This window comes from Spirosoma endophyticum, from assembly GCF_900112365.1.
In the GTDB taxonomy this organism is placed as follows: Bacteria; Bacteroidota; Bacteroidia; order Cytophagales; family Spirosomataceae; genus Spirosoma; species Spirosoma endophyticum.
Genome location: NZ_FOLQ01000017.1, coordinates 1 through 57,671 on the forward strand (window position 1 = coordinate 1; position 57,671 = coordinate 57,671).

Consider the following 57,671-nt stretch of genomic DNA (forward strand, 5'->3'; position numbering starts at 1 on the left):
CGGAGCTGCTACCGGCATGGATGTAGACCATGTGGGGGGTGCAGTTTTCCAGGATGTTGACCGTGCCCAGGACGTTGGTCTCGTAGGTGAGGCTGACGTTTTTTTGTTTGCTGTAGGCTCCATAAGCGGCCAGGTTGAAGATGGTCTTTGGCTTGATTTTGGCGAACACATCCTGGACGGAGGTGGGGGAGAGTATGTCGCAATGGACAATATTCTCGGGGGGTACGGCGAGGAGATTGAGACGCCAGGCTTTGGTGGCGTCGTGAGTAAGGGCGAAGACATCCTGTCGAAGGCGGAAGAGTTGCTCAAACAGGTTGGCGCCAATGAAGCCGCTGGCCCCGAAAACCACAATGGGACCATTCAGTTGAGTTATAGTAGCGGCTGGCAAAATAGGTGTAGATTGAGTGAAACAAGTCCCAAATAAGGGCTGGGAGAAAACCGGTCAACGTGTTGACCTTGTAAGTGGGTCTAGGCCACCGACGTAGCAAAATAGCGCTTCTGGACATCTGAGCAGGCCAGCTCATATTGATCGGCGGTCATGGGTAAATAGTGCCATTCGAGCCGGTTTTCCATATACGAAACCCCTTTGCCTTTTTCTGTCTTAGCGATCAGTACCTTGGGCTTTCCATTCGGTATGGCCGTCAGCCGGTCTACCTGTTCCAGTAATTCTGTTACGTTATGGCCATCGACTTCGGCTATATCAAAACCCATAGCAGACCAGGTATCAGGACTGGCCGTATCGCCCAGCACGTTAGCGGTTGTGTTGAAACCCTGTAAACCATTTTTATCAATCAGGACAATCAAATTATCCAGGCCATTCTGAATCGCGAAATGGGCTGCTTCCCAGGTTGTTCCTTCGTTGGTTTCGCCATCAGACATAAGTACAAACACACGGGAGTCGTCACCCAGTAATTTGCCCGCCTGCGCAATGCCCGTACCGATAGGCAGGCCGTGCCCCAACGATCCCGTAGCGAACGGAATGCTTCTATGCTTATTCGGAGCAGGATGAGCCGGAAGGGTTGTGCCATTTTGATAATAGGTCGCCAGTGCCTCGTCTGATATATCCCCTAAGTGATTCAGGCAAACGTAGAGCGCGGCAGCCGCATGGCCTTTCGAGAGCAAAAATGTATCCTGTTCACGTTTGCGTAGAACGAGCGTTGCCAGCATCAGGTCGATACAGCTAAGCGAACAACCAATGTGTCCGGCATGGGCCTGATTATAGAGGCTTAACAGGTTCAGCCTTAGCTGGCCCTGAAGTGTCTTTGTGTCGATCAATTCCGTTGTCAAAACTGTAGTCGATTAGTTGTATAAATGCCTCATTCACCAAACGTTGATCACAAGTAGATAATCGTCCTGGTGCTACGTTCTCGTATCACCGGAGATTACTTCAGAACGATTTTGAGAAGGAAACTAGCTACGGTAAGGCGTTTCTTACCCGCTTGACATGACTATAAATATAAGCTGGCAGTCGCCACCGCGGGAATTATACGATTGTATGGTGTAGCTTGTCGATTTAGTCAACGCATCGGTAGTTACTCAAATCCGTTAATCACAAACTAATTACACGCACTTAAATGCCAGCAGAGACATTTCCCTATAATTATTTGCCCGTAAAACAGCATATTTTACAGGATAGCCTATTCAGAAATTAACTGCCCAAATCACGTAAATACGATGGCATTTTATGCCGCAAAGCGTATGATCCAGCGTTAGGATGTGGTCCGTAAACCCTTCATGGCCTAACGCTGGTCTGACAGTCTACCGATCGTAATCGGTAGTTTGAGGTGTAAAGCTGGTCCAGCCCGACAGCCAGTTATCCGTGCCAAAAGCACCCCGGTACGTCACCGCAGTGAAAAACGAATCAGCCAGTTTTCCACCAGAGACAGCACCCGTTAGTAGCGGTGAACCCGACTGCGGCAGGAAATTTGGGGCGGATAGATTAAACGTCGATCCGTTCAACAACAGAGACGCCAAATCCGATGTCTGAATAACCTGATTTGACTGGGCGGTTGTGGTAAAATACGTCGTCGCCTGGGCGTTGGTGATGACGCCACCACCCACAACCGGCGTCAGTACGTTAGCCAGCACAATACCTTTTAAGTCAAGGGCATTGCTGGTTATGTTTGCCAGCGTACCCGTAGCGGTCCCATCCAGACGAACACCTTCAGGGTATCCGTAAATTACTGAATTGTAGATACTTGTCGCTGTATTCCGACGTAAAAATAGTCCGGATTGATAAAGACCTGTAGTCGGTGTGCTGCTAAAGGCGAAGTCGCTTATGTTGGCAAAGATCGGGGCCGTTTGCGGCAACCCATTTTGCCTGGTTAAGGGTGCCCCTGTGTTCTCGCCCGGATCGAAATTCTGCGACTCAAATCCGTTTGATCCCGCTGGCGATCCAACCGCCGGGTCACGTAGTGCGACGCCAAACTGTACCTTACCGGAGTATCCCCAGTCGGAACTCCAGTTATCATCGAAACTACGGTAAGCAACAAGATTTTTGGCGTTCACCGTTCCGCCGAACCAACTAAAGGCATCCCCGCTGCTGTACGAAACCTGAACATGGTCGATGGTGGTACCGTAGCCAACACCGTAAAGAGTCAGGCCATTCAGCCTGTCATTGGCTATAGTGGGTTGCGATGTCCCCGCAAATTCGATCCTGACGTATTGAAGAGTACCCGCATTATCATCGAATTCATTGTAGGTTTCGACGGTGCCGCGCACCCCACCCGCCAGGAGCGTTTCGCCCGGCCGGTTCAGGGCCGCTTTGCCAATCAGCACAATTCCGCCCCAATCGCCATACCCGCGCTGCCCGGCAGCTTTGGCCGACGTAAAGACAATCGGTTGGGTAGCTGTTCCCTGAGCAATTAATTTGCCCCGTCGCTCCACAATGAGTGTTCCGGACTGGTTTTTACCATTCGGGTCCCGATCGGCCCCCGCGCCTTTGATGATCGTTCCGGGCTGGATCGTCAGTGTATAATCGGCCGGGATGTAGACCAGGCCCCGCAGCAGGTAAATCGTATCTTTTTTCCAGGTTAAATTGGCGTAGAGCGTCCCCGATATCTCTTTCACGGGTTTGAGGGCTGGAATAGAGACCGTGAACGTAGCCGGACTCTGCGCGGTTTGGCCACCCGCCGATACCGAAACAGGGCCACTTGCCGCTCCGGCAGGTACCACCACCACCAGGCTTGTCGATGTAGCCGACACAATGGTTGCCTGAACGCCCCCAATGGTGATTGTATTGCTGGCGGGGTCTGTACTGAAATTAGTACCGCTAACCGTAATGGTACTGCCGACGGGTGCGCTGGCCGGGTCAATACCCGTGATCGTGGTTTTGGCCTGTGGCTGCGGATTGCTGGTATCCGTGTCGCTGTCGTGCTTACAGGCCGTGAATACCATCGTAAAGCTCAATAGCACGAGCAGTACGAATACTAGTTGCTTACAATTTTTCATAGTCATCGAGAATTTGTTGTTAATACTGTTTTATAGGCAATCTAACCCATACACGAGCTTTCGATCAGGCAATTTCATACCTGAATAAGTCGTTTAAACCCCGTTCGAACTGATCGATCGAGACAACGATATCGTCATCGACATGACTATGCCGACTCCCTCCAACCAGACCTGCACAATAGCCTGAATAACGTAGCCCCAGCAACTCCGCCAGGTACCGGAAATATTCTGGTACGTAGTTATCGGCGAATAGTTCGAGCAGATGTGTGCCCGGTCTGCACCAAAGCACATTAGCAAACGAAGCCCCATGCGGCCCAATGATGAACGATGCACCGGCATAGAGCGCAACTTGCTCAGCGATGCTTCTCGGCTGATCCTCGATAATATCGAAGCCATAGGTCGTCAATAAAGCAACCAGTGCATCCTCATTCAGCACACGGCGTCGTCCCGAACGCCTGATGTATATACGCCTGCCTGGTCCTGTCGGCTCAGGCATAACGGAACATACGTAGCGCCTGAGCGATAACACATCCGCCGGGTTGGGGTAAAACCAGCTGTTGTTGTCGCCCAGTATGGCTGTCGAAAAGCGAACCGTATGAGTCCGGCTATCAATCAAATTCTCCTGTCTGACACCCAGTATGGCCAGCAACTCACGCTCGAAGGTTGTATGCAGCAATGGGTACGCCACCGTTGCTTCGGCAAAGACTGAGGCAGGCAACGTGTCTTTGATGCGGCATAGTTTGGCCGCAACAAAAAACAGGTAATCGTAATAGCGGCCCCAATAATGGCTCCAGGGAGCAATCAGCATTGTGGTTTCATAATCGGGCCGTTGCTTTAGATTCAGCAGATCTTTAAACAAAGCGTTTGTACCGAAATCAGTATCAAGCACTTTATGGCCAAGCTTAAGACCACCCGACCGTAGCTGCGTAGCGTCGGAATGGAGATTATCAAGTCGCCAGACGTGTGTATGACCAGTGGCCACTTCCGTTTGATTGAATATCAACTTGCTACGTTCCGTCACGTCGGCCACTTTGGATAGCGTAATGTGATGCACCGGGCTCGAAGCCAGCTGGTACGGCCGCAGGTAATCTTCCGTCTGGGCCTTGGTCAGCAAGTCAAGGCCAAATGGTTTCGCCAGGATCGTCGACTGTTTTTTCAGACCATCACGAGCTTCATTTAACCAACGGTTTATCAGGGCCATACGCAGTTTATTTTAACAATCGCTTACGCGAAAATGGGTATCTAGTCTGTAATTTGAATGACACTGTTCCCGTATTCCGGCGCTCCAGCGAACTTCTTGTTAGGAATGAATGGCTCACGCAGATGATCAGCCAGCCGTAGCGCCTGCGCCACGAGGGTCAGGGTCGGGTTGGCATGACCACCCGTCGGGAACACCGAAGAACCCGCTACGTAGAGGTTATCCAATCCGTACACTTTCGAATTGCCATCCACAACCCCCGTTTGGGGATCATCAGACATGCGGGTTGTGCCAATGTGGTGTGCGGCTGAATTGAACGATTTGATCTGTCTGTCCAGATACTCACGTAACCCCTGCTCCGAATACCGTACATCACCCAGATTCTTTTTTCTGAAATTATCAACAAACAGGTTGTGGGCGTCCACGACCGATTCTATATCATCTTCTGTAAATGAGATGCTTACTTCCGCCCGTGGCATACCAAACGCATCTCTGGCCGACGAGGACAAAGACACACGACTTGCTCGGTTTGGGCGTTGCTCCGCCTGAAAATACAGGCCCCAATACGTAGTATTTTTCGCCGGAAGAACAAACGGCAGCCGCCGTTTGGCCATGCGTTTCAGCCCCAGTTGAATCAAGTCTGGAATCTGGGTCAGTCCATCCCGGGCAATTATACCCGCATGTTCCCTGACAGAAGGTGATAACTCCTGCCACTTACGCAATGCCTTGCCCACCGATTTCTGACTAACAATCGACAGCAATGATTTGACAACGTAGCGCGACGAAAACAGTACGTCCCGATGCCCATTCGTGGTGTTGGGATGATACAGAAAAAAGATCGTGTTCAGCAATTTTCGGGACGTCTGGGTAGCTTCCGGAATCCACCACCGCCGACGGCAATACACGCCCGCATCCCGTTCAAAATCGACGAGCAGTTCCTCCCGATTCTTAGGGTTGAGTTCGGCGTATGTGCCATCCAGATGCGCCATGTAGTATCGACCTACGTTGTCGTGCTGATTGCCGATGCCTGTCGGGAAATAGTGATTTGCCGATGCCAGCAGCAAGCGTGGGTTCTCGATTCCACCCGCTGCCAGCACAAACGAACCGGCCTTTACGGTGAAGCTGACGCCACCCATCGTTACGTCTACATGCGAAATGCGTTCGCTGGAATCCTGCATCTGCAACGCCCGAACGTGCGCATCCAGCAATACCTGAACGCTCTCACTGCGTTCTAATTCAGTCTTGTAGGCTTTCGCAAAATTGATCGGTGGACTCCAGCGTTCCAGCGGATACGATACGATATCCTCCGTATCTAAACCATTGATTATCTCCCGTTTCGCAGTGGGAAACGTGTCGTGCGCACTAAACGAAAAATCGCCGATCTGACACAGTTGAGCGGCCTGGCGATAGTAAGGCATCAGCGTTTCGTAGCTTAAAGGCCAGCCACTATCCGGCACCCAGGCACGCGGCTTGAAATCAATCGGCTCAAATGGAATACAACGTCCACCCCAAACGGCGGAGGCTCCCCCAAATTGCCGACGACGGTTTTCTTCCAGCGGCTCATGCGGCTCGGTCGGCGAAACGACACCCCGGTGCAAATCCTGATTGGCACTTGTTTCCGACCATCCGCCACCCGTTATCACCACCACGTTGATCGGCAGTTTCGACAACTGTAGCGCTATCGAAATAGCCGCTGGCCCACCGCCAATCAGGCAAATGTCGGCCTGGAGGACCTGCCCATTCTGGATGTCGTTTTTCGTGCGAATCATGCGAGCAGTTGGTTAAGCGTGGGCAAATAGCGGGGCAGGGCTTTTGTATAGTCCAGTGAAGCGATGTTATGCTTTAAATGCGCCAGATCACTGGTGCCAAACAAAACGGCATCTACTTTTTTCTCCGTCAATACGGCTGCAATCAGAAACTGAATCAGCGACATACTTTCCAGACCATCCATCTTACTACGTTCTGATGCGGTGGCGGCAAAACGGTCTACCAGCGATTTGTAGGGACGCAGCACCTGATTCGCCACGACCGGAATCTGATGCGCCCGACACAGGTCGATAATGGCGTTGGCGCTGTCATCATGCCAGGAAACGGCGGTTTGCACTAATTGAACCTGTCCACTACGGATGCCTTCTTCCACCACGCGATAGTCGTTCGTTGAAACGCCCGTGTATTCGGCCAACCCTGCCTGCCTGATCAGTTCCAGCCCTTCCCAGGCGTTGGTTCCGACCAGTTCATCCCAAACGGGCTCATGCAGCATAAACGCGTTGGCAGACTCTACGCCAAGCCGTTTGTTGCTTTGCCGGATGCTGTTAAGCAAGTAATTGGCGGTATAATTCTTCTTGACACCTGCTTTAATTTTTATCTTTTTACCGATCTGATTGAGTGGCGATAACCATTCCGGTGTATGAAACATGGGAATGCCCGCTTTGGTCATCACAAAAAACGACGACCGATTGCTGGCAATGCATTTATTGATAAGCCGTTCTGAATCACCCGACCCATACGTATCAGCCGTATCAATCAGGTTGATACAATTATCAGCGGCAAGCCGGATAATATCACCGAATTGGTCTGTTGATAAGCGGCTCCCCAGCGAACCAGCCCGACTCGTTCCGATACCTAACCGAGAAAGTTGCTTTAATAATATCATGATCAATATCCGATAAATGATAGCTGGATCAGACCAAATGGCAGGTCCGGAACATCACAAAAGATGAACGCTATAAATGAATTTTCAGGAATTAGTTTGCTGCATTACGCCTATGGAATTAGCCGTTGCCAATGGACCAGAAAGTGGTGGTTTTTTTCGGCCGAAAAACACTTTTCTGAAATTAGTAGCCATAGGTTTATTTGATAAAACGGGTGGAAATAGAACAAACCGTTCTGCCGTTTCTTTATCAAAATTTTTCTCGTTGATAGACGTAACGTCAAAGCCACTGTTTGTCAGCATATCGACGAAATCATCACCGTATATTCGCAGATGATCGTACTGACCAAATACCCGCTCCCGTTCCTTCGGACTTGTAATCGATAAATCTTCGATAGTATGTTTTAAATGATCTTTTTGCGGAACCGTAAAAATGCAATAGCCACCGGGCTTAAGCACCCGAAAGACCTCATCAATACCCGCCCGATGATTGGGTACGTGTTCCAGTACATCGCAGGCAATGACACAGTCAAATGACTCATCAGCAATGGCTTTCATGTCAGAAATATCGATATTATAATCAATGTTCTTGTAGGAATACCCATCCGTAAAAAAGTCTGCCGTCTGGTAGGAACCGGCATTTTTTCGAATTATTTTTTCGAGGAATTTTTCAGGGGCAAAATGTAAAACCTTTTTGTCCTTAATTATTTTTTTTAAATCGAATTCCTCTAATAACGAAAGTGAAGCTAACAGCAATCTATGCCGTACGGTAGAATAACATTTCGGACAGATACAATTTAAATGCCAGGGATCATCACTCAGTTTATTGGCTTTATAATGACAAATATTACATTCTACGTCGTTGCCCGCTACGTTGTAGTAAAGCTGCGTAGCGTCCAGGTAAACTTCCTTAGCACTTTCCTTGATTGTTTTCAGCACTTTTTTCATCGCTTTATTGGTTAATAGTGCTATCGTTATTTTTAAAATAGTATATAGTGAATCTACCTTAACTCAAATCCCTGTTAATAATATCCCGCTAGGATCTGTGTCTGTTCAGAGGATTCGCCGGAATCACGTCGGCTCTTTCGGCGGGTGCTTCCAGCGCCATTACGGCGGGGTACAGATCATCAATGAAGGTTCTGATTTTGGCATCCCACACCTGCGATTGCGCGAACGTGTAAGCGGCCCGTCCCATAGCCAATCGTTGATCAGGATGGGCAAACATCCACTCAATGGCTTTAGCTAACTCGGCGGTCACCTGGTCTTCATCCGATACAGTGACCTTTAGGCCCGTTTCGGGACTGACCAATTCCGCCTGACCGTGTAATTCGAGCGTTACAACGGGCAATGAGTACGCCATCGCTTCCAGTAACTGCATAGGGCAGGAATCGCGCAGGCTCGTGAAAACGAAGACATCCGACTGTCGGTAAAATTCTTTCACTTCATCGTACGACACATGCCCAGCCCACTTGACGCGATCCTGAACGCCGTAACGACTGATGTAGCCTGGCACCTGGTCAACCATTTCGCCTTTTCCCCCCACAATAGTTAGGGTAATGGGTAAGGCTGGATTAACTTTGCTGAATGCCTGAATGGTCAGTTCCAACGCCTTGCGGGGCATCAAGCGACCCACCCACAACAAGTTCATCGTAGTGCTGGCCTGCCGTTCAATAGGTTCAGATGGCAAAAACGAAGCACTTAGGCCCGCATCCAGCATCCGCTCGATTGGCTTGTTAGGGCGTTGACTTTTGGCCAGCTGATACGTATCGTCGTTGGTAACAATCACCCGACTGGCGGTTTTCAGGGTCTGATAAAAGCCGGGATTAGCATACTGAAGGAAGATACTCACCCAATCTCTCATCCATTCCCGCGACCAGTACTGACCGAAATACCGCTTCAACGCCTGAGGTGCCCGCTGCCCGCCACCGACTGGCCCGAAGATGAACGGCTTTTTCAGCTTGTACAGAAAACTGCCCAGCTGAATGCTGCCATACGTTACGTGATGCACCAGATCGAAGTCGTGCATTTTATCCAGTTTTCGACCAAGTTTGTAGGCCTTCCATTGCCAGTATAAATAATGAAAGTACATGCCTATCAGCCCTTTAGCACAAAACTTGTCGGCCCAATCGGGCATGGGAACGTAGTGAACCGTCAGGTTCGGGAAGAAGCCATTTGCCAGAACAGGATCAATCGCGGCCTGCCACTGGTGTTTGGTCAGGCAATGAATCCGATAGCCATTTTCGCTGAGCAACGTGGCGTAATTCCAGCCATTTCCCTCCTCCGACCCCGCATTTGGCAGGCAGGCATACGCCGATAACAATACGTTTCTCATGGCTAGATGGGTTTTACGGGTCGTAGTTTGCGCCGGATGAAGCCCGCACAAATGCGGGATATGTCGAACAGGAAATAAATGATCTTTGTCCGGGAATGGGTGATCGCAAACTGGTAGCGGATCTTCAGGTTAGTCGGCGATTTAAACGACGTAAACCCATTCCAGAACTCTTTCCAGCTGGCGCTGTGCGTAACCAGCGAGTTTGTCGCACTGACAAATTCGGAGACCGGACTCTTAGCACTGACAATCAGTCGATACCCTGCTTTACGGGCACGAACCGATAGCTCGATATCGGCCATGTAGTGAATGTAGTTTTTTGAATCGAACAGGCCGATTTCATCGAAAACGCGCATAGGAATCAGGGTGCCCCGACCCGGCAGTGAGTCCGATTCAATGTACGACGTCTGCCGAATCAACTCCCGATAATCGCAGTTATAATTCTCGGCCAGATGTTTACCCTTCGCTACGTATAGATCGAAGGTGGTACCCGCATATTCGAGTTTGTTGGGCTGTTCGCTATCCACACTCACCGAACCAACCAGGCACGGTTTGTGGGTCTGATATGTTTCCAGCAGCGTTTTCAGGTAATCAGGCTTTACGTACGTATCGTCGTTGAGCGTCAATACAAAATTCGCCTGGCGTTTGTCCTGGTGCTGCTGCGCATACCGTATGCCCCAGTTTGTCGCTTCGGCCCACCACAAATTCCCGTCGCCCCGTAGCACCACTACGTCAGGAAACTCCTGATGAATCATCTCGCTGGTTCCGTCCGTCGAGCCGTCATCAATCACAATAACCTGAAAATCACGATACGTCTGTACTGATAAACAGGCCAGGCATTGACGCGTAAATCCAAGGCGGTTATGAACGGGAATGACAATACTAATCATACGATTTCCTGATTTTTAACCAGCGCTACTGGCTGTGATTCTGAATAAGCTATCGTTTCCAGGTCGGAATCGTCGTCCTCCGTCAAATCAACGACCGGCCGCTTCAGGCCGTAAAACATACCAATGCCCACGACGGTCCAGTAATAAAGTGGTAGCTGGTAAGAGACACCGTAGACGATTCCGCAAATAATGAAGCTGAATAGTACGGCATGCTCCGTTGTGAACTTGTGGTTCCGCCGGTAGATGGTAATGAGTGTGCCAATGATGAGCAACAAGTTGATCCCCAGACCGACTGCTCCATAATTGTAGAGCATATCGACGTACTGGGAGTGGATGAACGTGCCCTTATCGGGAAATTCATCATTCCCCATTATTTCACCCCGATCGTAGCCCGCATACCGCCAGCCGAACAGGGGCCGCGCCGGAATTTGACTCAAATAAAACTCTGACTGCTCAATACGCCAGCTCCCGGTTTCATCTTCCTTCGGATCGAAAATGCCACCGATACTTTCCGCAAAAGCTTCCATTTTCTTTCCCGGCAACGACCCGGCCAGCGGCATAGCGATGATGACCAGAACCACCAGCATGATGAGGGTACGGCCAAGGGGTAAATTGGCCGATGCCAGCTTCCCAATGGCCGTCAGACCAATAACAACCGCAGCCGCTACGACGGCCGCCGTCATAACCGAGCGGTGCAGCAAAAAGACAATAAAGGCAAACGTGAACAGCGATTTCAGCAGATCCGAAATGGCGTGTTCTTTCAGGTAGTTTACCAGATAGTACACAAACGGAATCACTAAATACAGGGCATCAGGTGCCGCGGTTGTCCGGGTTTCGGCGGTCAGGGCGTAGCTGAAAAGCTGGCCTAACAAAATCTGGTTGATGAGGTAAAGCCCGAAAATGATGTAGACGACGTAACTGAATTTCAGCGGTTCAGCCCGCTCGACAACGTAATACGCCAGTAACGCCAACCCACAGAAGGCAAAGCGTTTGATAACAAAGTAGGAATAGACGTACTGGTTGTATTCATACTTTGACTCCAACAGCAACAGGATGACGCCCAGAAACAGCATCCAGGCCGCAATTTTATACAGGACCGGATACTTGAAATAGAACCCGACCAAGGCCAGTATCCCAACCAGCGTCAATCCGTTCACGGCTTTTTCAATGAACGGACTACCCGCATTGCCCCCATAGGCGATGGCGCTGACCCCAAACAGGAGGGCATACAGGGCGATTCGATAGATCCAGATCATATTGTTCGTTTCGTGTTACGTTCCTTAAGCGACGTAGTGGCGCTCAGGGGTTGGCTAAAACTTCCTGATAAATTGATTCCGTTATGTCGACAATCTGCTGCTGGTCAAACCGTTCGAGCGAAATTTCCCGAGCCTGTCTGGCCAGTGTATTTCGTAGTGACGTGTTCTGCCATAGCTGTTCCACTGCCTCGGCAATGTCAGCCACATTTAACGAGGTCAACAGGCCCGTTTCGTAGGACTTGACCAGCGATGAAACGCCCCCTACGTCCGACGCCACAACGGGCAATCCCGCCAGTTGTGCCTCGCAAACGCTGTTCGGGCTGTTATCGATGTAGGAAGGGTGAAGCAGACAAAAGGCTTCGTGATACGTATCCCACAGTTGCGCGGCCGACAGCATACCCCGATGCTCAATGTCGTCGGGTTTGATGTTGTGCAGCGACAGTTTATCGACCAGTTTGAGCAGCGATTGTTTGCTGCCCGACCCGGTGACAATCAGTCGGATAGGGATTTTCTTTCGCAGCATGTCGACCGTCTGAAGGGCTTCGCTAATTCCCTTGATGTAGTTGTCGCCCCCCACAAACAGGACCGCATTTGGCTCTCTATCCGTTGCCGGCTGAATGGCGGTATAAAACTCCGGCCGGAGCAATTCCCAATTATGATGAATCACAGCCTTGGGTTGCATGGTACGTACCACCGACTTATCCCAGTGAGTCCGGCAGATAAAATGCTTCACGGTGGGCATGAACCGTTTCTCATAATAGCCCGCCACCAACCAGGCCAGGTGCCGGTATTCGGGCCGCTTCGGCAGGTGTTTGTAGTACTCCCGAGTGAACCCCTGCGCCGACAGCACTTTGGGGATTTTCACATTAGCGCCAATCACATGGTACTGCTGTTCCGCCCCGTGGATGTGCATTAAATCGTACTCGTTTCCTACGTCTTTCAGGTAGTTCTGAACCCGTTTGATACGTCCGGAAAAAGCCCGGAGAACATCCCGCTTGTCTTCGGGCACTTTGATAAATACATACTTAATGCCTTTATGGACAACCTCTTCGTCCTGCGCAACATAAGGGTTGTAGCTAAGTATTGTAATGTTTGCATCCCCCTTTTCTACCAGTTTATGGGCTAAAGACGTAACCCAGGGTACGGGATGACCACCACCTGACTTCAACGGATGCGGGACGGCAGCGAGCCATAGTAGGTTCATAATTCGACGACTGGGTTGAGTGTATTACGTAGTGGTTGGCGCCCCATTATGGTCTCCGTGTAGAAGGCTAAATGTTTGTCGATCATGACATCCAGATTAAACCGGTTACGCGCGAAGGCCAACTGCTCTTCGGCCAAAACTGCCCTGGTTCGGGCGTCCTGGTAGTTGAGAATTACATCCGCCATCTCGGCTGCGGTGATTGATACCGGAAGCAGACCGGGTCCTGTTCGGTTGAATTGTTCGGGAATGCCGCCCGTGGCCAGAGCAAGCACCGGCGTTCCGGATGCGATGGCTTCCGTAATGCTATAGCCCCATGATTCATTCAGGGCTGTGTGTACGTATAAAGAAGCCTTTCTCAGGTAATCCGGTACGTTCGTCTGGAAACCCAGAAAATGAACGTAGTCCTGAAGGTTCTTTTCGTGTACGAGCTGTTCCCACTCCCGGCGCTTGGGGCCTTCACCCAGTAGCCAGACCCTGAACCTGGTTAAGCCCCTTGATCGAAGTTCATCGGCGACCTCAATGAGCAGCCGTTGATTTTTCCGTTCCTCCAGCGTTCCTACACTAATGATAATAAAGTCGTCGCTTTCGTGCCGGGGCTGTTCGGTCGGGAAGACAACCCCATTGTGAATGACTTCGCAGACAGCCCCTTGTGGCCGCAGGAAAGCCGAGGTACGTTTGATATAATCTGATACCGTAATGAACGAATCGTTGTGGTTGAACACGTAGCGATACCAAGTAGCCAGGCGCTTATGTGTCCAGTCACTTAGCTGAAAACCCAGTTTATACTCGGTGAGTGGATCATCGTTGAAATGGCAGGTCATTACGACGGGAACCCGTTTGGCCAAACCCAGTGAAGCTCCGGCCCCGGCCGTAGCATCCTGTGCATGAACGAGATCGAAGGCATCGGCGCCCTTAGCCCGCACGGATACCCAGACGCTCATGAAGTTTTCCAGCTCAAACCAGAGTACCCGGCCGTTCTGACCAAATAGAGCCGCTAGTTTACGTAGCAGGCCAATGATTTTTTTGGGCAGAAAGGGGGTATCGGCCGGCGTAATGAGCTGCACCGATTCGACCCGGCCCTCAAGTTGGTCGAGCAGTCGGTTATAGTGCGCCGTTACCCCTGTTTTTGAGGTTTGCGTGGTCGATGAAACAATCAAAACGCGCATAGTTGATTCGTCTAAATCGGCGTACCGATTTATTTATTCAAAAGTCGATACAGCTTTACCGTCAGGATACCCCCCGGTTGCTTGCGGAAATTATTGAACACGCTGTCCAGAGCCGCTTCTCCATAAAGTAAAAAGTTGTAGAGTCGGTTGGCATGTGTACCGCCAATCTGCCCCAGCGTAGCCCGTGCCGACCACTTCATGAATACCATGAATCCGTAGCTGTCGCCGTGGATGTTCTGAAACACGCGTCGCTGGTTTCGCACGGCGTAATATTGCTTCCAGGCACCGGGCCAGGGAATACCGTTCCGGTCGAAGGACGGGGGGTGGTAGAAGATGGAACTCGGTACGGTAACCACCGGATAACCCATTTTCTGAACGCGGGTCATGTACTCCACTTCGTCGCCCCAGATAAACAATTTCTTATCGGGTAAGCCAACGTTTTTGACCACCTCCGCACTCACCAGCGTACCGTTGAAAAAGAAAGCGACACCGTAAACCAGATCATAGGGCGTCATATCTGCCACTTTCCGGTAGCTCCGGTTGGGACGATCGACGTAAAATGCCAATTCGCTATGATCCTTATTACTGACCGACACGCAGTTTTTAATGCATGGGCCAATATTAGGCGACGTCATCAGTGCTTCGAGCGCATCGGGAGCGGCCAGACAATCGTCGTCCATACACCATAGCCAGTCGAACCCAGCCTGATAGGCCGTGTCGATGCCGGTTGCAAAGCCACCGGCCCCGCCTAAGTTTGGCTGGGTCACAACCCGAAGACCGGTTTGCTCTGCCAGCCATTCGCCGGTGCCATCGGTGCTGCCATTATTAATGACAATGATGGCTTCGAGCGGTCGTGTTTGTTCACGAAGGCTAACGAGGCATTTCTTTAAATCTTCGAGCCGGTTGTAGGTCACAACTACGGCAGCTACGGTTTCCATATTACTATCTTTGTTTAAATAAGATTGCTAACCGGTTTTTGCTGAAGCTAATAGCTTCCCGCATGTACGCCAGTTGAACAACCTGAACCCCTTTACTACGTAGGTAGACGTACATCGACAGCGCGATATAGGCTTCGGCGGCTACCCACGCATAAGCGGCTCCAATAAATCCCATTTTCTGAATCAGCAGGGAGTTCAGCGCCAGACCCACGACGGAGCCGATGGCTGTAATACGAAAAAAAGCCTTGTCCATCCGCAGATTCAGCATGGTGTGCAAACCCAGCAGATTGCTGACACCGATCAAGATGGGCAATAGGGACACAATGCGTAAAACCAGGATCGCATCATGAAATTTATCACCGTAAAAGAGGGTGATAAACACAGGAGCGATGACCCACAAGACCAGTGACACGACGGTCATAAAAGCAACCAGCGGAAAAAAAGTCGTTCGAACCACGCGCAGTCCGTCTTCCCGGCCACTACCAAAGGCACTGGCCACAATGGGGAAAAAAGCTTGATTCAGGCCCAGCGAAACAAACGAGCGGGCGATGCCTTCCAGCCGCGAACCGGCCGAAAAAATCCCTACGTCATAGGCATTGCCCAACAAGCCCAGCAGAAAAACGGTCGAACCTGCGTAGAGCGTAATCATGACCGACGAGAAAAACAGCGTACTGTCCTCCCGAAAGCGGGTGATCAACTGGGCGATCGATGGCCATGTAAATGTCAGATCAAATCGACGTAGCGCTACGTACAAGGCAACGACGCTGACCACTACCTGCGCCACACTGATCGATAGATTCTGGTAGATGTAATCGTCGGGCTGCCGGATCAGCAGAAAAACGGACAGCGTAAACAGAATTTTTACCCCAAGATTGAACATCGCAACCCGTCCCAGATCTTCCATCGCCTGATAGATCCAGATCGGGAACAACACCACGCCGATGCAGGTGATGTAGGTGCAGGTGTGCAGCACAATATGGGACCGAAAGTCAGGCGTAAACCAGGTGATGCCCGCAAAAACAAGGGTTGACAGTATCCAGAGCAGGGTCTTACCCGCAATCACTTCGCTGAACGTCCGGTTAACCAGCGCCTTGTCGGTCCGGTTTGCGGCTATGGTTCGAACCGCCGACATTTCGAATCCGTAGTTAATCAGGAGCGTGAAGTAAGCGACGTAAGCCTGCGAAAAGTTAAGTAGTCCCAGGCGCTCTGGTCCAATAATGCGCACCACGTAAGGCACCGTGAGCAGAGGCAGCAACATATTCGCCACGTTGACGCTAAAGAGAGACACTACGTTAATCGCAAAGCGCTTTAACGTAGCTCTCGACAGCGTTTTGGCTGTTTCTTGTTCTGTCTCTACAGCACTGGTTACCTGGTCACTTACCATGTTTTTTCGTTATACCCGTTCAATCTTACCTACTCGGTAGCCACCCCAAAATAAACATACTCCAAAGGAACATCGCCGGTCGCTTCAAGCCGATGCAGAATACCCGCCGGAATCCTGACAAAAACCCCCTGCTGCAACGCAATTTTCTGATTGCCAATCGTATACACGCCAATTCCCTTTAAGAAAAAGAAACACTCTTCCATTGTCGGGTGCATATGCAATTCGCAGTAGTCCGTCCGGGAAAATGAGCCGTAAGCCACCTGGGTTAAGTCGGTAGACGTATCACCATATCGGAGAAATACCTGCTTGGTGCCCTGAGCGTGAGCCGTACGCTCACACTCAAGGTCAGCAAGTGATGCGGTAATCCGTTCCATCAGGCTTCGACAAGTGCGGGCACTTTCTTTTGAATCTGTTCCGAAATCCAGTCATAAGTTTTCTCAACACCTCTGCGAAGGGGTGTGGATGGTGCCCAGCCTAATTTCTGCTGAATCAGATGGTTGTCGGAGTTGCGGCCCCGCACACCCAATGGTCCCGGAATATTATTGATAGTCAGGTGTTTACCCGAGATGTCGATAACCATTTTCGCGAAATCATTCAGCGAAATCATCTCTTCCGAACCCAAGTTGACAGGGCCCGAAAAATCAGAGTTCATCAACCGCCGGATACCTTCTACGCACTCATCCACAATCAGGAACGAGCGGGTCTGCTGCCCATCGCCCCAGATCTCGATCGAGCCGCCATCCTCAGCCATTGCTACTTTCCGACAGACCGCAGCGGGTGCTTTTTCGCGACCGCCATCCCAGGTCCCCTGTGGACCGAAGATGTTGTGGAACCGGGCAATACGTACCTCCATGCCGTGGTTCTTCTGGTAGGCCAGAAACAGGCGCTCCGAAAACAGCTTTTCCCATCCATATTCACTATCGGGGGCCGCCGGATAGGCCGACTCCTCCGAACATTTCGGATTATTGGGGTCCATCTGGTTATACTCCGGATACATGCAGGCCGACGACGAATAGAATATTTTCCGGACACCTTTATTCTTGGCCGCTTCCAGTACGTTCAGATTGCAGAGAATTGAGTTGTGCATGATAGCCGCATCGTTTGTACCCGTAAAGACGAAACCTGCCCCGCCCATGTCGGCGGCTAACTGGTAGATTTCGTCAAGGTCGGCCGTCACAACTTCGTCGGCAATGACGGGGTCTCTCAGATCGCCAATGATAAACTCGTCGGCATTATTGTTATCGTATTCATTCTCTTTGATGTCAACACCGCGAACCCAGTATCCTTCCGATTTGAGTCGGTTAATAAGATGGCCACCAATGAAGCCACCACCACCACAGACGAGCGCTTTTTTCATAAATACTTGATTATTTGAGGGATGAGAAGATTTCTTTCAGGTTGAGAAAAATGAACAGGGGAACGACTTCCAGATAGCGTCTGTAGAGTCGTTTTGGCTCGGCCATCAGCCGAAAGAGCCATTCTAAAGAGAGTTTTTGCATCCAGCTGGGTGCCTGCCTGACGCGATCGGTATGAAAATCGAAAGCCGCGCCAACGGTTACAATGAAGTTGACATCCACGTATTGCGCCAGACGTCGGGCAAACCGCTCCTGCTTGGGTGTGCTCAGGCCAATCCAGACGATGTTCGTGCCGGCGTCCATGATCCGGTCTGCCAGGGACTGGAATTCGTCATCGGCCATCTCCCGAAAGGGGGGACAGAACGTACCGACAACCTGGTAATTACCGAACTTCCGACCAACGGCGGCTTTGAGTTCATCAGCAACGCCGTCCTGCCCTCCGCAGAAAAAGTGTTTAATGGACGACTGGGCCGATTCCCTCAGTACTTCCCTGAAAAAATCGGGACCGTAACAGCGCGTCATACGTTTGGCGCCTTTTAGTTTTCCAATCCATACGCCGGGCATCCCATCGGGAAGGTTCCAGTAAAATGAATCCAGCACCGATTTAAACTCCGGTTCCTTGAAGGCGGTAACTAATCCATGCGCACCGGTTGCGCTGATGCATTTATTTTCGCGAGGCCATATAGGGTCGCATCGCAAGAGAATCCCCTGCACAGCCGAATCCAGTCCGGCATCGAAGAGGTTAACTTGTAGTACTTTGGTCATTGACACTGTCGATTTTATAGTGTTTGTGGATATTGTTTGAGCGAAATCACGTAGCGCAGGAAGTTTCCCGGCTTAATAGGCATTTTTGTTACCTCGAACGGCTGCCGTAATCGTCCACCAGCATATCGTTGCATCCAGGCGTGTCGATTGACGGCGGATATACAAATGGTCATAGCGAACCCGACTCTTCATTTTATGAATCTCGGCGGTTTCGCCCCGCGCACCCCGTGCCTGAGCCAGGCCCGTAATGCCAGGCCGAACAATGTAGCGCTCTTTGTAGCCTGGCATCGTGTTCCAGTGTTCCGCATCCAGTGGTAAGGGATGCGGCCGAGGTCCTACCACGCTCATATGGCCCGCCAGTACGTTCAGAAACTGCGGCATCTCATCCAGATTCGTTTTGCGCAGGAACTTCCCGATCCGGGTTACACGCCGATCATTTGGGGTAGCCTGCCGAAATGGTACATTCGTTTCATAGGTCATGGTCCGGAATTTCAGGCACGGGAAGATCCGTCCTTTACGTCCGGTCCGCATCTGTATGTATAGCGCAGGACCTGGAGAACTTAATTTGATCAATAGGGTAAGTAGGGGTATAAGCCAAATGAGAATAAAGGCTGTCACTAAACTGGCAATTGTGAGATCAAATGCCCGCTTTTTCAGGCCAGCAATCAGTAATCTAATTGTATAGGGTCTTACCTGAACGTCCTGGTTCAGGTACAGTTGAACCGTTTTTTCGCTGGTAGATGCCTCCATAAGAGTCAATGTTTACACACAATAAGGGTGACTTACCCCAGACAGGGTGAGGTAAAAACAGAAGTCCTGAGCTACGTTATCGGTACGAGTAGCTATTTTTATATCGGTGGTTGGAGTGGTACGACTCACTGTCGTTCACTGCATTAAGAATAATACGCATATTCTTAAAGCGCTGCTCACGGTAAAGCACATCCAGTGTTTTGAGGCTGTGCTTAGGCGTTACACCATGACGAACAACAAACAGTGTTGTATCAGCGTAGGGTGCCACGACCTGGGCATCTGTGACAATACCAATCGGAGGGGCATCGAGAATAACATACGAAAACCGCTCGCGTAACATGCTGAGCATTTGCTTAAACATGGGGCTACTCAACAACTCCGAAGGGTCTGGTGGGAGAGGACCACTCGGAATAATAAAGTAATTGGGGTGACCCGGTATGGGCTGAAGAACATCATCCAGGGTTGCTTCGCCGTTCAGGTACGTACTGAGACCAACGGTGTTATTGATGTTGAACAAGGGATGCAGTTTGGGCATGCGCATGTCCATTTCCAGGATAACCGTTGGTTGCCGCAACAGGGCCAGACTTGCTCCCAGATTCAGCGAAATGAATGATTTCCCTTCCCCGCTGATACTGGACGTAAACAGCAGCACCTGACTTTCGGTGTCTTCTCCTTTCCCGAGGTGAAGATTTGTCCGGATGCTTCGAATCTGTTCGGCCAGTACCGACTGATTATGGGGAGCCACCACGAGCACATCCCGCTGCCGTTTGTTCATTATTTCGCCCAGGATTGGAACCTGCGTGTTGTCTTCGACATCGTTCCGTAGCAGAACCCGCGTGTTTAGCGCACTTCGCCCGGCGATTGCGGCCGTCGGTACCAATAAACCCACTAAACCAAACAGTGCATAAATAACTACTGCCACTGGTTTGACCGGACCTGCACTACTCTTGGCCACTTCGATAGTGCGGCTATCGGCAATGGCTGCGGCAAACGTAACCGCCATTTCTTCCCGTTTCTGAAGCAGATACGTGTATAGCTCATTTTTGATAGCCTGCTGGCGCTTGATATCCGTTAATTCCCGCTCCTGCTTTGGAATGGTACGAATAACATCTTCGAGTTTCTGGCCCTTAGCCTGATATTGTTGTTGTGAACTCGTCAGCATAGCCTTCATGGTACGGATATTCTGACTGATGTTGTTTTTCGTAGCCCTGATCTGACTATCGACGGTTTGCAGGAGTGGATTCTCTGACGACGTGGTCTGCATCAACTGATCGTGCTGGAGTTCCAGTTGCGATAGTTTCTCGATCTGGCCCAGCAGCACGGGATCATTCAAGCCTACAGTGGCAGGAGTACTCCCCCGTTTATCGGACTGTGTATCAATAAATTGCTGCAGATCGTTAAGAACAGCCAGCTGAATACTTACCTGATTGAGTTCCGAATCATTCTGCTGCGTAGTTTGCAGAAACGACTGAGCCTGTGCGCTGAGGTCCGTAATGCCCAGCGTCGATTTGTATTTTTCCACGTTCTTTTCCACACCGGCCAATTCACCGGCCACCATACGTAGCCGATTTTCAACGAAACGGAGCGTATTGGTCGCTACCCGGTTTTTATCCGTGATCGCGGCCTGGTTGTATTCATTGATGAGACCATTCAGAATGGCTTCTCCTTTTTGAGGAACCGCATCTTCGATGGTTAAGTGAATAACCGTTGAGGTTTTGCTGGTTGGTTCAGCTTTCAGGCTGCTCAGGTACATATCCACCGCAGAAGCCTGTGGCATTACCTGTACCAATAATGGCTCCTTAAAGCGACTTACCTGCTGCCGTGTGAGAATACGCAACTTGCCATAGGGCGTCTGTATGGACTGATTGAGTGGATAAGGCTGGTTGTTAATCCGTACGGTTTCACCACCGGGAAAATCGAGCTCCAGCGGCTTTTTATAAAGTTCAGGCTTGCCTGATTCGACAAGTACCCAAACGGGCGATTCCGTGTAGATTTCGCGTTTCCCGAATGAGGTTTTCCGGAAATACCGTGCGTCTAAATGAAGTTTCCTGACCACACCATCCATCAAAGTCGATGAACGAAGTACCTCCAGCTCATTTTCGACTACCTTCTTGGGAGAATAGCTTTCCAGCTCTTTTAAGGGAGTTGTTTGGCCATTGCCTCTTTTGTCATCCTGAAGCAGTAAACTAGCCTGAATCCGGTAAGTGGGTTGCTTATACAACAGATAAACATAAGCTCCGCCCAAGGCAAGACACAGCGATAGTATAAACCACGGCCATTGGCGAAGATACGGTAACAGGTACGTTCGCAGTGACATACTTTTTGAATCGACCATCTGATAGGGTGTATAAGAAGGTGTGGTTTTAGAAGCCATATAGTTAATTTATAACGTTGGGTATTCTCTATTTTCCGAGTTACTGTCGAGTTGCGATGATGGCAATCAGCGATAAAATCCCGATTGCAATAGGAGCGAGCAAATATGTCTTGTCTACACTGGTGCCCCGAATTTTGTCGGGCTCCACATAGATGACATCATTAGGATGAAGCGAATAGTAAGGAGACCGGAACGCATCACGACGAGTTAAATCCACTCGGGCAAAAACGCGCTGGTTGCCTTCTTCCCGAACAATGAGTATGTTGTTACGTCGACCATAAATCGTCAGATCCCCGGCAAGTCCCAGCGCTTCAGGCAGGGTTATCTGCTCATTGGGAATCGTAAACAGCGAGGGGCGGGTCACCTCACCCAGCACCGAAATTCTAAAATTCAGATTACGAACATTAACCGTTGGTTCTTTAAGATAAGTTGTCAGCTTACTACGTATGAGATCACCGGCTTTAGCGTTTGTCAGATTTACCACGGTCAACTGACCAACGAGTGGCAGTTTAATGGTCCCATCTGTATCGACTAAGTAGCCGGATGTTCGCGCCAGTGGATTCGTGGAGGAAACCGTTCCATTGCCATCGGCGACCGCTGTTGGGTTAAAGTAGGCTGACGCTTCGGAATTGAGGCTGCTCACCTGCACCGAAAGAATATCTCCTTTTTTGATCGTCGGCGTAAATTGCTCCGGCATGGTAACCGTATCTTCGCGACTCGTCGAACTTTGGAAGTAAACCAGTTTTTTGGCTGATGTACAGCTTTGAAGTAAAGTCATCCATAGGATTATAGCAGTTAGGATAGCTAAAAAACGGATTGGTGTTTCTTGTACTTTTTTTACCACGCTACTTTTTTTATTAGGTTGACTTGTTCGTTCTCTGCTGGTTTTCTAGCCGAAAAAGAACAGTAAATAATAGCTTATCATGCTGATAGATATCATTCAGTGTCTGCTAGTATCTACTATAAATTTAAAAGAGTAGTTTGCTGAGACCAAACAGTATTGGGTGATATTACCATGTGGTATAGACACTTATTAGTTACTTTTTATCGCTTGATTTTGCCGTTAAAATTTATTTTTGTTTCCTTATTTTTATTTTTATAAATAACTCTATGATATTAATTTGATGACAAATGTGAAAATTAGTAGTAATGCCACTTAAGAAATTAACTCAGTTTTTGGGCTAGTATACCTAAACTACTGGCTTCAACAGGTAGCAATAAGACTACTTAAACTAATACATGAATAAGACTTCATTGATTGGGCACGTTGCGTATTCTATATTAATTAGGATTTTAAGGTGAAGGTATGATCATTGCACAATTCTTAGAGAAGGCCATCTCGCCAGCAGGGTGTTGATAAAGCCATTTGCTACCAACACCCTGGTCAACTGAACAAGCCCATTTATGAATATTTATCAGGGAATAGGCGCTCCGGATTCATCGTAATTCATCGAAGCGGCCAGGCTTCCTCCCAGCACAGCCTCATAAGGCTTACCACCATTTCCTTTTATCAACTTATTGTTTGTAAGTGTGTTGTTGATGGATTTGCTGCCATAGGCTACGAACGTAGCCTGATTTTCCGAATTGCCCTTATTGGACAGGGTGTTGCGACTAAAGGTGTTATTGGGCGTATTGTCGCAGATCACCGCTTTGTTCGATAAGCTCTCAATCGTATTTTCGGTGTACATGCCACCCGCCGATGAGTGAGTCAATTCCAGCATTCCGGACATGTGGAAGTCATTCTTGCTAAACGTAGCAGCCCCGGCATTGTATAGTTGCACACCGCCCGTACAAAGTCCTACAGTTGAATTGCCCGTAATGACCATTCCACCAACAACAGTCCCATTGCCATTGCCGTCGTTGGAGCCTTCGAGGAATTTATCGAACACACCCTCAAACTTATTATTCGTAATCGTAACGTTTCGAGCCGCCCCCGCTATTTCGATGCCGAACAGGCTACAGTTTTTGATTAGATTGTTATCGACCATCAGTCCGGTCAACGGGCCTGAGAGGGAAAGTCCAAAATGGCAATCGTGAAAGTTATTATCACTGACGGTTATATTTTTTCCGGCGTAGATATTGTAGTTATCATGATTGAAAATCTCACAGGCCATGCGTTTAGCCTGAACATTGTTGTTACGTACGACAATATCGGTTGCTGTTTTTCCGGCCTGGATCTTTAGTGTCATCCAGTTTGTACTGTCCTTAGCCGCAGCATCGGAACTGGTACAGTTCTGAACCGTCAGGTCAGAAACCGTAGGACCGTCTATATAAATCACTCCGTATACGCCAGTCTGTCTGGACGTTACGTTCCAGGACAGGCCATCGAATAAGACATGTTGTAGCGGGAGGCTGGGGTCTTCGGCATTGACGAAACTTACGTAGGTTTGGGGTAACGTAATGAGTACTTTTCCAGGATTGGCCCGGACGGTCAGATTGCTTCTTATCCGGACGGACGTTAGCTGGGTATAGTTGCCATCGGGAATTATCAACTCATTTGTAGCAGTTACGGCAGTTTGTAATTCGGGGCCGATGTCGGCATCAGACGGTTCTACGCCAAACCAGAACACGTTAGCTGACCCGGTAAAATTCCGCTTATAACGGTGTCCTTTAACCGTGACCAGTGTAACGCCCATGTTGTCCATGCTGGTCAGATCGGCTTCATCGAGTGTAAACTCGCCTTCCCTGCCAGCATCCGTAATCAGGACTTTGTCGGGGATAACGGACGCATTGAGCGTCCGTAATTGAGCAATGGACATTGTGTCGACCCGGTGCACGACACTGTCAGGGGCCGGGTCTGTGGGCTTACAATGAGCAAATACAACGAGCGCCAGTAACAGAGCGCCGAACCGGAGCAAAACGAAAGGATTCATAACGATACGTATAAAAAATGAGCACACTGACTCCTGCCAGAAATTGGTAGGTATCTGACGCGGGTAAGATAGATTTTAAGAGGGCGTTAGCGCATACCGGCTAACGTCTTAAACCGGTTATAAATCCGGGTAGGAATACTGTAGCGTTGTAAGGTCTTGCGGTGGTAATAATCCGTAGACTGAACTAAGGAAGGAAAATCAAAGACTCGCTGAGCGCCACTATCCAGTTGCGTTTTATAGCGATTAAAAATATTCGTGTGAGTGGCCTCTTCGCCGAACCCTATATTTTCAACTTTAGAGACGGTTGGGTAAACGGTAAGGCCATCTGCCTTGAAACGATTGTAACAGAACCGAATATCCCAGGCGTCGGCTCTACCTTCCATCTGATCACGTAGCATTCCAACCAGATCGGAACCACCCTGCATAAAGGCTTTCTGCTGGCGTCGGTCCCTGTCGAATTCAGGGTAATCGGTCATATCCCAGTCGATGGACGCCCAGCGGTCGGCCCAGGTAGCCCAGCCCCAGGGGCTATGACGCGGGATGAAATAGGCATCTGACGGGTAGTCAGATGGGCGTTCAAATGGAAACGTATAACCAGCTACCGAATAGACACGCTTACTTTCAGCGTATTTCACTAACCCCTGGTTCATGAAATCCAGGAAATTCGGGGACGTAATCAGATCATCCTCAACAATGATGGCTGAAGGGTGTTTTGCTAAAACAAGCGATATGCCCCGAATGACTGAATCAGCACAGCCAATATTTGTTTTGGCATAATCCCGATAGATGGTGCGAAAGCCGGAGAATTCATCCAGCAATTGATGGACTTCGGCAACTTTTGGCGCGTCTACCGGCTTTTTTGGCGCATCTACAAAAATGTACAGGTCGCTTTGCGAAGCCAGGTGGTTCGCCTTAAGCGCCTTCAGAGTTGCTTCTAATTCGACGGGACGTTTGTAAGCAAATAATATTACAGGTGCATTCATAACGTAAATAACTACAAGCCGTAGAACCAATAGTCAGTAATCATGTGATTAGAGAGCCTTCTATAATTGACTGTCAGAAGGGCATTTATATATAAAACTGAGCAGAAAGAACTTATTATTTATGATAGACTAATTGCAGCAATATGTCTACTTGTGCATAAACGCCAATTATGGCTTGTTTATCCATATATAGTATAAATGTAGAAGGCTAGTTTCCGAAGACAAAAAGCTACTGCCTCCTTAGTTATACACTCGTTTAACAAGAAAGCTTAATATGTAAAACAGGCTCCTTTTATAATCAATAATCTGTTTACAAAATGATTTCATACGTAACATATTTAGATAAGCAATAGGATGATAAATAGGATATTGTTAAGAAATTCCCGGTTAGAAATTAACTGCTCTTTCTGATTCCCAACGATTTATATTTGTACTGATTAGGCTCTGACAAAAAAGAGCCTAATCAGTTGCAGGGCTGCTGCTAACTTATGTCGGGTGGCATAAGTCTATTCGCCAGCATTATACTCGCATGCTTAAGTCGATTGCGCGATACGGGTATTACCCGATCATCAATTAGTCGAACCCATCCGGACCGACCATTTATGTACTCAAATTCCTGTACATACGTTGGATTGATGATGGCTGAACGATGAATGCGAAGGAAATTAAGGTGGTTCTCAAACCATTGAAGAGGTTGGGTAACGATTGAAAATGTACCGTTTCTGTAATGCACACGGGTATAATTAGCTTCGCCCTCCAGCCAAACAATGGTACTTATATCAACCGGTTGTGGGTGTCCAATTAAATGAATAGTATTCATATAGAGTTTGTTGGTAATTATTCGTCATACGTACGTAGCTCGTCTAGTTTCGGTTTGGGACTTCCCTGATTTAGTGAATGCATCAAAAATCATATTTACATAGGAGCGTTTTTTTTGGTCATTTTAAATCGGTTTAAGTGGCAAATTCGTACGTAATTTGGAATCACTTTTCTATTTTTCCTATAGACTAATTAGTAAGTACTGGATAACTTCGCTTTCCGTCGCCTTGTGCGTCCTATATAAACTTTAGAAAAATTGTAATGCCGATCCGTCAGCCCGAGCAAAGGACCATTTATGCCAGTGAATTTCTGGATAAGGTGTATAGCTTTACTATTGAGTCGACGCTGGAGCCCCAGGAACGTACTGGTCTATTGATACTTAGTGCGTCGGCGGGTTATCTGTTAACTACTTCATTTAATAAAGAACCTAAACGGGAGCAACTCTTCGAGCACAGTCGGCAAACGGATGGAAGCTGGCTCGCTAAAGGTCAGGTTACTGTAATTAGCACTGAGGAATCACCGGCTAGTGGCACAATCGTTATCCGGAATTCGCTTGCCGAAACAATCGTACTTCCCATCGAAGCAACATCAGAAGTCGTTAGTATGGCCAAACGGTCTACACTGACTGTTAGTGAATCGGCGCTCACGTTTTCTCAAACGGCTCCTGATAAACCCAGCTTTCGCATACTGACAATTGCGCAGCAGGCCAATGGGGTACCTTCACCCGTAACATTGACGACAGATGCCCCAGACCATTTTCAGCTGGCCTGTGATAGTCGACCTGTCTTTTCACCTACACTTACACTCACTCCCTCAGCTCAGGCTACTTATGTGCACGTACGTTATGCTGCCAGCGCAAGCGGATTTAGCCGAGGACAATTAACCATTCTGAGTGAATACGAAGAAAGAACGATAGCGCTGGAAGGGCATACTTCAGGCTTTCTGCCCGGCATTCGTGCGCTATCACCGGCCACGCTACGTCCTCTTGTCAGACCATCCGTACCCCAGCGGTTGCCGCTCATTTTGGCGCTGGTTATGTCGATCGGATTAGCTTATGCTGGCTATAGTAATCGGTGTCAACTTTTTCCAGCCCTGTGCAATGACAAAGCGATGAGCCCAATCAGGATTCCGGAAAAACTAGCCTCATCTACCCTGTCCAATGGGACTGAAGGTTCAGAAAAGCCTGTCCTTATACCTACAGAATTAGTTAAACCATCAACAGCCAAAGCGGTTGTATTGCCGGAGCACAAGCCCGCCAATCGTCCGGTTTTAAGCTCATTGACAAAGCCAGCCAGGCTCGGTAGAAAAAATAAAATAAATGCTGGAAAAGAAGGTGCTTATAGGAGTGAACCAATGGTCAGCGAAAAACCAACTAATCAAAATGCTGTCAATCAAATAGATAGGCGGGTCGGTCGTCGAGCTCCCCCTGTTTCAGCCTCAGAAGAAAGTGAGTTAGAACGAGCTCTTAACCAGAAACAATAACTAGCCATTTACCCAGTGAAGCACATCGGCTTTCTATCTGCGTCTTTCTTTATCTTACAACGCTGGGTCACCAAAGCGGTTTGTTTTTATTCGAAAAGCAGACGTTAGCCGGGTCCCGGTAAATTCCTGAAATGATCAATTCCTGATACGAATCGACTATTGCCAAAGCAGCCATGTACACTCATTAACGATACGGGTAGTCCGTGGGCAATGGCACCGGGAGCAGAATAACCCGATAGGATTCGTGCAACATATAATCTACCTCTCAATCAATAAGTACAACCAACTTCTTCTCAACATAAAAGTCAATGACAAAGATCGCCACACCAAGACGCCGAAAGCAACGCCAGATACCGATTATGGTTGTTGAAGATAATGCGGATCAATGGCTCATTATCCGTTCCGCGCTGACGCAGTGTTTTCCAGAAGTGAATCCTGTTTGGGTAAATAATACGGCCCAGATGATAACGTATCTGGAAACCAATGCACAGGATGCCAGCAAATGCCCGAGATTGATTTTAGCCGATCTGTACTTACCCCGCCGGGAAGATGGCTGGGCCTTACTGGACTTTATTGGCAAGTATAATTTCGAACGAAAGCCACAGGTCATCATCCTGAGTGCCTCTCAGGACAGCGAAGACATTGCCAAATCCTATACATATAACATTGCTTCCTACATTGTTAAGCCGGGTACCTACCACCAATGGCTGAACTGCTTTTATACCTTCCGGCGCTACTGGTGGGAAGTCGTTTCGCTGCCGCTGATTAGCCAAAATTCTGATTTATAATTACGCGTTCAAGTGAGTAACCGAGTCGTACTACGTTGGAGTCTTACACTATATGTGTTACTCACGATGTATTCAGTAAACGTTGCCCAAACAACGTATTATGTTGCCAGCACAGGCAATGACAGCAGCGATGGCCGGTCAACGGCCAGACCGCTACAAAGCCTGGACAAAGTTAATAGTTTGTCGTTACAGCCGGGGGACGCTGTTCTGTTCCGCCGGGGTGATACCTTCCGGGGAACGCTAAAAATCCGGCAATCTGGTTCATCAAGCCAGGCCATTGTTTATGATGCCTATGACAATGGACCAAAACCTACCCTGGCTGGCTCGGTGGCCGTTACTACCTGGTCGAACATGGGGGGCAATATTTGGCAGGCTACTTGTTCAGCCTGTGGCAGCAGTGTCACAGGGCTCTATGACAAGGCTGTCTCCTTACCTTTGGGACGTTACCCCAATCCTGATGCACCTAATAAGGGAACGCTCACGATTTCGTCTCATACCGAAAAATACCAACTGGTTAGTCAGGATCATTTATCCCGGAACTGGCAGGGGGCCGAGGTAGTCATGGTGCCAACGGCCTGGATCATCGACCGGGCCATTGTGAGTGAACAGAACGGCGACGTCCTGAACTTGCTGAATACATCAACATATTATCTTAAAGATGGCTCTCCTTTTTTCTTCCAGAATCATCCCGCTACCCTGGATCGTAATGGCGAATGGTCGTATGAGCCAGCCACTAAACGGTTTCAGCTTTACGATGATACCGGCAATCTTACCAGGCAGACACTAACAGCCACTGTTCTGGATCGTGCGGTAGATATGGCTAACGTCTCCAACATTAAGTTGGCCAACCTGAATTTGAGTCAAACACTCCATACCAGCCTCTATGCGACGAACGTGTCGAACGTGGCTATGAGCAAGCTCGACATAACCGATGCCGGTGAAGATGGTATTATGATTGACGGGTTTGGCAGGAACCTGTCTCTGACCAATAGTACCCTCCTCGACATTAATAATAATGCCATACAAATTACGGGTTATGACTCCGTCAGTTTACGGTCAAATGCCATTCGTCATATTGGAGCGGTAGCCGGGCGAGGCAAAAGCGGAGATGGTACGTATAACGGGCTGCAATTGAGATCTAATTCGAACGTACTGGTTGCCAACAACGTGATCGATAGCATTGGTTACACGGGCATTACGTTCGGCAGTCAGGCCACCATCCGGCAGAATGTCATCTCTAATTACTGCATTTGTAAAATTGACGGCGGAGGAATTTACGGCTGGAACGGCGATAGGTCGGCCATGTCGGATGTACATATCCTCTCTAACATTATCTACACCAGTCCTAACGTACGGGGCAACTATTTTGCGGCAGACTACTCCATCGGTATCTTTCTGGATGATTGTGTGGAGAACGTATCCATACAAAATAACACAATATTCGGCAACACCCAGTGGGGCGCCTTTCTCCACGGAGCAACGGGCATCACCTTCACCGATAATACGCTGTTCGATAATTCGGCTGCGCAACTGGTGGTGTATCATAATGGAGGAGTTTGCCCAATCCGAAACGATGTGATCAAGCGGAATGTCTTTGTTAGCAAATTGGCTTCCCAGTTAGCAGGCCAGTATGAATCCAATGCGGATGATTTACTGCAATACGGTGTGATCGATTCTAACTATTATGCCCGCCCGTTCAATGACACCAATTTAATCTGGGGTAGTATTAACTCCTATCAGGCAGGGGCTTATTCACTTACCGGATGGCAACGTTTTTCCGGCCAGGATCTTCATTCCCGCAGTAGCCCCATTACGTATCAACCGTATAAAAACGAGGGGTCTGGTGGTACCACTCGCTTCGCCAGTAGTTTCGACACGGGCAGCGATGGCTGGTCCTTACTCTATAGCCGGTACAATAATGGGGTGGTCACTCAGGATAACAGCAGCCAACTGGATGCAGGAGCGCTCCGTATCGGTTTTGCGAGTCCATCGGGCCAAACCAATTCCTATATGCAGGCTGGTCGATACGTTGGTGACCTACGGGTCGGCAAAGCCTACGTCCTCCGGTTTGATGCGGTGGCAGCTGGTGCCGTATCGGTGCTGGTGTATCTACGACAAAATGGGCCGCCTTTTCAAGAGTATGACAGGCGCTATACCCTGCAACTGAGTCCAACCCGTACCAGCTACGAGTTGCCCTTCACGGTGTCAGGCAGTGGGCTGGATGCTGTTGTTTTGCTACAGCTTGACGGGGAAGGCCCTACCTGCTGGCTCGACAATGTTCGTTTTCAGGAAGATGTACCTATCCAAAATAATCCGGATGACTTTATCAAATTGTTTTATAACCCGACCCTAAAAGATAGTCTTATTACGTTATCGAGTGCCTATCGGGATGTGAAAAACCAGGTTTATACTCAGTCCTTTGTCCTTAGGCCCTTTACCTCAGTAGTTCTATTTAAAGATACGCTGCCCGTATCCCAGGCTGATCTGAGTCTTTCGCTACTCGCTGCGAAACGGGTGGTAGAGGTTAATGAATCCCTCGCGATCCGGCTTCGGGTCAGCAATCAAAGTAATACTCAGGCGGCCCTGGCCCGATGGACATATCGATTGCCAGCGAATCTGCAGTTCATTGATACAAACGGGCAAGTTTATCGCGATAACGTTATGACGGGAACGGTACACCAGCTGCCCCCGCTGGCCGACACTACCTTTACGATACTGGTCAGGCCAACAGCGGCCGGGCTGTTCCGAACAGCAGCTCAACTAACAACGGCTACCTCGCCCGACCCTGATAGTACGCCCAATTCGGGTACGGCCGATGGAGAAGACGACGCAGGATCAGTCGATTTTCGTGTATCTGGACCAGGGACACCTGTATTTGAGTCGCCCAATCCGAACCAGCGGTTACTTCCCGGCGTGGTGTCCAATCAGCCGACACCGATCCCCAACCAGGCCGACCTTAGTTTGCGAATGGACGTGACCAATCGAGTCCCCGCTGTGGGCGAGATTATTACGTTCACGATTTATGTGAGTAATGCAGGTGGACAGACGGCGGATAGGGTTCATCTGGAAAACCAGCTACCCGATGGTTTTGAGTTGGTAAAAGCAACCGGCTGGACAGCGAACGGGCGGTTACTCACCATTACATTGACTAACATTACCGCCAATAATACCGTGAGTCTGCCCATTCAGGCGCGCTTGATCACACCGGGTCACTGGATCGATCGAGCCCAGGTCAGCGAAACAACCATTGATGATCCCGATTCGATACCGGGCAATGGCTTTGCCAATGGCGAAGACGACCAGGCACAGATTGATCTTCGGAGTAAATAACGGGTTATATAATCCTTCAAAGAAGCCACTGGAAACCTGGTTAAGCCTGGTACGTGCGCTAGTAAACATTTGCAACCTACAGTAAACTACATTATGGTGAAACCTCGCCAAACCTCAATTGATTATATGAAAGGTGGGCTTGTTATTGGTATGGTCCTGGCTCATGCGCTGCAACTGTTAAGCAAACCCACCGGCCTATTCTGGCTATTTTCAACCACCATTAATCTGATTACTTTTTCGGGGTTTTTCTTCTGCTTCGGCTACGTTTTCTTTCTCTCTTATCTGACCAAACCGTTTGCTGACGTAAAAACGAAAATGGCTAAAACCGCCATCAAGTCATTATTTGCGTATTATCTGTCAGGATTCTCAGCTTATCTATTGCTTAGTCCCCGCTTTCTGGGAAAGCCTTACCCGATTACCCTTGATGAAATCCTGCAATTGATTACGTTTAGTAAAGTAGCCTGGTTTTCGGAGTTCCTGCTCACGTTTTTTTTAATTACCGGTCTGGTATTGGTTTTCTTTAAGGGGTTTAGACAATTGGCACATTCCCCCATGACTACGCTCTGTTTGGGGCTGGTCTGTTTGCTAACGGCCTATTTGCTGCCGACTGATTTGATCGTACCCCAGCCAATGGCACTGCTCATTGGTACTAAAAATTATTTTATTTTCCCGGTTGTCCAATACCTGCCTATTTTCCTGATCGGCATTTACTTCTCGAACTATGAAGTAGGTTGGAATCGGACAGTTCTGGCTCTATCCCTGTTTGCCACTGGGTTGTTGGTAAGTTATTATGTTTCGCATCAGGCTATGCCCGCCGAGTTTTTGCCCTCTGTGTATTGGCTGGTCGGTTCATACGGCATCCTCTATGGATACTACGTAGCGGCAAAATGGCTGGAGCATCGACCTAACCCCCTAAACTGGCTCCTGTCCATTGGCAGAAATACCTTATTTTACCTGCTTGTGAGCAACTTTATTCTTTTCGCGCTGAGTAATCACATCCAGACTAAGCCTGAGATAGCCTTCCTGATAGGGGCAATTACGTTACTGATAATTACCTTCTTATTCAGCTTACTGACTCAATCGCCCAAGACACATAGTGAGACTCAAGTCAGGAGTGTTCCAATTCTTTAATATAAGTGACTTGGGAGACACGGGAGCTTCTGCCCGAATGGAAACACTCGACTGAAGAGGAGAAGTTCTGTCCGGTCCACTAGCTGATCTTAAATCCCCATACACTACCGAGGGCACCGATGGTGTTAATCGTATTACGTTTCCACTCCAACAACGCTCACCGATTACTCAATCTTGTATCGGTTTAATGGCGTCTGTATTGTATTCTTGCCTCGCTTTTCGCCTTTCCTGATCAGTAACCTCAAAAATGCCACATGGATACTACCCTCAACTCTATACATATGAAGAATGTAAGGGTTGGTAACCACCCCTTTATGGATCAGTCTCTCATCGCTAAAATCAACTCAGCCAACGTAGCGCTTCAGCAGTTGCAACCCATCAATGGGCCTACTGCTTTGATCGTGAGCTACGTACAAATCAAAACATTCTGTCTGGACTTGTTGCAAGCCAATCCAGATAACCCGTCTTTCATTCAGGCTTTCGATATGCTGAATGAAGCAAATTGGAAAATAGCGAGTCCCATGCTGGATTTCTACGAAAGCAAACGAGTGAAGTCTTACCAGGAGGCTTTCAGTCAACTCAAAGCGACAACACAGGCAGCGGTGACGGTACTGACTCAATAAGTATCTTCTATTCTCTATCGGCTGCGAACGGGTCTCATTTTCCCATCCATTCCTTAAAGGGCGTCAGCTTTTCCCGGCTGACAATGACCTCTTTATCGATCGCTGGTTTGAGTTTCAGGGCCAGTCGGTTGCCGAGATAAGTTTGAATGTGATCGACGCTGTTGATGGCTACCAGAAATGAACGGCTCACCCGAAAAAACTGATTGGGGTCCAGCATATCTTCCAGTTCATCCAGGCTGTAATCGATCACCATCTTTTTGCCGTCAATAGTCCTGAACTGGTTCATGCGGTTATCGGTGAAGAAGTAGGCAATCTGGTGGGTGTCTATCGACATCAGCTTGTTGGCGTACTGGACCAGAAACCGTTGCCGGTATTCTTTCGGATGAAGCTGTTTCTGGAGATCTTTTACCAGGTTTCCGATCGTCAGCGACGTTTCGGCCCCCGTTGGCTGATAACGGGCTTTCAGGCTATGGAATTTATCGAAGGATGCCCGTAGTTCGTCCTTCTGAACGGGTTTGAGCAGGTAGTCGATGCTGTTGACTTTGAAGGCCTTAATGGCATATTCGTCATAAGACGTCGTGAATATGACCATGACGTTCACAGTAATTTCCTCAAAGATCTGGAAGCTTTGTCCGTCGGCGAGTTCGATATCCATCAGAATCAGGTCGGGGGCAGCGGGCTGTCCCGACCCATTGGCGCGAAGCCAGGCTACGGTTTCCCGAACGCTGCAGGTGACGCCAACGACGGTCGCTGATGGGTCAACAATGGCCACGGTTTTGATGAGCTTTTTAGCCGCCATGTCTTCATCTTCAACAATCAGAATGTTCATAGTGAGGAATTGATAAAAGCCTTACAAATAAGCGCCCGGACTTCCGGCTGTCATAAGCGGAATCGTTACGGCAAATTCGTTCCCTGTCTCCCGAACCAGAATGTCGCGTTGCTTGAGCAGTCGGAATTTTGTAGCAATGTTGAGCAAGCCAATTTGCGTGGACGGTATATGCTGAGGTCTCTTTTGCAGATTATTCTTAACCGTAAGCAGGCCATCTGGCTGCGTCCTGATTTCTACGATCAGCGGCTGTGTTTTTTCTATTACGTTATGCTTAACGGCATTTTCGATGAGTAGCTGCAAGGTCAAAGACGGCAGCAGATACGTTTCGTAATGCGGCTCGATTGCCAGTTTTAACTGCAGACTATCGCCGTATCGGGTCTTGAGTAAGTGAAAATAGGAGCGGATAAACTGAAGTTCCGTCGTTAAACTGGTTAGTTCGTGCTCATTGGTACGTAGCAGGTAGCGATAAACTTTGCAGAGTTCGTCCAGAAATTCCTCGGCCTTATCGGCATCGTCGCCAATGAGGTAGGACAACGTATTGAGGCTATTGAACAAAAAATGGGGATTGACCTGCTGTTTCAGGCTGTCCAGCTGCGTTTGCAGATTTTCTTTTTTTAGCGCTTCCGCTTCCTTCTCGGATTTAATAAGCCGGTCGAAATAGTACACCGCTTCCTGAGCCCCTACAATCAGGACGCTGGTCAGCAGCGCACCCGGTATCGAATTGACGTAAGCCGAAACGGGGTAGGGGGTGTGAAAATCGAGGCTATCGACGACGATCATATCCAGCCAGTCGATCAGAATAGACGATACCCAGCAGACCAGCAGTATTAGTAGTATGCGCTTTCGGGTCTGAGAAAGGTGCGGATACCAGTGCCGAAACTTTCCCATAATCCAGCGGTTTGTTTCCCAGGTAAGCGCCGTTAATAACAGAAACTCAATGAAGTACTTGAGGGTATCCAGGCCAATCGGTTTAACGAAGACCTGGTAGGAATATAGATCGAGTAGCAGCAGCAGGCTGATGCCGCTAATGCGAATCCACCGATCATTAACCTCGTTCAAGTGATGTCTTGTTTAGGGTTACTTCTTGTATACCAAAGATATACGTAGCACCCCCAACCACACAAGGTCATTGGGCTGACTTGTCTAAAAGTAAGGCTGAACTGCGTGAGATACGGGTTCAATTATACCGTGGCAACGGCTCTTTCTGCGCTAATCCTGTAAACCGGCGTTTCCTGGTGGCGGGACGCGACAACGATTTCGGTCTGATCGGAGCAGGGAGCAAACATAGCCCTGATCAAATCCGGGCAATTATTGTCTTTCGATAAATGAGAAAGCAACACATGACTCATAAAGGAAGGACGATGCGTGATGAACATATCCAGCGCCTGCTGATTGGAAAGATGGCCTTTTCCACCCCGAATACGCTGCTTGAGGAAATAAGGATATCGACCTTTTTCCAACAACTCATCATCATAATTGGCCTCCAGAAAGGCCGCGTGACATTGGCTGAAATGCTGAATAACATGTTCGCAGGGAGCGCCAATATCCGTAAACACGCCCACTTTGGTGCCCTGAAAATCAATCAAAAAGCTGTGTGGGTCGCTGGCATCGTGAAATTTAGGAAAAGCGGTAACGGATAGCTCACCAATCCAGACCGGTTCATAGGCCTGAAACGAGCGAATTGGAAAGGAGGCCCGGGGTAAGCGGGTATTCTGCAGCGTTTTGCTGGTAATGAAAACGGGCAGTTTGTACTTGACGGCTAGTTGGGTAATGCCACTGATATGATCGCTGTGTTCGTGTGAAACGAAAATAGCTTTCACCGTTTGAAGCGATAGACCCAGGCGCTGCATGCGCATTTCGGTTTGCCGGCAGGAGAGGCCAGCGTCGATCAAAACCGCTTCCCGCTCATTGCCAATGTAATAGCAGTTGCCGTTGCTGCCTGAATTCAGTGAGGTAATAAACACGTGCATATGAGTACAAAGAAACGGTTTTTTAGGCAATGTTTTCAGTGGTTCATGGGTCGAACTGGCGATATTCTGAGCCTGCATCTCTCTCGGCTTTTGGGTTATTGTGGGGATGGGTGAGGAATACTCTACAAAATCTGTGGAAAAGCATATACACTACGTAGTGGCGAAAGTCTGTAAGTGACAGGCTATCAGGATATGGCATGATTTTGGCCTAAAAGTGGATATAATTCAACGTTAAACCTTAAACCAACAAGTGACATGGCTTCTTTAGGAAATCAAATCGCCAATTTTTTCAGTGGTAATGACGATGACACCCGGGAAGGGCTGCACGGCCTTTTTGTCAATGAATTACAGGGGATATACTATGCTGAGAAACAGGCAGTTGACGCACTTGGCGAGCAAGCCGATGCTGCCACAACAGATGAGGTAAGAAATGCATTTTTGCAACATCAGGAAGAAACCCGCCTACAGGTCAGCCGCCTTGAGAGTGTGTTCCAGAGTGTAGGTGTTGATGCCGACGAAAAAACATGCGCGGCTATTGACGGACTGGTGGATGATGCCCAGCAAGTTGTATCCGACACAGAGTCTGGTTCACTGACGCGGGATGCCGGGCTGATTATTGCCGGACAGAAAATTGAACACCATGAAATTGCCGCATATGGATCGGTTGTAACGCTGGCGAATGTGCTGGGCTACACCGATGCTGCCCGCCTGTTGCAACAGACACTTGACGAAGAAAAAAACACGGATAGAAAGCTGACTCAACTCGCTGAATCGTTCATTAATCAGCGGGCGGCATCGGAAGATGATAATACGTCGTCTGGTTCCAATCAGTACAGTGATAATGTAGTCAATCCAGATGGTACCCGCTATGGCAATACGAGCTATGGCGCTGACAGTGATGCTACATTATTAGGTGGCTCACGGGTGGTGTAAGGCAACCAGTAACATACATAATAGCAAAAGCGGCATCCCAACTTTGGGGTGCCGCTTTTTTAGCCTAAATAGTTGTTGGTAAACGGCTGATAAATAGCCAAAAATAGCAATTGATTTACCTAGGCATTGGCGATTTTGCAGAATAAAATTTTGTAAAATGAGGTCAATGCCAGTGTGTTAGTTGTATTTTCCCGTATCTTTACGGCCCTGAAACAATCGCTCAGTATATGCTTCACAACCTAACAACTATTCGCCAAAGCCGATGGATTTTGCTAATCTCCTGGCTTGCATTTTCGGTCGCCAGTAACGCCCAGGATGTCCCGACCTACCAAACTCCGCCGAAAGCGCTGGCCGATTTGGTTACTATGCCCCCAACGCCAACCGTCAGAATGTCGTCAAAGGGAGATATGATGCTCATTATCGAACAGCCCACCGTAACAACCATCGATGAACTTTCGCAACCCGAACTTAAACTGGCAGGGTTGCGCCTGAATCCGGCGAACAATGGGCCAAGTCGAGTCTTTTATATAACTGGCCTTAAGCTGAAAAATCTAACCGATAAAGAAGCGAAACCTATTGCGGGCTTACCGGCGAAGCCCCAGCTTAGCTTCATTCAATGGTCGCCTGATCAAACCAAGGTTGCGTTCGCTAACTCGACCGACACCCAAATCGAATTCTATATTGTCGAAGTGGCGACCGCCACCGCCAAAAAAGTTGGCTCACTGGCACTCAACGCTACGTTAGGGGCTCCTTTTCAGTGGTTACCCGACAGCAAAGCCCTGATTGTCAAGGCTGTTCCAGCCGGTCGGGGGCCCGCTCCCCAATTGAGTCGTGTTCCCGCCGGACCAACGACGCAGGAAAACGTAAAAGGATCACGCGGCCAGGCACCCACGTTTCAGGATCTGCTCAAAAATCCCGTTGATGAGCAGCAATTCGCTTACTACACCACGGCTCAGGTCGTTCGGATGGGGCTCGACGGTGTGGCAACCAACATCGGTCCGGCGGGTATTATTCTCTCGGCCGAGCCGTCGCCCGATGGTCAGTACGTTATGATCGAGACGGTTCATACGCCGTTTTCTTACCTGGTGCCCGTTCGTCGGTTTCCGATTAAGACGGAAGTCTACGCAGTTGGTGGATCGCTGGTGAAAACCCTGAACGACAGTCCATTGCAGGAAAGTGTGCCTTACAGCCGGGATGGTGTAGCCACAGGTCCACGGGATTTCAACTGGCGGGCCGACACCCCGGCTTCGATCTATTACACCGTAGCCCAGGACAATGGCGACCCAAAAACCAAAGCTGATATTCGCGATAAAGTATTCCTGATCGATGCACCATTCTCGGCCCAGCCCAAAGAAATCTACGCGGCTCAGTTTCGTTTCGAAACCTTCGATTGGGGGAATGAGTCGATGGCACTGGCTACCGAACGCTGGTGGCAGAACCGGAAAACGATCACCAAAACCGTTAATCCTACCAACTGGCAAACGGCTACGCTCTTCGACCGTTCCTACGAAGATCGTTATACTAACCCTGGTCAGCCTGATACCAAGCATAATCAGTATGGTCGCGAGGTGCTGAATCTATTGCCCAACAATGAAATCCTGATGGTAAATGGACAGGGTTCATCTCCCGAAGGTGACCGGCCATTTGTGAGCCTGCTGAACCTGAAAACCAAGCAGACACGTGAACTCTGGCGGTCGACAGCGCCCCTTTTCGAGCGCCCCATTGCTGTGTTGGACGCAGCCAAACAGGTCATTCTGACGACACAGGAAACAACCGAGGAGAGCCCTAACTATTTCGTTCGCAATCTTAAAGCACGTATCGCTCCGGTTCAGGTGACCTTTTTTCCTCATCCATATCCGCAGTTAAAGGGTATTCAGAAAAAACAGCTTCGCTACAAACGTACCGATGGGGTTGAGTTGACGGCTATGCTTTATTTACCGGCTGGCTACAAGAAAGAGCAGGGACCCCTGCCAACATTCCTGTGGGCTTATCCCGCCGAATTCAAAAGTAAAGATGCGGCCAGTCAGATATCCGGATCACCCTATCAGTTTGGCTGGAACAGGCCCTTTTGGGGTGCTGCGGCTTTTGTTACAATGGGATATGCCATTCTGGACAATGCCAGCATCCCCATCGTGGGCGAAGGCGATAAAGAGCCAAACGATACGTATGTTGAGCAATTGGTGTCGAGCGCTAAAGCAGCCATTGACGAGGGTGTTCGATTAGGTGTAGTGGATTCGAGTCGTGTCGGCGTAGGCGGGCACTCATACGGAGCCTTCATGACTGCCAACTTATTGACACACAGTAAGCTGTTCAAAGGCGGCATTGCCCGTAGTGGTGCTTATAATCGGACGTTGACGCCGTTCGGATTTCAGAATGAACAACGTAGCTACTGGCAGGCACCAGACGTGTACAACAACATGTCGCCGTTTATGAATGCCGATAAAATGAAGACGCCATTGTTATTGGTTCACGGTGAGGCCGACAACAATACTGGTACATTCCCGATCCAGTCGGAACGTTACTACAACGCGCTCAAAGGATTCGGTGCTACAACACGTCTGGTTTTCATGCCGTACGAAAGCCATCACTACGATGCCAAAGAATCCCTACTGCACATGCTGTGGGAAATGAACGGCTGGCTGGATAAATACGTAAAAAACCCAACGGCGGCCGGACAGGCCAATAAAGCCGGGAAATTAGGTAGTGGTAAGTAGGCTCATATTAATGAGCTAGCTTCGCAATAGTAAAAGCAATCGCCCGGTAGTTGAATTTTTTCAACTACCGGGCGATTGTCATTTGTCAGAATTCAATTAAACCCATTCCGCCACTTTTGGGCGATCGCTAAGGCTGTTTCCAACATAGCGGGTTCCCACTGTTCGATGGCCCAGTCTGAGTTCGCTAAACTTGATGTAGCCAGCAAAGTCTGTGCCTGTCGAGTATCGATTGCGGTTTCCAGAATAGTAGCCAGCGTCCGTTGCTGGGCAAAAAGGAATGTATCTTCTACAGGAACAGACGGGTTTGCTGATGAGTTTGCGGGCAGAAACGTATTGGTCTCGCGTACCGACAATGTTTGATTAGCTGCCTGCACCAGTTGGTCCATCCGCCTGAAATCGTCCTGAAAGAAATGACGTTCCTGTTCCGTCGCCAGGGCGGGGCCCAACTGCTCCAGTACTACATATCTGAGGTTCGGGCAGCGATTAATTGCTTGCTCCAGCCACGCAAACACCTCGGCGGGAACGGAGTCGTCGTGCGTATCGCGCCGGATGATACGTTCCGGTTCGATAGTCGAGGTGCTCCAACTGCCTCCCGAAATGTGAATTTCCCGCACCCGGTCGAGTGGGTACAGGTCCAGTAAATCAGCTCCGCTCATGCCAAAATTCTGACTCTGACAATAGAGATTATGCAGATCCAGAATAAGGAAGCCATTGATCGGCTCAAGTAACCGATTGAGAAAGTCACTCTGTCGTTTTACCTCGTCGACCGAGTAGGCAAAGGCCAGATTTTCCAACCCAACCGGGCAGCCACAGGCATCCTGTATTCGTCGCAACCGATCCTGACCGATGGCCAGTGTCGACGCGTTTAGTGGAATACTTAGCGGAGCGCCTTTATGAAAGTCAGCGCCCGTCATGAAGCCAAAATGCTCCGTAATGTGATTGAACTGATAGGTAGACGCGAGATCTTTTAACTGATCTAGCCAGGCTTGCTGATCGGGCGTCCACTGGCCTCTAAACAGCGAAAAAAACACACCATGACCAATCAAACAGCCCGCATCACTGAACGTAGTAAGCAGTTCGGTAAACCAGTCGGGCGACTGACGATGCTGGTAAAGTGTATCGAACGACCACTCAATCGCCTGCACACTCCCGGCCTCGAAAAGGGGCAAACAGGCCGACAGGAGATTGGTGTCTAAGTTGCAGGCCAGTGTAGATCGAATGGGCGTCATTGGCACGTAGTATGAACGTAGAAATTACTAGCCTAAACCACAGCCTGGGCAGTCATAAGGTATTTGCTGTTTGGTGTCATCTTTTTTGGGATCGATGACCTTGCCTTTGTCACAGGAGCTGAGTGTAGTTACTGCAACGGCTACCGCAATAGTTTGTAGAAGGGCTTTGGAGAGTTTCATAAGCTGGTTCTGGGCATAAAGGACGTTTTCTGGCTTATAGATTCTTTGGGTAAGAAAAGGGTTGGAAGGGCCTTTTATTTTTTAGGCAAAGTCGATCGATAAAGCCGCTAATAGGCAGTATATAAGCCGTTTAACCCGCTATTGTTACGTTAATTTGTTGGCAAAATAAAAGCGATACACAAACCACCCTGGGCAGTTACGTGTATCGCTATATAATCGTATAATCGGGATTAGTACGTATCAACCGATTTAGGCTACTAATAATCTTCGTCGCTCAAAGCAGGGTCGGGTTCGGTGCCGTCGTTATTGCCGAGGGAATCCCCATTGCCGTAGTTGGTGCGGTCGGGCTCCATGTTCGGACTCCCCGAATCATTGCCCATGCCATCCGGACCGCTGTCTACATCGCCGACCAGATCCGTTGGATTATAGTCTTCGTTGAGCATGATGCTCTCGTCCGGGGTTTGAGCGGGACCGCCTGTGTCGGGTCGAAATGTCTGCGACTGCTCGTTCAGCATCGCATCCTGATTTACATTTTCCATAAAAGAGCTTGTCTGTAAGGGCTTGATTACCTCATAAACCGACGAAGCCCAGTTGATGTTTGCGCGTTAAACGTAAATCATTTTTCGGGTCATACCCCCGTCGACCACAAAATTCTGACCGGTAATAAAACTGTTCTCCGGGGCAATCAGAAACAGGATCATGCGGGCAATATCATCTGCCTGACCCACCCGGCCCGCCGGATGCTGGCTATGATCTTCGGGCCGCAGTTCGTCGGATTTGGCCTTGGCTTTTTTCTTCAGGGCCGATACGTCGATCCAGCCGGGACTGATGGCATTAACCCGAACGTCAGGACCTAAACTGACTGCCAGTGAGTGCGTTAACGCCAGAAGGCCGCCTTTGCTGGCTGAGTAGGCAAACGTATCGGGCTCGGACTGAAATGCCCGGGTAGAGCATATGTTGATGATACACCCTTTTTGCATGGCCAGGTAAGGAGCCGTGTGTTTGGCGCATAAAAATGGTCCGGTTAAGTTGGTGCTGATCACGCGATTCCACTCATCGAGCATGAATTTGTCGAGCGATTTTTCGATCATGATGGCCGCATTATTGATCAACGCGTCAATTTGGCCGAAATGGGCCATTGTTTGTTCGACGGCCTTGCGAACGTTGACCTCACTCGATACATCGCAGGAGACGAATAGAATCTGGGCGGCAGATGCCTTGAAGGATTCGCGGAGTTCGGTAAGCGCGTCGGTGTCGGCTTCCCAGATAGCCACGCGGTACCCATGTGTCAATAAATACTGCGTTGTAACGCGGCCAATACCCTGGCCACCTCCCGTAATGATAGCTGTTTTCATACCAGTTGGACTATTAGTCTACCAACGAACAAACTACACAGATTGGTAACACAACCTGACGCAGAATAGCTAAGTAAGCTATATCCTTATTGAACGGGACAACGTAGCACAGGCTGTGTAGGCGGCCTACGAAGCAAGTTGAAAACAAGTACCAATAAACCGCCGGTAACTTTGGCTCACCAACCCGTAGGGGTCGGCAATAAGGAGATATTGGATGGGCAACGTGAGCTGTCATGCACACAAAAGCCGCAGGGGTTAGTGAGTTTAGTATGGGCCGTTCAATCATATTTGGCCGTCCAGTTAGACGGTTTTTTTTACGCAGTTATTCTCGAAAGCCAATTGTAATATGCCCTTTTCTGGCTAAAATTCGACTCTATTTCAACAGAATTGCCTCCTGAGTAGCTAATAACGTTGACGCCAGTGAGCCGCTCCCGGTAAATAATATACGGGCAACATTCTTTTTTATAAGCCGTTCTTGCTTTCACTACCTCTCGTCTGCGGGTCATACCAGCGGACAGGAATCTATTCTTTTTTTATAAAACATGTAGCTCAACGTATGAAGACTCAACCCATTTTTGTAGCCCTCCGGCAACTATTACTCGTTCTATTCGTCGGTTCAGCTCCTTTTTTTATCGGTTGTACCAGTAGTCCAGATCCTCAGCCAGCTCCCGTTGTAACGCCACCGGGTTCTGGTACAACGACCACACCTGGATCGGGTACCACCACAACCCCCGGTTCTGGTACGACCACCACACCAGGAACGGGTACAACAACGCCGGGTACAACCGTCATTGGGGCCGTTGATTATATCAAGCAAAAAAGTAATCTGACTTTTCTGAGCGCGGCTATCGCGCAGGCAGGGCTAGCGACTGATGTGAACAAAGGCGGACTAACTATTTTTGCGCCGTCTGATGACGCCTTCAAGGCCGCTGGTTACGCCAGTGTGGCCGCGGTGAGTGCCGCTCCGGCTGCCGACCTGAAGCGAATTCTTCAATATCACGTAGTAGGCTCGGTTATTGACCTCTCCGCTTTCCCGACAAACGTCAATACGTCCTACCAGACAACCTTGACTGACAGCCGGGTAACGGTCTACAAAGTCAGCAATACCGATGTTAGCATCAACGGGGCTAAGATTGTTGAAGGTAACATCGCCACGACAAATACTGTAGTGCACATTATCAATCAGGTGCTGATGCCACCAACACTCGGTGCCTCAGATTTAATCCAGAAGAATACGGATCTGTCGTTGTTTGCAGCCGCTGTTACACGGGCGGGCTCTACGGTGCAAACGTTACTAAGCCAGAACTCACAGGATGGTATCACCGTATTTGCACCAAACAATGCCGCCTTTAAAGCCGCTGGCTATGCGGATGCTGCAGCCATTCAGGCTGCCGATCCAAAGGTACTCGCTGATTTGCTGTCTTACCATGTTTTGAACTACCGTGCCTTTTCGCAGACGTTCCAGAATGGGGCCGAGGTAGTAACGGCTCAGGGTACCAGCGTTCGGTTTACGGTTAGTGGAGGCAAATTGACCATCATTGGCAAAGGCAATGGTACCAATGCGGCTAACCTTGTGCAAGCGGATCAGGTCGCCAATAATGGTGTCGTTCATGTTATTGACCGCGTGTTATTGCCTAAATAGCACTAGTTAAAGAGAGGTAGTAAAAAGGGTAGTCAACAAGCGTTGACTACCCTTTTTATTTAGTAGGGACAATTAAATGATCAGCTGTATTTTGATGTATTACTATTCTGTTTCGATCGGCTCTATCCGTTAAGGTAGCAATGAATAAAAAATTCTCACTTTTACTTATAATAATAGTATTGTCATCTTACTTTGACCGAGCACTATTGATTTAGATCGAGTTTGATAATACTTAGTAATAAGCTATTTAAATGAAAAATTTAATAAACCAGAGCTACAGCAATACTATTTCATAGGTGTCCAGAAAATCCCTCAATTGTGTGGCTAATATTGCTCAAACAAAAGGCCTGTCTATGTTAGATAAGACATGGCAACAGGCTCTTAACTCGATTTGGCAATTATTAATTGACAGGCCAAAAAAATTATTATTTGATGTACAATTTGCTTTTTACAGGAGACAATATTGCCACTGGTACTAATAAATAGTGCTTTAAAAAACAGAAAAAATTAGAGCCTGTTGGGGAATTATGTTCGTGCTAATGGCTTAATACGTTGCAGCATAATCTGAATATTGACTAAAAATAATCAGCCAGCCGAAGAGGATAGGGTGTATCCATAGTCTTTGACAATTCGGCAGAAGTAAAATTTAATTGATTCTCGGAAAAAATATTCTGTGTGAGAAAGTTTTTTTGTTAGCTGGCGAAAAAACCTGATACTATTTTTGATACATCTGTCGACAGGAGGGTAAATTAACGTACTGCTGAAAGAATGAAAAATCACTTACTAGTAAACTAAATGATCTGCCTGTAAGGTAAAGATTGATTCATAAATTAAATTAATTGACTTTTGTCTTGATTCTTCAGAATTTCTTTAGAATTGACCTATATATTTGTTCAGTTTATACAACTCTTCTCACCATCATTACAATTTTTAATGTGAAGTCTTCAGAATAAAACAGGGTTTTATTCTGAAGACTTCCTCTATATTATTTTAAACACAATTCCAGTTTTTAATACGTACATGATGAAATCTTCCTCCAGCTACGTATTAGCAACTCTTTCTGACGTTAGTTTGCTTTATTGAACTCCAATGCAGTGAAACTATTTATAGATTTTAAATCAAATAGTATACGCCCATATTGGTTGAACTTCAGAATGTCTTTAGAATTACTTAGTACGTTTGGTGAGGTAGTTTTGACTAAAACGGCCAGAAAGTAACCTTCTTGTCGTAATAGCTAAACTAAAACATGATAACTCAACACATGATAACTCAAGCAGAGGAGGGCGCCCAGCTATTGATTCCGGCCTACCGGCACATCCAGGATACGCAACTGATTACCCGGTTGGAAGGCAGGGGTAACTACACGGCCGTCTTCCTGAAAGATAAAACCTATCCATTGATCGTTAGTCGAACCTTGAAATTTTTTGAAGATCAACTCACGGATTTCATTCGAATCAACAAGTCGACGATGATCAATCCCAGGTATATCAATAAGGTGATCAAAGTAGATGCTAAAACCGTGTCTTTACTACTAAGCGATGGCGTACTGAAACTTACCTCGCGACGTCGGGTTGCTGACACATTAGCCCGGTTGGCCAATTAATTTCCTCATTTAGATGATCATGCAGTCTGGCCTTGATACGAAGACGGTGTATCAGGGCCAGACTGCATGCGCCCAAATCTTCTTATAGTTATAGGAACCCCCTGGGTACGTACGCGGCCCTCTTTTAGCAACCTGTGCCTCAATTCTCATCGATTTTGAAACCATCCGCGTTGTTGCCTATCCTCGGGGGGGGACATCGATTGTACATCTGCAGCCGCCGATGTAGGCGATTTGAAAACCAGTAGCGGTTTTTATGCTGACTTACATAAAGAAGGTCAAATCCGGAAAAGGCAAAAGATATGACAGTACGTAGTAGAGCTATTGGTCCGGGTAGAAAAACATGGTGTATCGTTAATTCATACATGAATCGAACCTTATTTATTCTGGTGGTTGAAGATAATCCTGATCATCAATTACTGATTGGCTATAGCTTACGGGCGAGTATACCTCAGGCAGAACCTGTTTTTGTGTCTATGGCCGAAGAGGCTATCAGGTATCTGGAGGAATGTGCCAGTGGGAAAAAGCCTTTTCCACGACTATGCCTACTTGGTATCGATCAGGCCCCGCCAGAATCGGCCTGGTATTTACTCAGGGAACTCAGGAAACGCTACCCTTGTTTGCCCGTTCTGGTTTTAAGTGAACAGGAAGATCCCGCTTGTATTCGGCAGGCCTATGAATCAGGCGCTCACTCTTTTCTGACCAAGCCTCATGATCTGGAAGGATGGGAAGTACAGTTTAAGTTGCTCTCAATCTATTGGCTGGGCGTTGTTAGATTGCCCGTTGCAGGACGTTGTTAAGCCAGTCGATAGTATGATTTAGGCTCTTGATCCGGGTAAGAGCGTTTTTCTTCAGAATCTATTCAGTTTTGCCGATTTATTTAGGGTGGTATACGCCTTGTACTTTATGAAAATACTGCTGATTGAAGACGAGCCTGATTTGCTGGTAACCATGCAGCAGTATCTGGAAAATGAAGACTACCTGGTGTCGACAGCCAGTACTTTTCACATGGCGTCGAAAAAAGTGAATGATTACATCTACGATTGTATTGTGGTGGACATTACACTCCCCGACGGCAATGGTATGTCCATTATAGAGCAGTTAAAAGAAGCGCATTCACAGGCCGGTATTATTATTATATCCGCTAAAAATTCGCTGGATGATAAGCTGAGTGGTCTAAATCTGGGTGCCGATGATTACTTGACCAAGCCGTTTTATCTGCCCGAATTGAATGCCCGAATCCGGTCGCTGATGCGCCGACGTCAGCATCTGGGTGAATCCCAGCTCGTATTCGGAGAAATTACCATGTTCCCAAATCGGAAAGAAGTGAAGGTGGCTAACCAGCCGGTTGATTTAACAGCCAAAGAATACGCCCTTCTGCTTTTTATGGTGACCAATAAAGACCGTTTATTATCAAAAGAGGTGATTGCCGAACACGTCTGGGGCGATTACATGGACAATGTCGATTCGCATGATTTCCTCTATACGCACGTTCGAAACCTTCGTAAAAAAATGCTGGCCTGTGGGTGCCCGGATTACATCAAGTCTCGCTATGGGGTTGGTTACGTGTTGACCGCTGACAAATGAAACTAGTCCAGAAAACTACCCGCTACATATTTCTGGCCCTACTGCCTATCGCTTTAGGGGGCGTTTTTTTACTGGATTACTTTATTCATCAAACCATCTCGGATGAGATCGATGAATTACTCCACAGGGAATACGAACAGGTAAAACTTAAACTACGCCAACATCCACCTGAAGCGACGACTTTGCGCAACTGGGATCATAATCTGCAGATTACAATTGCCACTACTCCCGGCAGCCTAAGTTCCCCCATTCTAGCCGACTCTACATTCGTAGACCCTCTCGATAATGAACTCGTGCGGGTTCGTAAGTTATTGGCTACGTATTCCGTGAAGCAACACCATTACGTGATTACGCTACATCAGCCCTATCTGGAGTTTGATGAGATTGCCCATATCTTATCAATGGGAATTATTATCTGTTTTTTAGCGCTGGTCAGTTTCTTGTTGCTTTTTGAGGCCGCCATTTTTCAGCGTATCTGGCGTCCTTTTTACGCGATTATCGACCAATTAAAGATGTACCGCATTGATCAGTCGGAATCTGTTACGTTCCCTGTCAGTGATGTAGACGAATTTGCCTTGTTAAGCCAGTCGCTTGAGAAGATGATCCGACGGGCGGGCTATCAATACCGCCAGCAGAAACAGTTTGCCGACAATGCTTCTCATGAAATGCAGACACCGCTGAGTATATTATCATTCGAGTTGGACCTGTTGCAGCAATCCAGTCAACTCACCGAAGCCGACTTGCATCGAATTCAGCGATCCCAGCACACCATTAAACGGCTGTCGTCCATGAATCAGTCACTTTTGCTGTTGACTAAAATTGATAATCAGCAATTTATCCAGAATGAATCGATAAATATCAGCGAGATCACGAATCAGTTGATAGAGAATTATGCTGATTATGCCGCTCATAAAGGGATGATCCTGAACCGAATCATTAAGGATGGTCCTTATCGACCTATGAATCGGCAACTGGCCTTTGTGCTTTTTTCGAACCTGATAAAAAATGCCATTCGCCACGGGAGTCCGAATACGTCAATTTTGATTCAGGTTACCAGTCACTCGTTTATCATTACTAATCAGGGCGATCCGCTTCCTTTTCCAGAGGAAGAAATTTTTCAGCGGTTTGTCCGGAACCAGGCCTTACCGCAATCAACGGGTCTAGGGTTAGCCCTTGTCAAAGAAATTGCTGATCAGTATGGAATGAGTGTGTATTATGCGTACGCTTCATCGATCCGTCGGCACATAGTGGAGGTCAAATTTGAGAACGAAAGTGAGCCGAAGAAATAAGCGTGGAGTGGTGAGAAATAGTAGGCCAGGCGGCTGCATTGATTCATGAACATGGCAGCTATAAGTCCTGAAGATACACGGATATGTGGTAGATCAACTATCCGTCGAACACGTCAACCATCACAACATTAGTACGTTGGTGCGCTTTCTGAACCATCCTAAGAAAGCCTTGTTAGCCTGTAAAGCCCTTGTTCTACTGGATGGCCACTACCTTTTTGACCGCCGAATGGCGAAACCTGATTTTTGCCAATTATATCGTGGATCGCCAGGTTTTGGAACCGCTGTTACCCTATGGTACAGAACTGGATGAGTTCAATGGAGTCTGCTACGGAAGTCTGGTTGGATTCTATTTTCAGCGCGTCAAGCTGTTCGGACATATCTCCGTACCATTTCATGGCGAATTTGAAGAGTTCAACCTACGATTTTATGTCCGGCGCAAAACTGAAACAGGCTGGAAACGGGGTGTTGTATTTGTCAAGGAAATAGTCCCTAAACTAGCTATCGCGCTGGTGGCTAAAAACTTATATGGCGAACCTTATGCCACCCATCCCATGCGTCACCGCTGGGAAGTCGATGGCCTAACCCAGCACATTGAATACGAATGGCAAGTTGGCGCGGACTGGAATCATATTCAGGTGAGTGCCGACCGGCTCGGTCACCCGCTGGTGGCTGAGAGCGAAGAAGCGTTTATTACCGAACATTACTGGGGGTATACCCGCCGACGCATCGACAGAACATCGGAGTATGAAGTCGTTCACCCGACCTGGACTATCTATCCGGTAACTAGCTACGATGTGCGCTGCGATGTGGCAACCCTGTATGGCAAGGCGTTTGCGCCATTTTTTGAACAGCCGCCCGTCTCGGTATTTCTGGCCGATGGGTCCGCTGTTACCATAAAATCAGGGGCAGCCATCCGGTAGCGTCTGCAATGACGTATCACTGGCTTATACTGAATAGATGTTCGGCTCAATCCGGACGAGGACCGTCGAACATCTATAATCCGGGAACCGTTTCTTACGTATGGCTTCATCTAAAACGGCATTGTATACCGCCCTGGCGGCAAATCTGGGTATTGCGGCTACCAAATTTGTGGCGGCTAGTATCACGGGGAGTTCCGCCATGATTTCCGAGGGTATTCACTCACTGGTCGATACGTTGAACGAATTGCTCCTGCTGTTGGGCATTACCCGGAGTCAGCGCCCGCCCGATCTAAAGCGCCCATTTGGGTATGGTCGGGAGCAATATTTCTGGTCGTACGTAGTGGCCCTGCTGATTTTTGCGGTTGGTGGCGGGGTTTCATTTTATGAAGGCGTGATGCATATCCAGCATCCGGAGTTAATCAAAGATCCTTTCTGGAATTACATTGTGTTGGGTGTGGCGTTTTTGCTGGATGGTTATTCCCTGATCACGGCCTGGAAAGCGTTCAATGAGAAACGGGGAAACGAGTCATTATGGGCGTCTATAAAAGACAGTAAAGATTCCGCTACGTTCACGGTGCTGTTTGAAGATGCCTCCGATGTACTGGGCCTGATCATTGCCTTTCTGGGTGTATTTCTGGGACACGAACTCCAGAATCCCTATTTCGATGGTCTTGCATCGATCCTGATCGGCCTTCTGCTGGTGGGCGTGGCTATAGTGCTGGCCCGCGAAAGTAAAAGCCTGCTCATGGGCGAAGGTGTCGACCCGGGCACCCGGCATCAGCTACAGGCGCTAACCGAGGCCGATCCGGCGGTACAGAAAGCCATACATATTGCCACCATCTACCTGGGGCCCGAAGAAATTACGTTGGCGCAGGGTGTAGCCTTCCAGGCAAATTTGACGACGGATGAGATCAACGAAGCGATCGTACGTATCCATGCGTCCGTAAAGAAGGCATTTCCGGCGATCAAACATGCCTACATGCAACCCGTAGCCGCCAGCGAGACAAGCGATACCCCTAAAGATGCCTTATGGTAGGGGTTATTCCGGTTTTGCGCGCGTTGACTGTCTGATAACCAGTGTTGTATCCAATACATGCGTTTCCGGTATAAACTGTTGCGGAGCTTTGATCTGACGTAGCAGAAGCTGGGCCGCCAGGCCGCCAATCTCGTGGATAGGCTGGACGACGGATGTTAAGGAAGGCGTAACAAAGGCCCCATGAGGGGCGTTGGAAAAACCGGCCAGCGCGATATCATCCGGAATCGACAGGCCATTCTCGCGGATGCAAATCAAGGCTTCGATGGCGGTTGGATCATTGACCGCAAACAACGCATCGGGTCGGTTTTCCATCGTCAGCAGCCTCTGTGTACAGGCTCTGGCCCGTCCATCCACAAAATCGCAGTGCATGATCAATTCGTCTTCAATAGGAACCTGATGCGCTTTCAGAGCATCTAAATACCCGTTCAGTCGATTCCGGCCGATCGTCATATTTTCGGGTCCGGCCAGGTGGGCAATACGTCGGCAACCCGTCTGGATAAGGTGCTGAACGGCTATGTAAGCGCCCTTGTAATCATCGACCATGACTTTGGAGCCTTGTAGCTCATCGACAACCCGGTTGAAAAAAACGATGGGTAACCCCTTGCGTTGGGCCGAGATAATGTGCTCGTAATCATTCGTTTCGCGCGTAATCGCCAGAATCAACCCATCGACCCGGCTCGATACCATTGCCTGCAGGTTGTGTTTTTCTATCTCTAGGGATTCGCCGGACTGCATGACCATCACCTTGTAACCAGCTGCATTGGCTACTTCCTGAATACCCAAAATAATGCTTGGGAAAAAGGCATGGACGAACTCGGGTACCATAACGCCAATAATATCCGTCTTATTCTTTCGCAGGCTTGTGGCAATCGTATTGGGCTGATAGTCCAGTTGATGAGCCAGGTCCAGCACGGCTTTTTTAGTTTCCGGATTGATGTCGGGTGCATTGCGCAACGCCCTGGAAACGGTCGATATGGAGACATTCAGCTTTATGGCAATGTCCCAGATGGTAGGTTGCTTACTTCGCATAAGTAGGGGGGTGGTACGTAGTCGTCTCCTGCATTACGGTCGTTAAAATTGTACTTTTATCTGTTATCGGTCAATCCCCCCCGACGTACTGAATACTACTTGGCTATGTACGTACTGGTTCTATATCCGTGACTCACTCCGTATCTCCGAAAACATAAGCCCCGATATTTCTATTTCCGATAACGTTTCCGGTAACGTTTTTTCACAATAAAACCTATAAAATGGTCAATTCTACTTGTAATGACAGGATTAAATACTATAAATTCGAGAAGTAATTAAAAAGTAAGGCTGGCTTTTGTAGGTAGCTAATCGTGACGCTCTGCCGGGCTTATGTCAACATTGGATATTGAGAAAAATATAACTATTCCTGTCCTGATACACGTATGAAAATAAATCTAACAAAAGTAGGATGGTTGCTCGCCTTTCTGGCTTTCATAGCTGTTAGGTCACAGCTCATGGCGCATGGTTCATTGGGTAAAATGCCCAAAGCCATTCCGATTAAAGGAACCGTAACAACTGAAACCGGCGAAACATTGCCCGGCGTGACAATTGCCGTAAAAGGGACAACCATTGGCACCACTACCAATGAATCCGGTCAATACAGCCTGAGTATTCCAGATGGGAGTACGGTGCTGGTATTCAGTTCGGTGGGTTACGAAAAGCAGGACGTATCGATTGGTAATAGAACCACCGTTAACGTAGTGCTGAAAGCGGATACGAAAGCGTTGAGTGAGGTGGTCGTGGTTGGCTATGGAACCCAGCAGCGTCGGGATCTGACAGGATCAGTGGCGTCGGTGAAAGGGAAAGAGCTGGAAAACCTGCCCGTTCAGGGGCCGCTCGAAGCCATACAGGGCCGGGTGGCTGGGGTGCAGATTGTTCAGAACAGTGGGTCGCCGGGCGCAAGTCCCAATGTCCGAATCCGGGGGGTAACGTCGCTGAACGCGGGGAATGATCCGCTTTATATTGTGGATGGCGTGCCGATTACGGGTGGCATCAACGTAGTGAATCCGAACGATATCCAGTCGATGGAAGTGCTGAAGGATGCGTCGGCCACCGCTATTTATGGGGCTCGTGGTGCCAACGGGATCATTATTGTGACTACAAAACGCGGGAAGGCCGGCAAAACATCCATCGGCCTGAGTACGTACACCGGCATAATGGATGTCAGAAAGAAAGTCTCCATGCTGAATGCCGTTCAGGAGCGGGACTATATTCTCAATGCCGTAGCCAACGCGGGCGTTGCCGAAGTACGGCTGGGGCTGGACACCCTGTTTCGAAATGGTGTTCCGGTCTATGACACCAACTGGCAGGACGAGCTTTACCGTCAGGGGACGGTTTCCAACTATGAAGTGTCCTTGCGGGGTGGCAACGATAAAACAACCTATGCTGCCAGTCTGGGGTATTTTAATCAGAAAGGAATTATCATCAGCTCGGGATACGATACGTATCGGGGGCGCTTCAGCATCGACCACCAGGCATCGGCCCGCTTCAAAACGGGAGCCAATATTTTACTCTCGACCGCCAAACGCGACCGCGTTCCCGAGGGCGACGACATCAATGCGATCATACCGAACGCCATGCGGACGCTGCCTTTCTCGCCAGTCTACAATCCCGATGGTTCGTATACGTTCGTTGATCAGATTCAGCGGCCAAATCCGGTAGGGCTGGCTATGCTAACGTCCTGGTTCACGGTTAATAATCGGCTGGTTGGCAATATTTATGGCGACTATGATCTCTGGAAGGGGCTGACCTTTCGTTCGACACTCAACATCGACTATTCGGGCACCCGCGACGAACGCTTTACACCCAGTACCATTCAGGGCGGATCTGCCCGGCCCGGCACAGCGTCGTATGGGGATGTGTTCACGTGGGTCAATGAAAATACACTGAACTACAGCCATTCCATTGGGAAGCACAGCCTGTCGGGTTTACTCGGCTACAGCGTGCAGGAGTCCAAAATTTTTAACCTATCGGCTGCGGCCAATCAGGGAGCGACCGACAATATTACCACACTGAATGCGGCTGCCTCGCCCACCGCGGCTTCCAGCAGCAAATCGGCCTGGGGACTGGTATCGTACTTTGCCCGATTGAACTACAGTTTCAACGATAAATATTTGCTGGCGGCCACCGTACGCAGGGATGGTTCGTCGCGCTTCGGGAAAGACAATCAATACGGTACGTTCCCCTCGCTGTCGGCTGGGTGGCGTGTTTCGCAGGAGTCGTTTATGCAGGGTTTGTCCTTTATCAACGACCTGAAACTGCGGGCCAGTATTGGGGTCGTCGGTAACCAGTCCATCAGCGATTACGGCTCGCAGGGCTTATACAGCACGGGCAGTAATTACATCGGCAAAGCCGGTATTGCCTTATCCGCGGTTCCGAATCCATCCTTAAGCTGGGAATCGACAACACAGTCTGACGTGGGTTTAGATGTTTCATTCCTGAATAACCGGATCACCCTGACCGCTGATGCGTACCTGAAAAAGACGAATGACTTGCTGCTGTCGGTGAATCTGCCCACTACGTCGGGTTTTGGCTCGGCCCTGCAAAATGTGGGCAATACGCAGAATAAAGGGTTGGAATTCAGTATCTACAGCCAGAATGTTGCTGGATCAGGCGCTAACGATTTCAAATGGAGCACCAGTTTCAATATCTCCTTCAATCGAAACAAGATCGTAAGCTTATCGAACAACAACGCCGACATTATCCAGACGAGTGCCGACGCAACATTTTACGGTACCGCGCCCCAGGGACTTGGTCGGGTTGGTCAGCCGATCGGCGTTTTCTTTGGACAGGTGTATACGGGTCGTGTGTATGCTACGTCCGAAGAAGCTAAAGCCGCCAACATGCGGGATGGCAGTGCGTCTGGCGCCCTTTACGTTGCTGGCGACATGATCTACAAGGATCTAAACGGGGACGGCATCATCAACGACGCCGACCGGACGATCATCGGTAATGCGAACCCAAAACACACGGGTGGACTGACGAATAACTTTTCCTACAAAGGCTTCGACCTGTCGATTTTCCTGCAATGGTCTTACGGAAACGACATTTTCAACGAGACGCGTGAGGCTTCGAACCGAAGTTTTGTGTACAATGCCGCTACCACCGAAGTGCTGCGTAGCTGGCGCAAAGAAGGTGACATTACGGATGTTCCCCGTGGTACGCCGAGCACCATCAGTCGCAACGGATTCGCATCCAGCCGCTGGGTCGAAGATGGTTCGTATCTGCGCGTAAAAACCGCTACGTTGGGCTACACCTTTCCGTCGGCGCTGCTCAAGCGGGTTAAAATCGAAAACCTGCGCTTGTATGTTTCGGGGCAGAACCTGTTCACCTTCACGAAGTATTCGGGGCTGGACCCCGAGGTGAATTTCCGCAGCACGTTACCCTTGCTTCAGGGTATTGACCTGGGTACCTATCCGCTGGTACGTACGCTCACATTTGGTTTAAATCTGGGCTTCTAACCTCTCCTTGACCATGAAAAAATTCATCTATACGACGCTGACGATTACACTCGGTGTGCTGGCTGGCGGATGCAGCGACGTACTTAATCAGGTACCCGCGAGTGCCCTCACGCAAGGCTCTTTTTTCCAGAATGCGGCCGATGCGGAAGCGGCTATTCTGGCCGGTTATGACGCTTTTCAGGGCGATGAGGTGCGCTATATTGCCTGGGGCGATGCGCGGGCCGATAACCTCCGGGTGCCTGTTAATGAGATTGGTATAACGGATGGGGGCGTACTGGACTTTCAGAATGATAACATCAGCACCAGTAGTGGCTACGCTACCTGGAGTCGATACTATTCGGGCATCAATAAGGTCAATAATGTGCTGGCGCAGGTACCCCAGATTCAAAGTCCAACCATTAATAGCGTGAAAAATCGAATCATGGGCGAAGCGTATTTTCTACGGGCGCTCAATTATTTTCACCTGGTGCGAATCTGGGGCGCCGTTCCGCTGGTGCTGGAGCCAACGCTTTCGCTGAATAAGGATTTACAACCCGCCCGGACACCGGCCGATAAGATTCAGGAGCAAATCATTGCCGATCTGAAAGAGGCCGAGAAACTATTGCCCGTTACGTATGCAGCCGCGATTGAAACGCGGGGACGGGCGACCCAGGGAGCCGCTCAGGCATTGTTGAGCAAAGTGTATCTCTGGCGCAGTTCGTATAACCAGACCGGCGAATGGCAGTTAGCCGCTGACTATGCCGCCAAAGTGCTTGCCAATTCGACCTACTCGCTGGTTTCCGGGGCTACGTATGCAACTATTTTTACGGCGAAGAACACGACCGAATCCATTTTTGAGCTTCAGTTCAATTACAACAATCAGGAAACCAACGGGCTTTCGGCCTACTTCATACCGCGCAGCAGCAAAGTAACGACGGGTGGTAACCAGACCCTGATTCCGACCCAAAAGCTTGTCGATGCCTTTGAACCGGGCGATGTTCGTAAAGCGGCCAGTATTTACACCAGTAATCCGGCCACCGATCAGTTTCCCAATTTGCCGACGGTCGCGAAATACCTGGGAACGGTGGTAGGGACGACGCGCTTCAGCGATAGCAATTTCATCCTTCTACGGCTGTCCGACGTGATACTGATGCAGGCCGAAGCCTTCGCTCAACTGGGCAAAACGGCAGAATCGGCTGCACTGGTCAACCGAATTCGCAATCGGGCTGGGCTGGCCAACACAATCGCTACGTCGAAAGAGGCCCTCTTGCTGGCCATTGAACAGGAACGCTACGTCGAACTTTGCTTCGAAGGCCAGCGCTGGTATGACTTGCTCAGAACCGGTCGGGCGAAAGCGGTATTGGGCGTTGAGAAAAAGGCTCTACTCCCGGTATACTTCACCGAAATTCAGCTTAATCCCAATTTGCTGCCCCAGAATCCGGGCTATTAAGAAGTCAACCGCTACGTAGATAGAACGCTGATTTTTTTACGAAAGAAAACAGGCAACTTATGCAAATAACTCTGAGACAATTAGTCCGGCAGGCTAGCGTACTGGTAATGATACTGGGGAGCTTCAAAGGGCATCTGAATGGGCAGGATACGCGACATATTAAAAGCGGCACCATCATTCCCGACGAAACCTACAGCGATCAGCCGTACATCGTGAAAACCAACGACGGCGCGTGGCTGTGTGTATTGACGACGGGAACCGGCCACGAAGGGGCTTCCGGTCAGCACATTATCTCCGAGCGGAGTTTCGATCAGGGGAAAACCTGGGTGGATAAACGGGATGTGGAACCCGGCGACGGCCCCGAAGCGTCCTACGCCGTTTTGCTAAAAGCACCGTCGGGCCGAATCTTTGTCTTCTATAACCACAATACCGACAACACGAGAGCCGTAAAAGGGGATAATCCGCCCTATAAAGATGGCCTGGTGAAACGGGTGGATAGTCAGGGCCACTTCGTCTTTAAATACTCGGACGATCATGGTAAAACCTGGTCAGATAAGCGGGTTGATATTCCCATTCGAAACTTCGAGATTGACCGGAAAAATCCGTATCAGGGCAAAATTCAGTACTTCTGGAACGTAGGACGCGCGTTTGCCTACAACGAATCGGCTTACGTTCCCGTGCATAAAGTCGGTGGGTTTGGGGAAGGGTTTTTTACGTCGAGCGAAGGGGC

At 48.9% G+C, this 57,671-nt stretch carries 48 protein-coding genes (1 of these 48 running past the window's edge); 17 read left to right on the forward strand and 31 right to left on the reverse strand.

The genetic code is table 11. The features are described 5' to 3' along the window. The 23 genes from BM202_RS27500 to BM202_RS27610 all read right to left on the reverse strand — a co-directional run. Window positions 1–391, reverse strand: a 391-nt coding sequence (locus tag BM202_RS27500; protein ID WP_143100772.1) for an NAD-dependent epimerase/dehydratase family protein, incomplete at its 3' end; no start/stop codon positions are given. Window positions 392–468: 77 nt separating this feature from the next. Beyond that, window positions 469–1,287, reverse strand: coding sequence for a transketolase (locus tag BM202_RS27505; RefSeq protein ID WP_093832271.1), 819 nt, complete (start codon window positions 1,285–1,287; stop codon window positions 469–471). Window positions 1,288–1,758: 471 nt separating this feature from the next. Further along, window positions 1,759–3,450, reverse strand: coding sequence for an IPT/TIG domain-containing protein (locus tag BM202_RS27510; protein WP_093832273.1), 1,692 nt, complete (start codon window positions 3,448–3,450; stop codon window positions 1,759–1,761). A 64-nt stretch (window positions 3,451–3,514) separates the two neighbouring features. Beyond that, window positions 3,515–4,651, reverse strand: a complete 1,137-nt coding sequence (locus BM202_RS27515) for a glycosyltransferase family 61 protein (protein ID WP_093832275.1) — start codon at window positions 4,649–4,651, stop codon at window positions 3,515–3,517. Window positions 4,652–4,692: 41 nt separating this feature from the next. Continuing rightward, window positions 4,693–6,417: an FAD-dependent oxidoreductase gene (locus BM202_RS27520; RefSeq protein WP_093832277.1), complete on the reverse strand. Its 1,725-nt coding sequence runs from the start codon at window positions 6,415–6,417 to the stop codon at window positions 4,693–4,695. Further along, window positions 6,414–7,301, reverse strand: coding sequence for an aldo/keto reductase (locus BM202_RS27525; protein ID WP_093832279.1), 888 nt, complete (start codon window positions 7,299–7,301; stop codon window positions 6,414–6,416). The genes BM202_RS27520 and BM202_RS27525 overlap by 4 nt, the downstream gene beginning before the upstream one ends. 84 nt (window positions 7,302–7,385) lie before the next feature. Next, window positions 7,386–8,246, reverse strand: a complete 861-nt coding sequence (locus BM202_RS27530; RefSeq protein ID WP_093832281.1) for a class I SAM-dependent methyltransferase — start codon at window positions 8,244–8,246, stop codon at window positions 7,386–7,388. An 88-nt stretch (window positions 8,247–8,334) separates the two neighbouring features. Then, on the reverse strand, window positions 8,335–9,630 hold the full coding sequence (locus BM202_RS27535) for a glycosyltransferase family 4 protein (RefSeq protein ID WP_093832283.1): 1,296 nt from the start codon (window positions 9,628–9,630) through the stop codon (window positions 8,335–8,337). Window positions 9,631–9,632: 2 nt separating this feature from the next. Then, window positions 9,633–10,517 (reverse strand): glycosyltransferase family 2 protein, encoded by an 885-nt coding sequence (locus BM202_RS27540; RefSeq protein WP_093832285.1) that lies wholly within the window; start codon window positions 10,515–10,517, stop codon window positions 9,633–9,635. Beyond that, window positions 10,514–11,773 (reverse strand): O-antigen ligase family protein, encoded by a 1,260-nt coding sequence (locus tag BM202_RS27545; protein WP_093832287.1) that lies wholly within the window; start codon window positions 11,771–11,773, stop codon window positions 10,514–10,516. The genes BM202_RS27540 and BM202_RS27545 overlap by 4 nt, the downstream gene beginning before the upstream one ends. Window positions 11,774–11,816: 43 nt before the next feature. Beyond that, window positions 11,817–12,977 carry a glycosyltransferase family 4 protein gene (locus tag BM202_RS27550; protein WP_093832289.1) on the reverse strand — a complete coding sequence of 387 codons (1,161 nt, stop codon included), beginning with the start codon at window positions 12,975–12,977 and terminating at the stop codon, window positions 11,817–11,819. Then, complete coding sequence (locus BM202_RS27555) at window positions 12,974–14,143, reverse strand: glycosyltransferase family 4 protein (RefSeq protein WP_093832291.1); 1,170 nt, start codon at window positions 14,141–14,143, stop codon at window positions 12,974–12,976. The genes BM202_RS27550 and BM202_RS27555 overlap by 4 nt, the downstream gene beginning before the upstream one ends. Window positions 14,144–14,172: 29 nt before the next feature. Continuing rightward, a complete protein-coding gene (locus BM202_RS27560) occupies window positions 14,173–15,081 on the reverse strand; it encodes a glycosyltransferase family 2 protein (RefSeq protein WP_093832293.1) in 909 nt (302 codons plus the stop codon). Window positions 15,082–15,085: 4 nt separating this feature from the next. After that, on the reverse strand, window positions 15,086–16,465 hold the full coding sequence (locus BM202_RS27565; protein WP_093832295.1) for an oligosaccharide flippase family protein: 1,380 nt from the start codon (window positions 16,463–16,465) through the stop codon (window positions 15,086–15,088). Between the two features lie 29 nt (window positions 16,466–16,494). Then, complete coding sequence (locus BM202_RS27570) at window positions 16,495–16,839, reverse strand: cupin domain-containing protein (RefSeq protein WP_093832297.1); 345 nt, start codon at window positions 16,837–16,839, stop codon at window positions 16,495–16,497. Next, a complete protein-coding gene (locus BM202_RS27575; RefSeq protein ID WP_093832298.1) occupies window positions 16,839–17,822 on the reverse strand; it encodes an NAD-dependent epimerase/dehydratase family protein in 984 nt (327 codons plus the stop codon). The genes BM202_RS27570 and BM202_RS27575 overlap by 1 nt, the downstream gene beginning before the upstream one ends. A gap of 10 nt (window positions 17,823–17,832) precedes the next feature. Beyond that, entirely contained in the window at window positions 17,833–18,585 is a 753-nt protein-coding gene (locus BM202_RS27580; RefSeq protein ID WP_093832300.1) for a WecB/TagA/CpsF family glycosyltransferase, read from the reverse strand. Window positions 18,586–18,657: 72 nt separating this feature from the next. Continuing rightward, complete coding sequence (locus tag BM202_RS27585; RefSeq protein WP_093832302.1) at window positions 18,658–19,335, reverse strand: sugar transferase; 678 nt, start codon at window positions 19,333–19,335, stop codon at window positions 18,658–18,660. 76 nt (window positions 19,336–19,411) lie between these two features. Beyond that, window positions 19,412–21,709, reverse strand: a complete 2,298-nt coding sequence (locus BM202_RS27590; protein WP_093832304.1) for a GumC family protein — start codon at window positions 21,707–21,709, stop codon at window positions 19,412–19,414. Window positions 21,710–21,749: 40 nt separating this feature from the next. Next, window positions 21,750–22,487: a polysaccharide biosynthesis/export family protein gene (locus tag BM202_RS27595; RefSeq protein WP_093832306.1), complete on the reverse strand. Its 738-nt coding sequence runs from the start codon at window positions 22,485–22,487 to the stop codon at window positions 21,750–21,752. A gap of 637 nt (window positions 22,488–23,124) precedes the next feature. Continuing rightward, window positions 23,125–24,582: a right-handed parallel beta-helix repeat-containing protein gene (locus tag BM202_RS27600; RefSeq protein WP_093832308.1), complete on the reverse strand. Its 1,458-nt coding sequence runs from the start codon at window positions 24,580–24,582 to the stop codon at window positions 23,125–23,127. 86 nt (window positions 24,583–24,668) lie between these two features. After that, window positions 24,669–25,565, reverse strand: coding sequence for a glycosyltransferase family protein (locus BM202_RS27605; RefSeq protein ID WP_093832310.1), 897 nt, complete (start codon window positions 25,563–25,565; stop codon window positions 24,669–24,671). Between the two features lie 481 nt (window positions 25,566–26,046). After that, window positions 26,047–26,385: a LytR/AlgR family response regulator transcription factor gene (locus tag BM202_RS27610; protein ID WP_093832312.1), complete on the reverse strand. Its 339-nt coding sequence runs from the start codon at window positions 26,383–26,385 to the stop codon at window positions 26,047–26,049. Window positions 26,386–26,645: 260 nt separating this feature from the next. Here BM202_RS27610 and BM202_RS27615 point away from each other — a divergent pair, with 260 nt between their 5' ends. The 5 genes from BM202_RS27615 to BM202_RS27635 all read left to right on the forward strand — a co-directional run bounded on the left by BM202_RS27615 (window position 26,646) and on the right by BM202_RS27635 (window position 33,738). Beyond that, on the forward strand, window positions 26,646–27,866 hold the full coding sequence (locus BM202_RS27615) for a hypothetical protein (RefSeq protein WP_093832314.1): 1,221 nt from the start codon (window positions 26,646–26,648) through the stop codon (window positions 27,864–27,866). A 308-nt stretch (window positions 27,867–28,174) separates the two neighbouring features. Then, window positions 28,175–28,654 (forward strand): response regulator, encoded by a 480-nt coding sequence (locus BM202_RS27620; protein ID WP_245776802.1) that lies wholly within the window; start codon window positions 28,175–28,177, stop codon window positions 28,652–28,654. A gap of 66 nt (window positions 28,655–28,720) precedes the next feature. After that, window positions 28,721–31,984 carry a right-handed parallel beta-helix repeat-containing protein gene (locus BM202_RS27625; RefSeq protein WP_093832318.1) on the forward strand — a complete coding sequence of 1,088 codons (3,264 nt, stop codon included), beginning with the start codon at window positions 28,721–28,723 and terminating at the stop codon, window positions 31,982–31,984. Window positions 31,985–32,077: 93 nt separating this feature from the next. Beyond that, window positions 32,078–33,115, forward strand: a complete 1,038-nt coding sequence (locus tag BM202_RS27630) for an acyltransferase family protein (protein ID WP_093832320.1) — start codon at window positions 32,078–32,080, stop codon at window positions 33,113–33,115. A 281-nt stretch (window positions 33,116–33,396) separates the two neighbouring features. Next, window positions 33,397–33,738, forward strand: a complete 342-nt coding sequence (locus BM202_RS27635) for a hypothetical protein (RefSeq protein WP_177236696.1) — start codon at window positions 33,397–33,399, stop codon at window positions 33,736–33,738. Between the two features lie 34 nt (window positions 33,739–33,772). Here the strand turns inward: BM202_RS27635 and BM202_RS27640 are convergent, their stop codons facing one another. From BM202_RS27640 to BM202_RS27650, 3 genes are all read right to left on the reverse strand, one after another. Further along, window positions 33,773–34,567, reverse strand: a complete 795-nt coding sequence (locus BM202_RS27640) for a LytR/AlgR family response regulator transcription factor (protein ID WP_093832324.1) — start codon at window positions 34,565–34,567, stop codon at window positions 33,773–33,775. Between the two features lie 21 nt (window positions 34,568–34,588). Further along, window positions 34,589–35,626: a sensor histidine kinase gene (locus tag BM202_RS27645; RefSeq protein WP_093832326.1), complete on the reverse strand. Its 1,038-nt coding sequence runs from the start codon at window positions 35,624–35,626 to the stop codon at window positions 34,589–34,591. A 122-nt stretch (window positions 35,627–35,748) separates the two neighbouring features. Next, window positions 35,749–36,537, reverse strand: coding sequence for an MBL fold metallo-hydrolase (locus BM202_RS27650; protein ID WP_093832429.1), 789 nt, complete (start codon window positions 36,535–36,537; stop codon window positions 35,749–35,751). Between the two features lie 255 nt (window positions 36,538–36,792). Between BM202_RS27650 and BM202_RS27655 the strand changes: the two genes are divergently transcribed. Further along, window positions 36,793–37,470, forward strand: coding sequence for a YciE/YciF ferroxidase family protein (locus tag BM202_RS27655; RefSeq protein ID WP_093832328.1), 678 nt, complete (start codon window positions 36,793–36,795; stop codon window positions 37,468–37,470). Window positions 37,471–37,697: 227 nt separating this feature from the next. After that, complete coding sequence (locus BM202_RS27660) at window positions 37,698–40,184, forward strand: alpha/beta hydrolase family protein (RefSeq protein ID WP_093832330.1); 2,487 nt, start codon at window positions 37,698–37,700, stop codon at window positions 40,182–40,184. 92 nt (window positions 40,185–40,276) lie between these two features. Here BM202_RS27660 and BM202_RS27665 read toward each other — a convergent pair whose 3' ends face one another. The 4 genes from BM202_RS27665 to BM202_RS27675 form a co-directional block, all read right to left on the reverse strand. Next, a complete protein-coding gene (locus BM202_RS27665; protein ID WP_093832332.1) occupies window positions 40,277–41,413 on the reverse strand; it encodes a multinuclear nonheme iron-dependent oxidase in 1,137 nt (378 codons plus the stop codon). A 27-nt stretch (window positions 41,414–41,440) separates the two neighbouring features. Further along, entirely contained in the window at window positions 41,441–41,593 is a 153-nt protein-coding gene (locus BM202_RS37410) for a chryseobasin-related MNIO class RiPP peptide (protein WP_177236697.1), read from the reverse strand. Window positions 41,594–41,850: 257 nt separating this feature from the next. Then, entirely contained in the window at window positions 41,851–42,132 is a 282-nt protein-coding gene (locus BM202_RS27670; RefSeq protein WP_093832334.1) for a hypothetical protein, read from the reverse strand. Between the two features lie 66 nt (window positions 42,133–42,198). Continuing rightward, window positions 42,199–42,948, reverse strand: coding sequence for an SDR family oxidoreductase (locus BM202_RS27675; protein WP_093832336.1), 750 nt, complete (start codon window positions 42,946–42,948; stop codon window positions 42,199–42,201). A gap of 556 nt (window positions 42,949–43,504) precedes the next feature. Here BM202_RS27675 and BM202_RS27680 point away from each other — a divergent pair. The 7 genes from BM202_RS27680 (at window position 43,505) to BM202_RS27710 (ending at window position 51,022) form a co-directional block, all read left to right on the forward strand. Continuing rightward, window positions 43,505–44,590, forward strand: coding sequence for a fasciclin domain-containing protein (locus BM202_RS27680; protein WP_093832338.1), 1,086 nt, complete (start codon window positions 43,505–43,507; stop codon window positions 44,588–44,590). A 1,261-nt stretch (window positions 44,591–45,851) separates the two neighbouring features. After that, on the forward strand, window positions 45,852–46,193 hold the full coding sequence (locus BM202_RS27685) for a LytTR family DNA-binding domain-containing protein (RefSeq protein WP_177236698.1): 342 nt from the start codon (window positions 45,852–45,854) through the stop codon (window positions 46,191–46,193). Window positions 46,194–46,555: 362 nt separating this feature from the next. Continuing rightward, window positions 46,556–46,990, forward strand: coding sequence for a response regulator (locus tag BM202_RS27690; RefSeq protein ID WP_177236699.1), 435 nt, complete (start codon window positions 46,556–46,558; stop codon window positions 46,988–46,990). Between the two features lie 106 nt (window positions 46,991–47,096). Continuing rightward, a complete protein-coding gene (locus tag BM202_RS27695) occupies window positions 47,097–47,777 on the forward strand; it encodes a response regulator transcription factor (RefSeq protein ID WP_093832344.1) in 681 nt (226 codons plus the stop codon). Then, entirely contained in the window at window positions 47,774–49,066 is a 1,293-nt protein-coding gene (locus BM202_RS27700) for a sensor histidine kinase (RefSeq protein WP_093832346.1), read from the forward strand. Before BM202_RS27695 ends, BM202_RS27700 begins: the two co-directional genes overlap by 4 nt. A gap of 200 nt (window positions 49,067–49,266) precedes the next feature. Continuing rightward, entirely contained in the window at window positions 49,267–49,986 is a 720-nt protein-coding gene (locus BM202_RS27705; RefSeq protein ID WP_093832348.1) for a YqjF family protein, read from the forward strand. Between the two features lie 100 nt (window positions 49,987–50,086). After that, window positions 50,087–51,022 (forward strand): cation diffusion facilitator family transporter, encoded by a 936-nt coding sequence (locus BM202_RS27710; protein WP_093832350.1) that lies wholly within the window; start codon window positions 50,087–50,089, stop codon window positions 51,020–51,022. Between the two features lie 3 nt (window positions 51,023–51,025). Here the strand turns inward: BM202_RS27710 and BM202_RS27715 are convergent, their stop codons facing one another. Next, window positions 51,026–52,051 (reverse strand): LacI family DNA-binding transcriptional regulator, encoded by a 1,026-nt coding sequence (locus BM202_RS27715; RefSeq protein ID WP_093832352.1) that lies wholly within the window; start codon window positions 52,049–52,051, stop codon window positions 51,026–51,028. Between the two features lie 383 nt (window positions 52,052–52,434). Here BM202_RS27715 and BM202_RS27720 point away from each other — a divergent pair, with 383 nt between their 5' ends. The 3 genes in view from BM202_RS27720 to BM202_RS27730 are tightly spaced (at most 59 nt apart) and all read left to right on the forward strand, a layout consistent with a single transcriptional unit that may run on beyond the window. Then, window positions 52,435–55,512 carry a SusC/RagA family TonB-linked outer membrane protein gene (locus tag BM202_RS27720; RefSeq protein WP_093832354.1) on the forward strand — a complete coding sequence of 1,026 codons (3,078 nt, stop codon included), beginning with the start codon at window positions 52,435–52,437 and terminating at the stop codon, window positions 55,510–55,512. 13 nt (window positions 55,513–55,525) lie between these two features. Then, window positions 55,526–56,941, forward strand: a complete 1,416-nt coding sequence (locus BM202_RS27725) for a RagB/SusD family nutrient uptake outer membrane protein (protein WP_093832356.1) — start codon at window positions 55,526–55,528, stop codon at window positions 56,939–56,941. A gap of 59 nt (window positions 56,942–57,000) precedes the next feature. After that, on the forward strand, window positions 57,001–57,671 hold the 5' portion of the coding sequence (locus BM202_RS27730) for an exo-alpha-sialidase (protein ID WP_093832358.1). Its footprint extends 1,228 nt past the window's final position; 671 of the gene's 1,899 nt are visible here — the first part of the coding sequence; its start codon is at window positions 57,001–57,003; its stop codon lies off the right edge, out of view.

What these genes read in the sequence shown, in the direction of transcription:
- BM202_RS27540 (WP_093832285.1), bottom strand. Translation starts at nt 10,517, where the DNA reads ATGATTAGTATTGTCATTCCCGTTCATAACCGCCTTGGATTTACGCGT.
- BM202_RS27715 (WP_093832352.1), bottom strand. Translation starts at nt 52,051, where the DNA reads ATGCGAAGTAAGCAACCTACCATCTGGGACATTGCCATAAAGCTGAAT.
- BM202_RS27575 (WP_093832298.1), bottom strand. Translation starts at nt 17,822, where the DNA reads ATGAAAAAAGCGCTCGTCTGTGGTGGTGGTGGCTTCATTGGTGGCCAT.
- BM202_RS27680 (WP_093832338.1), top strand. Translation starts at nt 43,505, where the DNA reads ATGAAGACTCAACCCATTTTTGTAGCCCTCCGGCAACTATTACTCGTT.
- BM202_RS27615 (WP_093832314.1), top strand. Translation starts at nt 26,646, where the DNA reads ATGCCGATCCGTCAGCCCGAGCAAAGGACCATTTATGCCAGTGAATTT.
- BM202_RS27705 (WP_093832348.1), top strand. Translation starts at nt 49,267, where the DNA reads ATGGCCACTACCTTTTTGACCGCCGAATGGCGAAACCTGATTTTTGCC.
- BM202_RS27635 (WP_177236696.1), top strand. Translation starts at nt 33,397, where the DNA reads ATGAAGAATGTAAGGGTTGGTAACCACCCCTTTATGGATCAGTCTCTC.
- BM202_RS27660 (WP_093832330.1), top strand. Translation starts at nt 37,698, where the DNA reads ATGCTTCACAACCTAACAACTATTCGCCAAAGCCGATGGATTTTGCTA.
- BM202_RS27520 (WP_093832277.1), bottom strand. Translation starts at nt 6,417, where the DNA reads ATGATTCGCACGAAAAACGACATCCAGAATGGGCAGGTCCTCCAGGCC.
- BM202_RS27710 (WP_093832350.1), top strand. Translation starts at nt 50,087, where the DNA reads ATGGCTTCATCTAAAACGGCATTGTATACCGCCCTGGCGGCAAATCTG.
- BM202_RS27590 (WP_093832304.1), bottom strand. Translation starts at nt 21,709, where the DNA reads ATGGCTTCTAAAACCACACCTTCTTATACACCCTATCAGATGGTCGAT.
- BM202_RS27555 (WP_093832291.1), bottom strand. Translation starts at nt 14,143, where the DNA reads ATGCGCGTTTTGATTGTTTCATCGACCACGCAAACCTCAAAAACAGGG.
- BM202_RS27690 (WP_177236699.1), top strand. Translation starts at nt 46,556, where the DNA reads ATGAATCGAACCTTATTTATTCTGGTGGTTGAAGATAATCCTGATCAT.
- BM202_RS27595 (WP_093832306.1), bottom strand. Translation starts at nt 22,487, where the DNA reads ATGACTTTACTTCAAAGCTGTACATCAGCCAAAAAACTGGTTTACTTC.
- BM202_RS27685 (WP_177236698.1), top strand. Translation starts at nt 45,852, where the DNA reads ATGATAACTCAAGCAGAGGAGGGCGCCCAGCTATTGATTCCGGCCTAC.
- BM202_RS27675 (WP_093832336.1), bottom strand. Translation starts at nt 42,948, where the DNA reads ATGAAAACAGCTATCATTACGGGAGGTGGCCAGGGTATTGGCCGCGTT.
- BM202_RS27600 (WP_093832308.1), bottom strand. Translation starts at nt 24,582, where the DNA reads ATGAATCCTTTCGTTTTGCTCCGGTTCGGCGCTCTGTTACTGGCGCTC.
- BM202_RS27580 (WP_093832300.1), bottom strand. Translation starts at nt 18,585, where the DNA reads ATGACCAAAGTACTACAAGTTAACCTCTTCGATGCCGGACTGGATTCG.
- BM202_RS27630 (WP_093832320.1), top strand. Translation starts at nt 32,078, where the DNA reads ATGGTGAAACCTCGCCAAACCTCAATTGATTATATGAAAGGTGGGCTT.
- BM202_RS27670 (WP_093832334.1), bottom strand. Translation starts at nt 42,132, where the DNA reads ATGGAAAATGTAAATCAGGATGCGATGCTGAACGAGCAGTCGCAGACA.
- BM202_RS27625 (WP_093832318.1), top strand. Translation starts at nt 28,721, where the DNA reads ATGTATTCAGTAAACGTTGCCCAAACAACGTATTATGTTGCCAGCACA.
- BM202_RS27560 (WP_093832293.1), bottom strand. Translation starts at nt 15,081, where the DNA reads ATGGAAACCGTAGCTGCCGTAGTTGTGACCTACAACCGGCTCGAAGAT.
- BM202_RS37410 (WP_177236697.1), bottom strand. Translation starts at nt 41,593, where the DNA reads ATGAAACTCTCCAAAGCCCTTCTACAAACTATTGCGGTAGCCGTTGCA.
- BM202_RS27585 (WP_093832302.1), bottom strand. Translation starts at nt 19,335, where the DNA reads ATGGAGGCATCTACCAGCGAAAAAACGGTTCAACTGTACCTGAACCAG.
- BM202_RS27640 (WP_093832324.1), bottom strand. Translation starts at nt 34,567, where the DNA reads ATGAACATTCTGATTGTTGAAGATGAAGACATGGCGGCTAAAAAGCTC.
- BM202_RS27725 (WP_093832356.1), top strand. Translation starts at nt 55,526, where the DNA reads ATGAAAAAATTCATCTATACGACGCTGACGATTACACTCGGTGTGCTG.
- BM202_RS27525 (WP_093832279.1), bottom strand. Translation starts at nt 7,301, where the DNA reads ATGATATTATTAAAGCAACTTTCTCGGTTAGGTATCGGAACGAGTCGG.
- BM202_RS27605 (WP_093832310.1), bottom strand. Translation starts at nt 25,565, where the DNA reads ATGAATGCACCTGTAATATTATTTGCTTACAAACGTCCCGTCGAATTA.
- BM202_RS27650 (WP_093832429.1), bottom strand. Translation starts at nt 36,537, where the DNA reads ATGCACGTGTTTATTACCTCACTGAATTCAGGCAGCAACGGCAACTGC.
- BM202_RS27550 (WP_093832289.1), bottom strand. Translation starts at nt 12,977, where the DNA reads ATGAACCTACTATGGCTCGCTGCCGTCCCGCATCCGTTGAAGTCAGGT.
- BM202_RS27535 (WP_093832283.1), bottom strand. Translation starts at nt 9,630, where the DNA reads ATGAGAAACGTATTGTTATCGGCGTATGCCTGCCTGCCAAATGCGGGG.
- BM202_RS27655 (WP_093832328.1), top strand. Translation starts at nt 36,793, where the DNA reads ATGGCTTCTTTAGGAAATCAAATCGCCAATTTTTTCAGTGGTAATGAC.
- BM202_RS27695 (WP_093832344.1), top strand. Translation starts at nt 47,097, where the DNA reads ATGAAAATACTGCTGATTGAAGACGAGCCTGATTTGCTGGTAACCATG.
- BM202_RS27515 (WP_093832275.1), bottom strand. Translation starts at nt 4,651, where the DNA reads ATGGCCCTGATAAACCGTTGGTTAAATGAAGCTCGTGATGGTCTGAAA.
- BM202_RS27510 (WP_093832273.1), bottom strand. Translation starts at nt 3,450, where the DNA reads ATGAAAAATTGTAAGCAACTAGTATTCGTACTGCTCGTGCTATTGAGC.
- BM202_RS27545 (WP_093832287.1), bottom strand. Translation starts at nt 11,773, where the DNA reads ATGATCTGGATCTATCGAATCGCCCTGTATGCCCTCCTGTTTGGGGTC.
- BM202_RS27700 (WP_093832346.1), top strand. Translation starts at nt 47,774, where the DNA reads ATGAAACTAGTCCAGAAAACTACCCGCTACATATTTCTGGCCCTACTG.
- BM202_RS27530 (WP_093832281.1), bottom strand. Translation starts at nt 8,246, where the DNA reads ATGAAAAAAGTGCTGAAAACAATCAAGGAAAGTGCTAAGGAAGTTTAC.
- BM202_RS27570 (WP_093832297.1), bottom strand. Translation starts at nt 16,839, where the DNA reads ATGGAACGGATTACCGCATCACTTGCTGACCTTGAGTGTGAGCGTACG.
- BM202_RS27610 (WP_093832312.1), bottom strand. Translation starts at nt 26,385, where the DNA reads ATGAATACTATTCATTTAATTGGACACCCACAACCGGTTGATATAAGT.
- BM202_RS27665 (WP_093832332.1), bottom strand. Translation starts at nt 41,413, where the DNA reads ATGACGCCCATTCGATCTACACTGGCCTGCAACTTAGACACCAATCTC.
- BM202_RS27720 (WP_093832354.1), top strand. Translation starts at nt 52,435, where the DNA reads ATGAAAATAAATCTAACAAAAGTAGGATGGTTGCTCGCCTTTCTGGCT.
- BM202_RS27620 (WP_245776802.1), top strand. Translation starts at nt 28,175, where the DNA reads ATGACAAAGATCGCCACACCAAGACGCCGAAAGCAACGCCAGATACCG.
- BM202_RS27565 (WP_093832295.1), bottom strand. Translation starts at nt 16,465, where the DNA reads ATGGTAAGTGACCAGGTAACCAGTGCTGTAGAGACAGAACAAGAAACA.